The sequence below is a fragment of the Nostoc sp. DedQUE07 genome, assembly GCF_034530975.2.
Classification (GTDB): domain Bacteria; phylum Cyanobacteriota; class Cyanobacteriia; order Cyanobacteriales; family Nostocaceae; genus Nostoc.
Window position 1 is genome coordinate 71,091 of the sequence record NZ_JAVRCC020000011.1, and the last position, 57,671, is coordinate 128,761.

The window sequence follows — 57,671 nt, forward strand, 5'->3', positions numbered from 1 at the left end:
CCTCTTTTTCCAGATAGCTTATCATCCCCTAAGCTAGCATAAAGTTTGTCTGCCCCGTTGGTTCCCGTCAGATTATCCTTGCGAATCGTGCCGTAGATAACATCTCTACCCAGGTTGCCGATTAAAGTGTCTCCTGCCAATTCAACAGAAGTAGTATTAATTTTGACTATAGTTAAGTTGGTATTACGATTAAAATTCCGTTCATAAGTCCCAACAGCACTACCATTGAGGAAATCAGTACCATTGTCGCCATCAATATCATCATCTTTGTCACGAGTCTCGATTGTGACATTGCGACTACGACCAAATGTTAGATCCCCGATTTGATCGGAGGAGACTAATTTACCTTGGATGCCAAAATAATCTAAAACTTTGGCCCGATTAGGATTTGTGGTATCTAATACCAAAAAAGTTGTTGTCGACTGGCCCTTGTTATATTCAACGTCAGGATTTTCAATTTCTTTAGCTGCCAATTTTAAATCTGCTGAAAAATCAAAAGAGAAGCTGTCATTACGACCAACCGCAAAACTAGCAAGTACCTTTGCTTCGCTGTTGGAAGTACCTTCAAATTGACCACTTAATCCAACTACAGCAGCCTTAGTGAAAAGTGATGAAAAAGTTGGATCAAAACTTGCTTGAGCCTCAGCAATTGCAGCAGTTATACCACCTTTAACTAAGGTATCTGCCTGAGTCGTAGTTAAAATGCTTGCAGCACTTTCACTATAGTTAGAAAAAGTAGCATCACCTTCAGCGGTAACAAAATTAGGACTAGGATCGGGCTTGGGATCGGGTCTATTGTTGAGATTAGTTCTACCATTAAAAGAAAGTAACTTTGGAACTGTCAGTGTTAGACTTATTCTTGATGCCATAAAAAACTGTGTTGATTTTGTTAGTTAACAAATTTGCGCGTAAATATTTGGGGAGTAATTCTCTCCTAATTTACGGGCTAAATCTCTTGATATCCCTAATGAAGCTGTTAGCTTTTATCCAGGATTTGCTTCGCTTTTAACAGTACTTTGAAATAGGTTAGTTGACTATTCCAAGCGGAACGTGGAAGTAGTGGGATTTTCTCTAATTCTTGAGATGGTGATGACTCAAGGTCAGTTTTTTCCGCTGAAATTGTGTTAATTTCGGAATTTTCTGCCATAATTTATTATCTCACGAGAGAGTAATAACGATCGGGTTCTTTTTGCCAACTTTCCGACCACTGAATGCTGTCAGCAGTAAAGTGTAATCGGTCGTTTGCTGGCAATAAAGTATCTGTAGGCTCAACAATTAGCTCAAATTCGCCATTATCAAATGGCAATCCTTGCGCCTTTACTTTGGGAACTACACGCTCTCTCATACCTTGTTTGGCATGAACAAGAGCGCGATGATGACAGTAAGGATTATTACCTCTCTTATTAAAGAAAACATGGGCTGTCCAACTGCAACCCCCACGACAAAGTTCAGCATATTCGCAGGTTTTACAGAAACCCCATAGGTGTTTTGTGCCTTCAGGTGTGCCTGCCCCTAGATTGAAGCGTAGTTCTTCTGCACCCTCGATAATATCATGCAAGGTATGTTCTCGGATGTTACCACCTGTATAGGCAGTAGTCGGCAGTGAGGGACAACCTTTAATCGCTCCGTCAGCTTCAATTCCCAAAGTGGAAAGTCCTGCACCGCAACCTTGCCAAAATGAGAAGTCATCCTCCTTTCCCCGTCCCCGCAACAGTCGTTCATAAGGGCCGTAGTAACCAATATTATTTCCCGCCTGAAGTTGCACGCCTTCTTGGTAAGCACGACGCGCCACACGGGCAAGCATGGGGTAGATATCTAGCAGTTCATGGGGTTGGAGGAGGATATCTGCGTTATCGGCTGCATTTCCCATTGGTACAGTTAATTGAACTTGCCAAGCACGCGCACCTGCATCACGAATGCACTCATAGATGCAGGGAAACTCTGGCGCTGAGAGGCGATTAATTTGGGTGTTGCAACCAAAAGAAATACCCACTTCTCGCAGATGACTCATGGTCTTAAATGCATATTTCCAAGAGCCTTTCTTTCCCCGCAAGCGGTCATGAGTTGCTTCCAAGCCATCAATAGAAACAGAGACGGTACGAATTCCCGCTTCCTTCATTTTTTGGGCGGTTTCTAAGGAAATGCCATAACCGCCTGTAGTCATACCACATAACATTCCCGCCTCGTTGATAGCTTTGGCGATTTCCAGCCAGTCTGGACGCAGAAATGCTTCACCACCAATGAGAGTAACTTCTTTAATTCCAACTTCTGCCATCTGCTTGACGAGATCCAAAGCTTCTTCTGGGGAAAGTTCTTTGGCGCGCTCATGTCCTGCACGGGAACCACAGTGACTACATGCTAGATTGCACTTCAAGGTAATTTCCCAAACTGCGTAGCTTTTGCGCTGATATGTCATAGGTTAACTCTCAATCTCAACCCTCGAAATAAACGAACGAATTCTATTTCTTCATCGTTTTATCGGGTTATTGTACTTCTGTTGAACTAAGAACTGCTCCATATAACGGTTGTACAGGTGGAATTTTTCCTTTGGGAAGCGGCCATGGCTTTGGATTTGGTTTAGGAATCCATTTACATTTTTTAACTGGTGGTTTTCCACCTTCTTCGGGAGGTGAGACTACAACACCATACAATGGCTGAAGGACTGAATCCTTATTGTTTGTAAGCCCGCCAAAGGCTCCTACTAATTCATCTTCACTGAGGTCGTCAAACTGGCCTAGTTCTTTTAACTCCAATATTTTAATTGAGGCTGTTTCAAATTCTTCTTGAGAAAAATTATAGCCACCTTCTTCCATGACTTTTATCACTTCCTCAATCTTATCACTCATCAATTGAGTGTAAAAAGCCTCGTCTTTGACTAGTCTTACCAGGAAGTCTTTAACTTTCTCGAAAATTGTTAATGACATAAATTTTACCCCCTTAATTTGAAAGTTGAAGTTTAGATTGATGAAAATTGACGATCGCATCAAATAACCCGTTTAGCGAGAAACTTTTAGTGAGTCCACTTGTGTAACTTTTTGTTGCTGGTTTTGGTAAATTTCTCCTAATTTGATGTTGGCTTCTTGGTGTTGGGGATTGAACTCCAAAGCTTTTTGATAGCAAGCGATCGCTTCTTCTAGCTCCCCTTGTTCTTGCAGTGCCACCCCCAAGTTATAATGGGCTTCTACCAAATCAGGCTGTATTGCGATCGCACTTCGATAGTAAACAATAGCAGTTTCCCAATCAGCTCCTTCTTGGTGGGCAAAGCCCATCTGATAATTCAAGTCAGCATAATAGGCTTGTTTCTCTAGCGAAAGCTTCCCTTGAGCAAACAGCGCATTCGCTAAATTGATTTCTGCTTCTATGCAGTTGGGCTGAAATTCCAGAGCTTTTTGATATGATGCGATCGCATCCTCCCACTTCTCTTGTTGTTGCAAGGTGTAGCCCAAATTGTTGTATATTGTCCCTGCATCTGGTCGCAAAGCAATAGCTTTTCGGTAAGCTGCTTCAGCTTCTGGTAATTGTCCTTGGCCTTGCAGCAAATTACCTAAACTAAACCAAATTTTCACGGAGTTAGGTTGAACTTGCGAAGCTGCACTCAAATGCTTCTGAGCTTCTTGCAACTCACCTTTGTGCTGTAGCAGCATCCCTAAATTGTATAATGCTTCTGAATAGTCTGGTTGTTTTTCGATCGCTTGACGATATAGCTGTTCGGCTGTATCTAGGCGATTAGCTCGATGCTCCTGAAGTGCAAGTTGGAACAGTTCAGCAACATCTTTAACGTTAAATTGTCTTGGTTTATTAACCAACTGCAAAATAAAATCTTCCAGCGCTCTAACTGGCTTTAAATCGCCATATAATTTATGTTTATTTTCTGCAACTTGCTGAGAAATATATTGCCGATATTTAGCATCTTTCCCTAGACGGATGGCAATTTGGACGTATTCTGATTTATTTGAAGCGATCGTCTCTTCGATACCCATCATCTGCAAAATTGCTAGAGAATGGCGCGATCGCATCAGTTCTCCAGGTAAAGTTACAATCGGAATATTATGAGCAATAGATTCGAGTGTGGAGTTACATCCAGACCAACCAATACTATCTAAGAAGACATCTGCTATAGCTGTAGTTCCAGCAAACTTCCTGTCATGGAGGAAAGACAAAAACAAACAGTGATTTTGATAATCTAATCCTAATTCTGCAAAAGCATGATTTAAGCGCTGGCGAAATTTTTCTGTTATTTCTTCACTTTTGCTTTTAATAAACACAAATTTAGAATTTCCTAGCTCTTTAGCAATAGAAGGAAAAACATCATCATGATTAGGCAAATATTTATATAATGATTGACAACACCAGAAGAAAATATCATCCTCTTTTAAACCTATATCTGGTTTCTTAATTTCTTCGGGTGGAATTGCTAAAGGCATATAATGAATAGATAGATTGGGTAATCTAACTAATTTTTCTGTATAATGTTCTTGAGCATTTTCGGGTTCCATTAAGTCACTGCTCAAGTAATAGTCAATTGTCGGCAGTCCACTAGTCTCAGGGTGTCCCCAAGATGTCATTTGAATTGGCGCTAATCTCAGACAACCCAGTTTGAGAGCCATTGGGTCCATCCCAAATTCTGGGAAAATCAGGATATGTAATCGATCTTTTGTAATTACCTCACACCATTGTTCAGTTGAGCGAACACCTTGAACAAATTTATCAAAAGTTTTGGTGGCACTCATTGTTGAGTAATCTTTTTTGTCTCCCGTATAATAACCAAATAATTCAAACTCACTTCGATCTATATTTTCTACCCAACCTTTAATCGGGATTTTCCAATTAGAATGACTAGATAAAAACCCAGAAACGATCCCAATACGAACCTTTTGATTTTTATCTAAATTTGGCAGAGCCAGCGGCTGGCAATCTTGGGGATAGCGACTCGACATAATTTGGAAAATCATTTCTCCATAAGTTCGCTGTAAATCTCGGTCATTTAAACCTTGATATGTCAAATAAAAAGGTTGAAATGTTCCCACAGCTTCCGATGCTTTTGCCCGTTCTTCCCAATTAGTTAATTCATAATATTTAGCTAAATCTTGCAAATACTGTTGATACTGATTTCGTCTGAATGCAATTTCATCAACATTAGAATAGATAACTGGTAGTTGGCTCATACAAGCACCAAATTTAGCCATATTATAGTTTGGGTTCACTTTTACGGCTTGCTCAAATGCCTGGACTGCTGCTTCTATTTGGTTATCATCTCTCAATGCTGTTCCCAAGTTGGAATATATGTAATCAACATCAGGTCGAATTTTAATCGCTTTTTGATAAGATTCTATGGCAGCATCAAATTTATTTTGCGCCCTGAAAATATTTCCTAAGTTATTATAGGTGATTGCAAAATCAGGTTGAATACTTAAAGTTTTTTCATAAGCTTCTATTGCTTCTGCAAATTTTCCTTTTTCCTGGAAAAGATACCCTAAGTTGTGATAGGCGTAATGATAGTCTGGTTTAATTTTCAGTGCTTGTTGGTAAGAATCGATGGCATCATTGAATCGCCCTTGTTTTTGGAGTACTTCTCCTAAATTAGTATGAGATGATACCAAATCTGGCTGCAATGCAATAGCTTGGCGATAATATAATTCTGCTATCTTGAAATCGCCTGCCTTTTGCTTACCTAAAGCAAACTGCTCGTTCAACTCTGCATAGTGGGCTTGTTCTTCTGGTGACAGCTTACCTTGAATGTGAAGAATATTTTTGATATTAATTTGTACTTCTATGCTGTCTGGGAGAATTAAGAGTGCTTTTTCATAACAGGCGATCGCTTCTTCTAGCTTACCCTGTTGTTGCAGACTAAACCCCAAACTGTTAGATATTGCCCCTGCTTCAGGTTGTAATTGCAGGGCTGCTTGAAAAAATTGTTCTGCATTCTGATATTGTTCCCGTTGCTGCGCCAGCAGACCTAATCCATATAATGCCTCTGACTGCTGGGGATCTAAGTCTATAATTTGACAATAAATCTCTTCGGCTTGGGTGAAGCGCTTACTTTGATAATATTGACTTGCGAGTTGGAGAGCATCAGGAATTGTCGTCACGTCGCTTTGCTCCAAATTCAAAATTAACAATCCCCATTAATAGATTTAGGAGCTTATATCCTTTCATTTATGGGCTTTTATGGGCTATAAATACAATGTTTTTTATTTAAAATGTCTTTTGTTCCTATATCTGCAAGGAACTCAAGCTTTTGAAACTTATAACTGATATCGATTGATATCATGTCTGCTTGGTTACTTCTTAAATTTAATTAACAGGAATTTTACTCTTCTCTACCTTTCGGGGGTCTACGAGAAGCTTAAGGCTACAGTAAAATCTTTCGTCTTATGACTATTAGCCCAGAGTTTTAATTCAGGGCGGGTAAATAACACAGGCTGTAATTGGGTTGAGGATTAAATGTTCTAAGTTGTAAAACTTTATTGCAAAAACATTTTTTTAAGACAAAAGGGTGTATTTTTGGTAAAAGCCGAAGGCTCAAATGAGCAAAGAGCCTTCGGCATTTATCAATATACTAAGCTTTCGAGCCTAACTCTACTTGCAGAAGTTAATACTTTTTGTAAGTAGAGTTTAATTATTACTACTTGTTACTACTTAGTTAGAAGTAGAAGCAGCGCTTGATGACGAAGCAGTAGCACTGTTAGGAGTAACGGTGACGTTAGTAAAGGTTACAGCTATATTGTTGAGGCCGCCGCTTGCTGAAGCATCTGCATCAGCTTGTGCAACGCTGTTGAATTTAGGGGGCTTGGGCGGGATTACGACGACGACGATTTTCTTAGGCTTACCACCACCAATAATTTCTTCAGTGGTATTTTCCAAGTAGTTCAGATCAGAAATAATCATTTGAGTTCTCCTAAAATTTGTAACTGTTGTTGGGAATATTTGGTCTAACCAACTTGTTTCGTTTGGCTATACATCTAATATACTTTATTCCTCAAAAAAGTCAATGCTTTTTTGAGGAATTTTTGATTAAAAAAACTAATGTATTTGTGTTGAAAAATCATTATATATAGTCTTATTTGAAGTTAGAAAAAACTGCATGACAAATTTGAGCAGAAATAAAATAATTACTGCCAAGCAAGAGTTATAGCGATTGAATTTAACTTTGAAATAACGCAAACACAGCACTTTGTAGATATATTCACAAAACACTAAAAAGGAAAAAATATTAAGTTTTAAGTATATAAAATCTGTATCTGCAACATTTTTGAAGCTTCAAGGAATCTCCGATAACTTAGGTAGATACTTTGCGACAAAAACATCTGAAAATTATGAAATTATTTAGTCTTGGTGTATAACATATCTATTAATTCCTCTTGTGAGCCGTCTGAGTCTATTTGAGTGACTATTTTCATCATGGTGATTTGTTGCTTTAACCAATCAGAAAAGGATTCTGTAATGATTTTTTGGCGCAACTGTTCATCTAATTGGGGTTGAATGATTTCTTCCACCCAAATTAAATACACTCCCTTGGGAGTCGTTATCGGTTTGAGAGCTTCTGGTGGTGCAGCAGCAAATACGGCGGCTGCAATCTCTGGACGAAAATCTTTGCGGTATCGGAGTCCTTTGTATCCATAAGCACGACGAGCTTCTGGTTCTGAGATATATAGACGAGCAATATCTGGAAAACTGATTTCGCCTTCTTCTAGGGCATAAAAAAGCTCTAAAGCCAAGTCTCGACCCTCGAAGACAACTTCGTAGGTAACGGCGGCGATATAATCTAGCTGATGTTCGTAAAAGTGCTTTTCCAGTTGATCGGAAAATAGATGATTCGCTAACTTCCGCGAAAGGATGTTGTTGTAGGCTAATTCTTCAAACTGATCCACAGAGAGGTGATGTTTTTCTAGCCATGACCAGGTGTCTTTAGCTTTGACAAGCTTCTTGGCGAACCTTAAGTTATCTCCTTCTTGCTGTAGTTCTTCTGGCGTGACTGTAATTCCTGCCGCTTGAGCTGCTTCGGTAATAATACTTTGCGACGCGATCGCCTCCACAACAGCAGGTATCTGACAGGAGAGTTTAAGACTGTGAATGATATCTGAGGTAGAAATGGTCAGATTGTGGGGCATAACACTATATCTCCAATAATTAAGCGGATTGGGTATCCCTTCTCTGCGAGACGCTAGGCGAACGGCTTACCTCGCAACGCTTGGCACAAGTCGCTCAGGGCAAGTGAGCACGCGGCATTAATTATTCCTCCAATCTCCCTTGTCCTATTTCCTGATTTGGATGCGATATCTTTAACTACATCTCCAAACCGCCCTTTTTCAGTTTTTTGAACGGATCTAGAACAAAGTCAATTACTCGGCGTTGACGAATGATCACTTCAGCATTTGCTGTCTGACCGGCACCTAATGGAATACGTTTGTTGCCATTTTGGACATACTGCTGGTCTAAGGTGATTTCTAATTCATAGGTTTCGATGTTGCCTTGGGGTGTTTGGCTAACTTTTGAGTCAGGCGAGATCCAAGTAACTTTTCCTGGCACGATGCCATACTCTTGGAAGGGATAGGCATCAAACTTGACTTTTACTGGCATTCCTACCTTCAAGAAACCGCTATCCTGATTAGGCATATTGGCTCTGAGTACGAAGTCTGTTGTTGCGGGTGCAATTTGGGCAATCCTTTGACCGACTTGTACCACTGCTCCTGGTTTAGTTGTGGGTAATTCAAAAATCACCCCATTAAGCGGCGATCGCACCACGCGCTGCTGAATTTGCAATCTTGTAGATAGAAGCTGGCTTTTTGTCTGAGCGATTTCTGATTGCGTTGCTGTTATTTGTGCTTGTAAATCTTTTAGCTGCTCCTGATTTTTCATTACAGCTAGTTGTCCGGCTTGCGTGGCACTTTTATAACTACTTTGTTCTTCTTGCAGTCGGAGTTTTGCTTGTTTGATATCAGACTCCAACGTTTTGATCGTTACTTGATAATTATTTAGCTCTTGGGCTAAACGTAATTCGGCTTGTTTAATATCTGATAGAGACTTTTTATAAAGTCGTTTGCTTTCTTCCTCTTGTTTTTTGCTTTCCTCTAATTGGATTGTCGCAACTACCTTCTTGTCAACAAGTTGGCTATAACGTTCAACTTGCGTAGAATTTATACCCAAAAGTTTTTTAGCTGATTCTTGATCGTCGCGACTGGTGGAAATTTGCTCCTGTGCTTGTTTAACTGATGATTCTTTTTCTAACTTTTGGAGGTTATAGCTACTCAGTTTGGCATCCAAGTTTTGCCGCACCTGGTTGAGTTGAGCCAATTTTTCTAATTCTTGGGATTTATTTTGTTGTTCTAAAAGACTCGTTGACATTAAGAGTTGATTTTTCAGCATTTCCAGTTGGGATTGCCGATTTTGTAGCCCTTGCAATTTGCTCTGGACTTGTTGCAGTTCCGTTTGCAGCAACTCAGAATCCAGTTCTAGTAAAACCTGGCCGGCTTTAACTGTATCTCCTTCTTTAACCGTAACTGCTTTGACACTTCCACCAGCTTGAGCGTCTAGTTTTTGAGTTGCGCCTTTAGGTTCTATACGCCCTCTGGCGCTACCAGTTTCATCGACTTTTGAAAGAGTTGCCCAAGGCAAAAATAGACCAGCAAAGCCGATGAGCGTATATAACAAACCACGAGTCCAAATTCGAGGTAAGGCATCGAGTAGTTTTTCTGTACCGTAGTACAAATCTTGACTTTCATTTTCTGCCTCTATTTGCTCGTCAAATACCGATTCCTCTTGCTGTTTGTAACTTTGATATTCATCTTGCTCATCTGGGGGAAGTGGGGACGATCTGTTGGGATGTGGCATGGTTTTATTTCCGATAACAGTAGATGGGGAGTGAGGGAGAAATCAATTCAAAATTCAAAATTCAAAATTGTTCGTGTAGAGTCTCGTAAAGAAGAAAAAGACTGCCCAATGCCCCATCAACTAACTTGAGACATCTGTTGTTGATTCAGGTAGTAATAATGACCTTTTTTAGCGATTAATTCGTCGTGGGTACCGCTTTCTACCAAAATACCTTGATCTAAAACCAGGATTAAGTCCGCGTTGCGGACTGTAGAGAGGCGGTGGGCAATAATTACACTTGTGCGTCCTTTAAGAATTGTTTTGAGGTTGTTTTGAATAATTCGTTCTGATTCTGAGTCTAGGTGACTAGTGGCTTCATCAAACAGTAATAGCCGGGGATTTCCGAGCAAAGCACGAGCAATAGCTAGGCGTTGGCGCTGTCCACCAGAAAGCATACCACCGCTTTCACCAATTTCTGATTCGTAACCCATCGGTAATTTTTGAATAAATTCATCAGCTCCAGCATATTTTGCTGCTTGGCTAATTTCTTCTGAAGAAGCATTTGGATTAGCGATCGCAATGTTTTCACGAACAGTCCCACCAAATAGGAAAGTATCTTGGTCTACAACGCCGATTTGGGAACGGAGCGATCGCATAGATACACTGGTGATATCGTTACCATCAATGAGTATTTTGCCATCTGTCGGTGGGTATAAACCTAAAATTAATTTACTGAGAGTTGTTTTTCCAGAACCACTGCGCCCTACGACTGCAACCATCTGTTCTGGCTGAATTTCAAAGTTGAGATTTTCTAATACGTTAGTGTCGCTTTCTGAGTGATAACGAAAAGTAACATTTTGAAAACAAATGTTACCGCGAAGTTTACCCAACGATTTGCGGGGTTTAATTGCTAAGTCTTCTTCTGGTTCCGCCTCCAATACATCATTAATCCGTTCGGTAGAAATCACGATTTCCTGTAATTCATTCCACAGCAAAGCTAGCCGTTGGAAAGGACTCAAGACGTTACCCACCAACATATTGAAAGCAACTAGTTGTCCAATAGTTAGTTCGTTATTAATTACCTGGGTTGCTCCATACCACAGCAATGAAGTATTTACAAAGGTGTGGATGACGCCACTGATAATTTGCAAGCGATTGTCAATTATTTGAGCATTAAAGTCTTTTTTGATTAAATCATTTAGCAGTTCCTCCCAACGCCAACGCACTGTCTGTTCAATTGCTAATGAGCGAACAGTACGAATTCCGCTTAGGGATTCTATGAGATAGCTTTGTTCTTTGGTAGCTGCATTAAAAATATCTCTGGAGATGCGGCGCAAAATACTTGTGCTGGCCAGCGCCAAGATAAAAAATGGCGGTACAGTACACAGCACGAATAATGCCATCCGCCAGCTATAGGAGAACATCAAAGCCAGATAAACCACTAATGTCAGCATATCCAACACAATCGAGAGTGTCTGACCAGTCAGGAAGTGCTGAATTTTCTGGTTTTCTTGGATGCGCGAGATTATATCCCCAACGAAACGCGACTCGAAATAAGCAAGGGGCAAACGGAAGGTATGTTTAATGAAGCCTACGAGTAAGGCGATACTAATGCGGTTAGCAGTGTGAAATAAGAGATATTGCCGTACACCGTTGACAGCAACACCAAACAACCCAAAAACAATCATTCCCAAACCAATGGCGTTTAAGGTTGGAACACTGCGTTGCACAAGTACTCTGTCGAGCAACAACTGGGTAAATACTGGCGTTACTAACCCAAATAATTGAATGACTATCGAAGCTATGAAAATTTCTACCAGTGTTCGATAGTGAGGTTTGACTAGCTCAAAAAATTTCCAGAAGCTTCTACTTTCGTCTTTAGCACTTTTTAGTAGAGCTGTCGGTTGCAGTAACAATGCATAACCAGTCCAACCTGCTTGAAATTCAGCTTTTGTCAGACTGCGTTGACCAAGAGCCGGGTCACATACAATCACCCGCTTAGGAGTGATTTCATAGACAACAATAAAGTGTTTACCTTCCCAGTGAGCAATTGCAGGTAAAGGTTGTTCTGCTAATTTATCAAGAGTAGCTTTCACTGGACGGGTGGCAAAACCCAGGTATTCTGCTGTTGCTGCCATTGCTTTTAGGGATGCACCGTTGCGAGTGACATTGGTCATATCCCGTAGGCGATTGATACTAAAATGTTTGCCCCAATAGTTACCAATCATCACCAAGCAAGCAGAACCACAATCAGCTGCACTTTGTTGGGCATAGAAGGGATAGCTTTTGGTAATCCGCTTCCACCAATGCCCCATTTGTACTTTCGGACTGGGAAAGTAAAAACGTGATTTTTTTGTTGGCTGTTGTTGTGATGGCTTCTCTCTTTGGGGAAAAGGAATAATTTTAGATTTTGGAGATTGGAAAGTTTTTTCTCTAGTACCTAATCCCCTGCGACGCACTGAGCCGGTCGTTGCGTCCTCAGTCTCCAATTCCGTTTCGCTGACACTCATGCCAAAAGACCACTCCCCTAACTCCGGGAAGTATTCTAGTGCTGTTTGCATTTGGTCGTTTTTCAGAATGTAAGCAATCGTTGGTTGCGTTGTTTGCCAATCTCCTTGTTTTGGTTGAGCAAAGATTGTACCTGGTGTCAAAAAATCGCCTTCAGAATGCCGCAGTTGACCTTTGTACAATAGCCACAACTGTGAATCTTGTGATATTTGTGGACTTACAGAGCCAGTTTCTAACTGGTGTCGCTCAAACAAAGATAAGGCTTTGAGCATTCCTGAAACTTGTGATGTATGGCGCGGGAATTGTGATACTTGGCGACATAACAACAACAAATCCCAAAGTTCTGCACGGGCAAATAGGCGATCGCGAATGTTAGGATACTTGTCTATCAACCTTTGCAATGCTTCTTGACTGAAATAGCCAAGTTTCAAGCTTGTCGAAGCTCTAACTACATAAGGACTAAAGTTAGCTTCGGGAAACAAGGTCAATTCACCAAAAACAGACCATGCACCAAAGGTAGTAATTAAATTCTCAGAGCTATCTAATAGTCGGACTTTACCTGTAAGAATAATATATATACCAGGATTCGCCTGTGCAGATTCCCAGAATTGCTTTGCTGATGGTGGCTCCACAATCTCCATTTCTGCCAAGAAGTCCTCTAATTCTTTTTCTGAGAGTTTTGTATCTAAGGTGTACAAAATTCTTTCACCCAGATGTTGCTCAGAAAGCACTGATGGCATTTTTTCATCTCCACAAAAAAAATTTACTTATCAGTCGGAATCCAATTCAAAACTTCATTAAAAATATTATTTAATCCCGTATTTTCACCGAGTAAACTCTCAGCTTTATTAAAGTAGAGTTGAGAAAGAAACAGTATGCTAGCAAAGCATCTATCTTTTACATACAAGGTATTTTTATTGAGTGGGCAATCTACAAGAAGTTGTTGCAGCGAGTTATTGATGTGGCAATAACTAGTGTAAATGCTAGAATATCGAGCTAGAGCTTTGTTTAACGACATTTAGCTTCAAAAGCGACTAACTGCATTGACAGCCTCTGCACAAATATGGATTGCTCATTTTTGCAATCAGCAGTGGTTGTAAGCGATCGTTAAGAGTAATTATTTTCGCAATCTAATTTGCTGTATGCAGCAAGAGCTATGCAAAGTATTTCATTCCTCAATCACAAACTGAAGTTTTTTCTAGTTCCGGACAATGTTATGGCTGAAAGTTATTTCATGCTCTCGAACAACACCTGACTCGGAAGAATTTTTAAAAGAATGTTTTCAAACATTCCTAACTTTTTAACAGCCTTGTCTTGACTTAAATGGTGTGACATAATTGTAGTTATAAATTGCATTGATTCGTAAATTATGTGAAAACGTAATTCATTAGCAGTTGTGTGAACAAAGCCTGACAGCAAAAAAAACACAACTACAAATCTGACTAACGTTGTAGTGTTAATCAGAAATTTACACAATGTGCAATTAGCTCCCAGCATATTCCCTAGTACTTTGGCGAGTCTAGGGGATAGTCTCCGGGATAGCTTCATCCCGCTCGTGCAACCTGGAACAAAAGAAGATTTTGAGTAGGCTACAAGAAACAGAAGACTATAAAAACTATAAAGCTATAAAAGCACATCGTAATTTTGTTTAAGTAGTATTTTACCAATTAAGCTAAATTACACTTAAACAAATATTGCTTGAGTTTGCTTGGAGATTCCAGAATGGATCTTTTTCCAGCACTGCTTAGTATCTTTTAGGGAGCATCTAGCAAGTTATTTAACGTTTGTATTATACCTCCTATAGTGTAACAAATGCAAGTGACTAAAAGAGACTTGCGAACATCATCATATTTACATACAAACATGATATTTACATAATTAGCTTACACTCTTTCTGTTCTTAAATTTAGATATTTTAGTAGTTTCTTAATGTAAATTTTCTGACAAGTCACCTAATAGATGATATTTAACAAAAAAAATATATTTAACAACCATTTATACATTAAATCTTTAAATAGCGAGGTGGCATAACATGATGCTAGTCATAACGGCGACTATTGTTTGCTTAAAGGTAATATTTAAGTTGTTTAAATTAGCTGTGAGGTAAAACACATTAATGTTGTGATCGGGCACACACACTAGTTGACTAAGGCAATCTTAGCATTTTTCCCATCAAGGGTATAGCAGCAATACATATTACAGCTTGATAGAAGTTGAGAAATAACCATCATGTTTAAATGAGTCTATAGTTCAAAAAATGACAATAAATCGCCAATTCGTCTTTTAAAACCTAAGATTACCATCCGATCGAGTCAAGTAATAAATGGATAAATTGAATGGTGGTTATAGAGCCAGTGCCCTGACAAAGTGTAACACCATCAATTTGGTAAAATATAGAAAATCATCCATAGCGGTTCTTAATCAGATAAGGTACATCCTCAAAGTTAAAAATATATCCAGTCCAGTTATACCTCAGTTGCAGAGGAACCGCTATAAAAGTAACCAATATCACTTTGGTTGCGATCGCCAATGCTGTTGCTGTATATTTATCCATTGGAAAATCTACTTGATGAGAAAATTATCCCTGTGTAATCTAGGGATCTTTATATTACTCTCAACAGAGAATATTTAAATGCTTGTTTCTTCGTGCTTAGTTCTAAACGCAAAGATTTAATTTAAATGGTAATTAGCTTAAAAGACCATAGGACTTACGCACAAGTTACGAAATAACCAACCGCAGAGGCGCAGAGAACACAGAGAAATCAGAGTTTGAGAGATATTTTGCGTAAGTCCTAAACCGGTAAGGAATTCAGTTCCTAAGTTGTGGCGCGATCGCTGAATTTTCCCCTTGGCTTGCTCGATGAAAGGAGTTTGTGTCATACTTACAAAAACCACAAATTACTAAATCTCGGTCGATTTTAAGTAGTATTTACAGGGCATTAGGGAGCATTAGAAGTAATACAGTTAGGGCAATGAGGATTGGGGGTGAGGGGAGACTGGCGTCATGCGAAAAATTGATATTCCTACAAACTTGAGATGCTTCCATATTGAAAAACATCTCTGATTTAGTAGTACAGTGAATTACGAAGGAGTACTTATGTCACAGTTGGAGCAAGCAGTGCCAAACACCTTTGTAGCCCAAGGTCTAGAAACTCTCCCCAATATTTTCGACCAAGTTGAGGCTTTGGCCAAAGATTTTGCCACCCGCGCAGGGGCACACGATAGAGATGCTTCCTTTCCCTTCGAGAATTTTACAGCTTTGCATGAGGCAGGATTACTCAACCTCACCATTCCACGTGAATTCGGCGGCCAGGATTTGGGTTTGGCAACTGTCTGTCGGGTGATTGAAGGGATCGCACGTGGCGATGCTTCGACCGCATTAGTACTAACAATGCACTATCTTCAACACGCTCATGCAGCCCGTAGCCGTCGCTGGCATCCAGAAGTGTATAAGCGGCTGTGTCGTGAATCAATTGAAGGCATTGCCCTGCTGAATGCTGCCCGTGTTGAACCAGAGCTAGGAACGCCAGCCAGAGGCGGATTGCCAGCGACAATTGCCGAACGAACAACAGAGGGCTGGCGTTTAACAGGACATAAGCAATACACCACAGGCAGTCCCATCCTCAGCTATTTTGTTGTTTGGGCACGGACAACTGAAGATGAACCACAAGTTGGGAATTTTATAGTTCCGCGCGATCTGCCAGGTTTGCGAATTGTCGAAACCTGGGATCACTTGGGGATGAGAGCTACAGGCAGCCATGACCTCATTTTAGAGAATGTATTAATTCCCTCAGAGTATGCTCTAAATATCAACCCCATATCAGTTGCACCATCTTTCGATCCGATAATTTCCACTTGGGGCAGTTTGACAGTGAGTGCCTTATATCTCGGTGTTGCTAGTAGTGCGCGAGACTGGCTTGTTAAATATCTTTGGGAGCGATCGCCTTCTAATCTTCAAGAGCCACTGGCAACTCTGCCACGCTTCCAAACTGCCGTGGGTGAGATAGAAGCACTGCTATTTGCTAATAATAGATTGATTTATAGTTTGGCTCAAGATATTGACAAGAGCGAATATGAGCCTAACGTAGGATTACAGGCACAGGCTGTTAAATATCTTACTACAACTAACTCGATTCGTGCTGTGGAGATTGCCTTAGAACTAACTGGCAATCCTGGTTTATTAAAAAGAAATCCTTTAGAGCGTCACTACCGTGACGTTTTATGCAGCCGTATACATACGCCACAAAATGATGTTATTTGCCAATCTTTAGGAAAGTCTGTGTTGAAAGTTAAGTGATTGGGCATGGGGTATGGGGGAAGACTTGTTGCAAGTTCTCATTAGAGTCACCTTGTCTCTCATCTTCTCAATGCCCAATGCCCAATGCCCAATGCCCAATTCCCAATCCCCAATCACCAATATTTAGTATCCAGCTTGCTTGTCTACAACATTCCGCAAAGGCTGACCGTTTTGGTAGCGTTGAAGATTGTCGATAAATAGTTGTGCTATGCGCTCTCTGAGGCGTGGTGACAAGGCTGAACAATGGGGAGTGATAAAAGCGTTCGGTAACGACCATAAGGGACTTTCTGGCGGCAGAGGTTCGGTTGCAACAGTGTCTAATCCAGCACCCGCAATCCAACCCTCACGTAGTGCAGTCAGCAATGCGGCTTCATCCACGATCGCACCACGAGCAATGTTAATTAGGTAAGCAGAGTGACGCATAGAGCGCAACGCAGCTTCATCGATCGAGCCTTTAGTTTCTGGGGTTAATGGTGTGGCAATCACTACATAATCTGCGGCTGGGAGGAGCGATCGCCACTCATCAGCGCCTACAACTTTGTCAAAATTCGGTAAGGGTTCGGGATGGCGGCGACTACCCCAAACTGTGACTCCAAAGGCTTTAGCACGAGATGCGATCGCTTGACCGATATTTCCTGTGCCGAGAATTAATAAAGTTGCGTCTGCCAACTCTTCAAGAAACACTCCTCTTACCCAAGTGTGCTCATTCTGCAAAGTTTGCAATTTCCGCAGATTCTTGGCGTGATAGAGCATAAATGCCAGTACAAATTCCGAAATTGGAATTGCATGAACCCCTGCACCATTAGTGAGGATGATGTCCTTTTGCAAAAAAGTTGGCGTGAGGATGTGATTTACGCCAGCACTCGGTGATTGTTGCCAACGCAGCGCGGGTGCTGCTGTCAGTACTTTGTCAAGAGTAGAGGTTTTCAGGTAAAATCCATTGACATAAATCTCTGCATCACTGGCATCACCATCGAGATTACCTTCACTATCCACCTCTACTACATCGATATTAGATGGTAGGTGTGGCTCTATATCTGCAATGAGATGATCGGGTAAAATTAGTTTCACCATTTGTTAGTCTTCCATTTCATTTTGAATTTTCAAAGGGACTGGGTATTAGGGCAGAAAGACAGAAGATTAAAAGTTAAATTCTTTACCAATTTCCAATGCCCAATGCCCAATGCCCAATGCCCAATACCCAATGTTTAGTATCCTGCTTCTTTATCTACTACATTTCGTAATGGCTGACCAGCTTGGTAACGCTTTAGATTGTCGATAAATAGAGCTATTGAACGCTGTTTACTCTTGGGTGAATGACCGGAAGTATGAGGAGTGATAAAGATGTTAGGAAGTGACCACAAAGGGCTTTCTGGTGGTAACGGTTCTGAGTTAACTGTGTCTAATGCTGCACCTGCAATCCAACCTTCTGTGAGCGCTTTTATTAATGCCGATTCATCGATTACGCCGCCGCGAGCAATATTAATAAGGTAGGCATGATTTGGGAGCGATCGCAATACAGATTCATCAATAAATTCTTTGGTTTCGGAAGTTAGAGGTGTTGCAATAACTATATAATCTACCTCTGGCAGGAGCGATCGCCATTCATCAGCACCTACTACTTTATCAAAATTTGCTAGTTCTTGAGGATGACGGCGACTGCCAATAATTCTTAAGCCGAAGGGTTTAGCACGGGCAGCGATTTCTTGACCAATACCACCAGCGCCAATAATTAGCAAGGTTGCATCTGTTAATTCTTGGATAGCAAAGCCTCTTTTCCAGTGACGTTCAGCCTGTAAAGCATATAATTCTTGTAGATGCTTGGCATGAGCCAGTATATAAGTGATTACAAATTCTGCGATCGGAATTCCATGTACTCCAGCCCCATTAGTGAGGATAATATCTCTTTGCAAATAAGTTGGTGTCAGGATGTGATTCACCCCTGCATTTGGTGCGTGATGCCAACGCAATGCCGGTGCTGATTCTAGTATTTTATGTAGTGTCGGACTTCTCGATAAAAACCAACTGAAATAAACTTCGGCATCGCTAGCATCCCCATCTAGATTTCCTTCAACATCTACTCGTACAATCTGTGTATTGGGTGGTAGATGTGGCTCAATGTCAGCAACCAAATCGAGCGGCAAAATGAGCTTCATTGTAGATTACCTCTTCTTTATTTACAAGGCTATATCTGTAAATTGCTTCTGCTTGACAAAAAACTAAGTGCCATTTTTACTTGGCACACATTATGATGATATTTAGTAAGATTTCAAAGTTTATTCTTTAATCTGTAAATACATAAACTCTAGATCAAAATATTGGGTATTAAATTTATACGCCATTTTCTGTGTACCATATATTTGAAAGCCCAATGATAAATAAAGTTGTTTTGCTAAAAAATTGCTTTTAACAATATCAAGTAATAAAATTTCTACTTCCTTAATAGCCTTCGCTCTTTCAATTAATTTTTTCAATAAGAGTTTACCTATACCTTTTTCCCGATATTCTTGTTTAACATACATGCTACTAATATGTGCTTTATGCCGAAGTTTTATTCTGGATTCTTGGTTGAATGCGACTATTCCAATTAAATGTTTATCCTCAAAACATCCCAAAATAAAATTATTGTTATCTACTGGAATTCTATCCCGAAATTGTTCTATAGTTTTAATTACTTCTTCTTGATATGTTGTGCCAAATGAATCTGGATTTTTCTCTAAAGCTTCTAATCTGATCTGTCTATAATCTTCTGCATGAGCCTTTGTTAATTTTTTGACAATCATTAAATTAAATATAAGTAATAGATACTTGTGTATTATTGAATTTTCAATAAAGCGATATAGATTATATTTTAGTTTATCTAGCTCGTAAATATAGAAAAAATTACCCAGACCAGCACAGAGGAGAGTTGGGAGGTATTTTGAGTGTTCATATAGGACTCATATTTTATTTTTGCAAGGCTAAGTACACCTTTATTCCTTCTTCCCAGTCCCCAGTCCCTACAAATAATTTTTTATTGCTATAGGCAAGTTTTAATCTCGAAGTAGCCTATTTACCGCAGCTACCTCAAGTTGAATATTGATTGACTACTAAAAGCTTAAATTTCAACTACTAAGCTGTAATAACTGGTTGTTTACTTGAGTATTTTCATTGCTCATTACTCGTTCTAAAACAGCTTCTCTGATATTGATAAACACTTCGCTACTTCGATCTCGCGGGCGTGAAAGTTTCACAGGTAAATCCATAGAAATCTTTCCTTGATCGATCACTATCACTCGGTCTGCCAACGCCACAGCCTCTTCCACATCGTGAGTAACCAAAAACGCAGTAAATCTTCGCTCTTGCCACAAGTTTTCAATCAAATGCTGCATTTCTTGGCGAGTTAGAGCATCCAATGCTCCCAAAGGTTCATCTAGCAACAACAAACGGGGCTGACTGGCTAACGCTCTGGCCAATGATACCCGTTGCCGTTGTCCTCCAGACAAAACATAAGGCCACTCATCAGCTCTATCTTTAAGTCCGACTTTATTTAGTACCCACAAAGCTTTTTCACGCCAATTACCTTCTAAGCCCAACCCCACGTTCTGAATAACACGCTTCCACGGCAGCAAGCGGGGATCTTGAAACATCACTGTTACAAAGCGGCTGAGTCTATGTAGTGGTTCTCCATCAAGTAATATTCCACCTGAAGTTGCTCTATCTAATCCTGACACAAGACGCAATAAGGTACTTTTACCACAACCACTTCGTCCGACAATAGCGACAAACTCACCTGCTTCAACTTCTAAATTAAGCGAGTTTAAAACAGTTTTCTTGCCAAAAGATTTCGTCAAATCCAAAATACTTAGTTGTGTACCCTGTACATTTGAACTCACTTGCAAAACCTCCTTTTGAGAACAATTAGAATTTAATTATTTGATGAGATGTTGAAAAAAGTAACCCACATTTAAAATCATGATTTTTCAACCTATGATTTTGGTGAACTTAGCATTTATGACTTTTGATAATTGGGATTCCAAGCCAAGAATTTTGTTTCTAATCCTCTGGCAACAGCATCTGCTAATTTACCTAGTAGTGCATAAATTACAATACTCAAAACCACAACATCGGTTTGCATAAACTCACGAGCATTCATTGCCATATAACCAAGACCGGAATCTGCTGCGATCGTTTCTGCCACAATTAGTGTTAGCCACATAATCCCCAACGAAAAACGAACACCAACGAGAATCGAAGACAAAGCTCCTGGAAAAATAATTTGCCACAGAAGTTGTGGTGTTTTTAATCCATAGACTTTTCCCATTTCAATCAGTCCAGGGTCAACACTACGGATACCATGAAATGTATTGAGATATATCGGGAAAAATACCCCCATAGATACTAGAAATAATCTAGCTTGATCGCCAATACCAAACCAGAGAATCACTAGCGGAATTAATGCCAAATTAGGGATAGTACGGAGCATCTGTAAGGAACTATCCAATAACTTTTCTGCTACACGGGAAAAGCCATTGAGCAATCCCAAACCGAACCCAATACTGCCACCAACTATAAAACCAGATATCGCCCGCCCAGCACTAATTCCTATATGTTGGAACAGTTCTCCAGTTGAGCCAAGTTTAATTGCTGTAGCGATTACACCACTAGGGGCTGGTAAAATCCTGGTTGAAAGTAGACCAGTTCTAGAAGCAAGTTCCCAAAGAATTAATATGGTAACAGGCACAATCCAAGGAACTATTTTCTCGATTTGCGGGTTGTCTAACACCTCGCTCAGGGATATCTTGTTTTTGCTTTTGGTGCTTTTAAAGGTAATAGTCATGGAATTTGGGATTTTAGATTGTTCCAAAGGATGAATCTAGAAGCATCACCAACAAAATTAGTAATTTACCTTTTAATTACAAATTACTAATTATTAGGTCATGAAGCACTTGTGAGTTGTTTCGCAAATTTTTCATTGGCGACGGTTTCGCCAACAGAACTCAAGACTGGTGGTGTTAAAGGTGCAGGTTCACTTTGCAAAGGTAGGCGGGGAAATAATAATTCAGCAGTGCGATACGCTTCTTCTAAATGGGGATATCCAGAAAAAACGAATGTTTCTATCCCCAAATTGCGATATTCCAGCATCCTAGCGGCAACGGTGTCAGGATCTCCGACTAAGGCCGTACCAGCACCACCCCGCACCAATCCAATTCCTGTCCAAAGGTTGGGGCTAATCTCTAAGGTTTCTCGGCTACCGCTATGTAGTTGACTCATGCGCCGCTGTCCTTCAGAATCAGATTGAGCTAAGTCTTTCTGAGCTTTAGCGATCGCATCCTCATCCACATACTTAATTAGCTCATTGGCTGCATCCCAAGCAGCTGACTCGGTTTCTCGCACAATTACATGCAAGCGAATCCCAAAACGAACTGTTCTGCCTTGTTCAGCCGCTAGTCGCCGAACTTCGGCAATCTTTTGGGCCACTTGTTGTGGAGGTTCGCCCCAAGTCAGGTAAACATCTATATGTTTAGCAGCAACCCGCTTGGCGGCAGCAGATGAGCCACCAAACCACAAAGGTGGATAGGGTTTTTGAACTGGTGGGAATAGGAGTTTACCACCTTTGATATCCAGGTAGTTTCCTTTAAAATCGACTGTTTCCCCACTGACAATACCCCGCCAAACTCTGAGAAATTCATCGGTTAAATCATAGCGATCGTCATGACTAAGATGCAAACCATCCCCAGCCAGCTGCACCGGATCTCCACCCGTCACTACATTAATTAACAATCTTCCTTTAGAAATCCGATCAAATGTTGCTGCCATCCGTGCAGCCGCACCTGGGGAAGTAATTCCTGGACGAATTGCCACGAGAAACTTCATCTGCTTGGTGACAGATATAAAAGCGGCGGCGGTTATCCAAGCGTCCTCACAAGAACTCCCTGTAGGTAACAATGCGCCTGTGTAGCCTAAACTATCCACAGCTTGGGCAATTTGCTGCAAATAATCAGGTGTGGCAACACGAGAGCCAATATCTGTGCCTAAATAGCGTCCGTCATGAGATCCAGTAGGAATAAACCAGAGAATTTGCATTTGTGTCAGACAGGGTACAAGTATATATCCTACGGCAGGTCGATCGAATTACCGTAGTTTATAGTCAGCATTTTACAGGAAATTATTTAAAACGCCAGTATAGATTAACGATTCATAAACAATAACTGCCCACAAGATTGAGTTTTTACGCACAATGCCAATCATCATGACACTTTTTTTGCAACAATAGCTGTCGTGAAGAATACAAGTTTTGTGTCAATTACTCGCCTTTTTGCGACTTTGAAGTGTTCATTTCTGGTTTCATCGACAGAAACCTTGCTAATTTGCACTTTCTAAAGATGAAAAAGTACTAGGTCTTGCATTGTACCAAGCTCTATGCAAAGATAATGCTACGAATGTACGGTAAGTCGATAGAAGTATCGTACTTCAGTAACGCTTGATGCTGTCAAAATATAGCTGATTAGAAAATAGTGTTTTCAATTAATGTTAATTGGCAAATAATCGAATTTAAATCAAGCTTGAGTCAATGTCAATAGCCATTGATGAACTTTATACAGCATAACCCAAAAAAAGGATTTTAGGATGTATTAGAAAGATCAGTTCATATAGCGTGTGGTTGAGTTTCCCTTAAAAGTAGAGAAGTCCTTGCTAAGGCAGTCATTGTCTGATTCTAGATGTTTTTAGGATTATTTTAAACGTCAGAATTCTTAGTTTGCTGCGAATTTTGGATTGGGCATTTAACTACTTAGTACTGGTTTCAATACTTATCAGAACTTTGCACTTTTTTTAGCGGCTAAAGCCCTGCTGAATCTATGTTCTAATCGTTTTTTATAAACATTAGAGCAATGATTTGTCTTGTCTTTTATGTCAAATAAAGGGCGAATTTATTCATCTTTAAGGTTGAGGAGTTAAGGAGTCATGTTGAAATTTCGCTGGAATTATAGATCCATAGTGTTGCTGCTTTCGGTGCTAGATATTCTAGCTATACTGGTAATTCATCCAGCTAAAAGTCAGGCTGAATTACCTAAATCTGATGTATCTACTATTGTAGAAGAGAACAAAGCTCCAGAAGCAGTTGTCAATCAAACAGTAGACACTTCAATTGCACCAGTCACTGTTAAAAAAGCTCCAAACGAGCTGCAAGATCGAGTGATACCTGTATCACAATTGTTGCAAGCTACACCGCCAACTAACCAAAAAACCCCAAAGAATGCAGCAGGGCAAGTAACATCCGTCTCACAACTATCTGATATTAAGCCGACAGATTGGGCATTTCAAGCATTACAGTCTCTAGTTGAGCGCTACGGTGTAATTGCAGGATATACAGATGGTACATTTAAAGGCGATCGCTCCCTAACGCGCTATGAATTTGCCGCTGGGTTGAATGCAGCTTTAGATCGCCTCAATGAACTAATAGCGACTTCAACGACAGATTTAGTCAAACGCGAAGACTTGGATACCATCAAAAAACTACAAGAACAATTTTCTCCAGAACTCGCTCAACTTCGGGGACGCGTAGATAGCCTGGAAGCACGAAATGCGAAGTTAGAATCAACTCAGTTTACGACCACAACCAAACTTATAGGTCGAGCTCAGATTGTTGCTGGCGAACTTCTGGCGGGTAATAATGTCTTCACTAAGAGACCAGCACCTAACAATCTCACACTTCAAGGCTCAACGACTTTACGGTTAAACACCAGTTTTAACGGTAAAGATTCACTAGGTATAACAATAGGAGGTGGAAATATTGAATCACTGGGACAAACAAGAGCTGGATTATTGGGAACTTATGAGGGGAGAACTGCTGATAACTCCAGTATTACTTTTGCACGCAACACTCTTATTCTCAGTGGTGTTCGCTATCGGTTTCTACCTTTTCCAAATACCCAAGTCAACATTTATCCCTTGTCTGACGGAGCTAGTGAGATAGGTCTTTCTGGTCCGGTTAACCCATATTTTGAATCGTCTTCTGCAACTGGTGCTAATGGGATTTCGCGATTTTCCCGGCGGTCTTTGGTCTATAACTATGGAGATAGCGGCCCTGGAATTGCCATACTCCAAGGATTAGGCAAACAGGTTCAATTCGGGATAGCGTATAGCGCACCAAACGGTGGTAATCCGACACTTAATAATGGCTTATTTACAGGCAGATATTTAGCTTTAGCACAGTTAATATACTACTCCGGTAATCGGAATTTTCGGGTAGCTGCAACTTACGTTAATACCTATAGCCCACCAAATACCATAGGTTTTAGCGGAACAAATTTCGGCCCAGCAGTCGGGAGTAACCTGGTAAACAGCACCGTGCCTGGAGTAGCAACTCTAGGCAACCTTTATGGCCTACAGGCGTTCTATCAAGTTAATTCCAAGTTGGCAATCAATGGGTGGGTAAGTTATGGGGTACACACCTATTTGGGGCGCGGAAATGCTGAAGCTATGGATTGGGCGGTAGGACTGGCATTCCCGGATCTTTTTAGTGAAGGTGCTTTAGGGGGGATTTTAGTTGGTATGGAGCCAAAACTCACCAGTCTTAGTAATAATATAAATTTGGGAAAAGGTCTAGGACAAGCGGACAGAGATACTTCTCTGCACGTTGAAGCATTCTACCAATATAAAATCGGAGATAATATTGAGGTTACGCCAGGTTTGATCTGGATTACTGCACCTGATTCGGATTCCAGCAATCCTGATAGTTTATTTGCTTGGGTTCGTACTGTCTTTAGGTTTTAACCGAATGGCACTCCCCGGACTGAATAAAAACAGGACTTACATTCGTTTAATCAAAAGTCCGGGGATTCTTGAGTCTTAAGGGAGCGAATGTTAGTGCCGCAAGACAAAGACAATTCAATTTCGTGTCTTTTCTATCTAGACAAAACCGTTTAGAAAAATTTATTAAACTACGGCAAACTTATCGAATTTAAGTATCTTATGAACTAAAATTCGATCGTTACACAAAATACGTTACAAAGCAAGTTCTTGAGAAAGATAATTCCGTTGATTTTACATAAATTTACGTTTGAAGTTGTTTGGTAAAATGCTTGCTTTTTGCCGAAAACTGTGAAAGACTTTATTAAGTCAAAAACTACGGTTTATCGATCAAGATAAAGTATTTAATCAATGTCAAGCTAGTTATAGCAAGGGACTGGGGACACTTCGACAAGCTCAGTGCATCGCTGGGGACTGGGTGAAAAGCCTTTTTGTATCTAAGTTTTATCGTCTGTTGATGTCCTAACCACCTTGACTGTTGCTATAGAACCTGTATTAAGCGATCGCAATTTCTAGATTTTTAAATATTTATTTTGCAGCATGGATGGGGTGAAGACTTGATGCTTAAGAGTTTATTGATGGAGGGAAATGGTAGATGCTAAAGACGTTAACAAACGATTTTGAACTCGACTTAGAAGCAGATGTACTTGTGATTGGAGGTGGGCCGGCTGGAACTTGGGCGGCATGGAGTGCTGCATCAAGTGGAGCTAAAGTTGTCTTGGTGGACAAAGGATATTGCGGCACAACTGGATGCGCTGCTGCATCTGGAAATGGTGTGTGGTACGTGCCACCCGATCCCGAAGCAAGAGAAACTGCAAAGGCGAGTCGGGAGTCGTTGGGTGGGTTTTTATCCGATCGCAACTGGATGGATCGAGTACTGGATCAGACCTATGCAAACGTCAATCAGTTAGCAGAGTGGGGTTATCCCTTCCCTACCGACGATGAAGGTAAACCCTACCGGCGATCGCTGCAAGGGCCGGAGTATATGCGGCTGATGCGGCGGCAAATTCAACGCGCTGGAGTCAAGATTTTAGACAACAGCCCCGCCTTAGAATTACTGGTTGATGACGATGGTGCTGTTGCTGGTGCAACAGGTGTGAACCGTCAAACTGGTGAGAAATGGATAGTGCGATCGCAGTCCACAATTATCGCCACAGGTGGCTGTGCATTTCTCAGTAAAGCGTTAGGATGCAACGTCCTGACGGGGGATGGTTATCTGATGGCGGCAGAAGCCGGAGCCGAGATGTCGGGTATGGAATTCTCCAATGCTTATGGCATCTCTCCCGCCTTTTCTTCAGTTACCAAAACCCTGTTTTATAATTGGGCAACTTTCACCTACGAAGACGGTACTGTAATTCCAGGGGCAAGTTCTCATAGACGTTCAGTAATAGCCCAGACATTACTGCAACAGCCAGTTTACGCCATCATAGACAAAGCCGCAGAATCAATGCGGCCATCCATGCGTTTAGCACAGCCCAACTTCTTTTTACCCTTTGACCGTGCGGGTATCGATCCATTTACTCAACGTTTTCCTGTAACTCTGCGCCTAGAGGGAACTGTGCGCGGTACGGGGGGAATTCGGATTGTAGATGAGAGTTGTGCCAGTTCTGTACGAGGACTCTATGCGGCTGGAGATGCCGCTACACGCGAACTGATTTGTGGCGGATTTACTGGCGGTGGTAGTCATAACGCGGCTTGGGCAATATCTTCTGGCTATTGGTCGGGGAAATCGGCTGCTGAATATAGCCGTAATTTGGGAGAACAGAAAACTCAACGACAAGTTAAGGGTGTTGGAGAGGTAGGATTAGAAAGTGGAAGCGATCGCTCCTTAGCAACTGACGAAATTATTCAAGCAGTCCAAGCTGAAGTATTCCCCTACGAAAAGAACTATTTCCGTACAGAACAAGGCTTAACCGAGTCTTTGAGTAAGCTAAATCATCTTTGGCAAGAACTTCGCAGTAGCCAGGTAACATCAGAGAAAGAGCTTCCCAGGGCGCGAGAAGCTGCGGCAATGGTAGCCACAGCGCGATGGATGTACAGCAGTGCCATTGAACGTAAAGAAACTCGTGGTATGCACAAACATCAAGACTATCCAGAACTTGATGCTAACCAGCAACATCACTTGATTAGTGGCGGATTAGATCGAGTCTGGGTAAAAACTCAGCCTTTACTGAATGCAGAAGATATTTTCCAATCCAAAATCGCTCGACTGAGCGAAGTCGAAGTCCAAAATCTAAAATCCAAAATAGGAGCAGCAGTGTGATTGAGTTGGTCAGCGAGTCGCGGTGCATAAAATGTAATATTTGCGTGAATATTTGCCCAACCAACGTATTTGACCGCGTACCTGATGCACCGCCAACCATTGCTCGACAGAGTGACTGCCAAACCTGTTATATGTGCGAATTGTATTGTCCAGTTGATGCTCTTTATGTTGCACCAGAAAGCGATGTGACGGCTTCAGTTAACGAGGCAGAATTGGCAGAAGTAGGGCTACTGGGTAGTTACCGGGAAAACATTGGTTGGGGACATAAACGCACCTCAACAGCAAAAGCCGATGAAACATTCCAAATTTTGAAGCAGATGAAATAGTAACGCGATGTGCAACTTATCCTTAGAACCCCGCTTCCATTCCTCTCCCCCGCAGGTAGAGAGGCTTTGATTCCTGCTCCCCTTCCCTTCTAGGGAAGGGGTTGGGGGTTAGGTCTGAGAGAAAGTTGTACACCGCGTATAGTACGGCGGAGAAAAAAGTTATGCTGTCGTTTTCAGTAGTAACAGGTTCTATTAGTAAAAATAAATTTACTTCCAGATTATCAACCTCTGTGGCTTGTATCCTACTGTTAGTTACTACAGGATGTAGCCAAGGCGAAACTAAATCTGCTCAATCCATTGAGGCTGTTAATGTCAATAACACTGTTGCTGCATCCAATAATATTTCTACACTACGTATAGGTTATGTAGGTAGTTCAGCACCGACAGGGCCACTTGGTTGGGCAAAGAAAAAAGGAATTTTAGATCGGGAGTTGCAAAAAGCAGGATTTAAAAACATTACTTTTGCAAGATTTCCTAACGGGCCGGATCTAAATGAGGCGCTTGTTGCCGGACAATTAGATGTTGGTTCTTTAGGCGATACACCAGCCATAATTTTGAGAGCAAGGGGTCAGGAAACGCGACTGCTGCGAATTACTCAATTTAATACAACCGCCTGGTTAGTGGCGAAAAAAAATGGTGCGCGATCGCTTGCTGAACTGAAAGGTCAAAAAATAGCTACTCAAAAAGGTTCTTATATGCATAGATACCTGCTGGGTCTATTAGCTGAAGCTAAAATTGCCAAAGATGTAAAAGTTGTTCACTTGATGACTACTGAGGCAAAAGCGGCTTTAGAACGTGGTGATGTAGCAGCTTATGCAACCTCTAGCGATTTGGGGCCTTATTTGAAATCACAAGGATTTCCAGTGATTGATTCTTCAGCAAATCATCAGGGTTTGTCAGGGACATCATTAGTTGTTGCAACCGAAAGCTTTTTGGCGAAACAACCTGATTTTCCCCAAAAATTTAACGGAATTCTCACAGAAGCAGCCAAGGATTTAAAAGCTAATTCTGAAGAATATTATCAGTATCATGCTCAAACTACTAAATATCCCCTCGATATTATAAAAGTATCATTCCCACTCAAACAGGTATCAGAAGAACCATTACCAGCCGAAGGCGTGAAACTTTTAGAAGGGACAAAGAAATTTTTAGTCTCGCAAGGTTTAGCAAAATCCGACTTTAAATTAACAGATTGGGTTGCTAAAGAACAGCCTCGTTAATTTTATCTGTCTGAGCTTGTTACACAAAAATACTCCTCACTTTAGAGGAAGATTTTATGAATATTGCTGTTGCAGCTAATATATACAAGTTTGTGGAGAAGGATACGAGCAGCTTTGCTGATTTTCGAGATTTTGCCTTTACTAATCTCGCCACATTAGATGTAAAGAAAAATCTCAACTTCTTCAAAAAAATGCTGGTAAGAAGAAAGTAGACAACCTTCTTAATCAGTACTATCTACCCAATCCAATTGAAAAATAAGGTAGAACCTATGACTATTGCATTAGACCGTCCCAGAAAAACTAAGTCTGCTCAAATTCGGGAAAAGCTGGGTTATCCCATCATCGACACTGATGTACATACCCAAGAATTTCCACCAGCATTCTTGGACTATTTAGAGCAAGTTGCTGGAACTGCGATCGCAGAGCGTTTTCAAGAGCATTTACCCGGTGCATCTCGCTCTAAATGGTTCAAGCAATCTTGGGATGAACGCCGCACTTACCGCACCGCCCGCCCTCCTTTCTGGACTCGTCCCACTAACGATCCCCTAAATTTAGCTACCATTAGCTTGCCAAAGTTGTTGCACGAACGCTTACAAGAAGCTGGTACAGACTTTGCTGTTGTGTACCCTAACTTGGCAACGATGGCACCACACATCGGCAATGAGGAAATGCGGCGGGCTGTTTGTCGTGCAACTAACACGTATCACGCTGATATTTTCCGTCCTTATAGCGATCGCTTAACACCCATTGCCGCTATTCCCATGCATACGCCTGAAGAGGCGATCGTAGAATTGGAATATGCGGTGAAAGTGCTGGGACTCAAAGCAATTCAAATTCCCGGACATATCCGCCGCCCGATTCCCGCCTTCGAGAAGTATGGCGAAGAAGTAGCCAACGAAGCCATCTGGATTGATACTTTTGGCTTGGATAGTAAATATGATTACGATCCCTTCTGGGCGAAGTGTGTAGAACTGAAAGTTGTACCCACCACCCACTCTTCCGGTATGGGCTGGATTAATCGGCGTTCCATTAGCAATTACCAATACAACCATATTGGTCACTTTGCATCGGCTGGGGAAGCACTATGTAAATCTCTGTTTTTTGGTGGTGTAACTCACCGCTTCCCCACACTCAAGTTTGCTTTCTTGGAAGGAGGTGCAGCTTGGGGTGCTAGCTTGTACACCGATTTGATTTGGCATTGGGATACTCGCAATAAAGACCATTTGGTGGAAAATAACAATCCCGCCAATATCGATCGCGAAGAATTGCTAGAACTATATACCCGTTACGGTGGCGAATTAGTACATGGTCGTTTGGATCGGCTAGGTAGTGGTTTAGGTTTCCACGCTGATTTATTATCTCCCCTAGAACCAGGTGATTTGGATGAATTCGCCGTTGCAGGAGTTACCAAGCCAGAGGATATCCGCGATCGCTTTTTGAATCACTTCTACTTCGGGACAGAATCAGATGATACCCGTGTAGCTCAAGCCTTTAACCGGAAAGCTAATCCTTATGGCGACCGTGTTAAAGCCTTTTTGGGTTCCGATTCCGGTCATTGGGATGTACCTGATATTACTGCGATCGCTGCTAATACCTATTCAATGGTAGAACGCAAAATTATCAGCGAAGAAGATTTGCAATACTTCCTGTCAATTCATCCCTTGGAGTTGTACACCAGCCTCAATCGTGATTTCTTCAAAGGTACGGCTGTTGAGAAAGCAGCAGATGAATTTTTGGCTGCAAAAGAGACGCGATAAATCGCCGTCTGTACAATAATCAATCCTTTGTAGAGACGGCGATTTATCGCGTCTTTGCTAGTGGCGTCTTTGCCAATCCCTATAAACATTTGATGAGGGTAAACTATCATGACGATCGCTCTAGACCGCCCACAAAAAACCAGGTCTGCTCAAATTCGGGAAAAACTAGGTTATCCGATAATTGACACCGATGTACATACCCAAGAATTTGAACCAGCAGTCTTGGATTATTTAGAGCAAGTTGGTGGAACTGCACTTGTTGAACGTTTCAAAGAGAATTTACCAGGATCTTCTCGCTTTAAGTGGTACAAGCAAAGTTGGGAAGAACGTTTTGCTTATCGCACTAATCGCCCTAACTGGTGGGGTCGTCCGACCAAAAATACTTTGAATTTGGCTACCATTAGCTTGCCTAAGTTGTTGCACGAACGCTTGCAAGAAGCAGGTACAGACTTTGCCGTTGTGTATCCCAATTTGGCAACAATGGCCCCGAATATCGGCAACGAAGAAATGCGGCGGGCTGTTTGTCGGGCAGTTAACACCTACCATGCTGATATTTTCCGTCCTTATTCTGACCGATTAACACCCATCGCCGCCATTCCCCTACATACTCCCGAAGAAGGGATTGAAGAGTTGGAATATGCCGTGAATGTTCTGGGACTCAAAGCAATTCAAATCCCCGGTTATGTTCGTCGTCCAATTCCTGCTTTTGAAAAGTACGGCAAAGAAGTTGCTAACGAAGTGGTTTGGATTGATAACTTTGGTTTAGATAGCGAGTATGACTACGATCCATTCTGGGCGAAGTGCGTAGAACTGAAAGTTGTACCCACAACTCACGCTTCTAGCCAAGGTTGGACAACTCAGCGTTCTGTCACCAACGCCCAGTATAATCACATTAATCACTTTGCCTTTGCAGCCGAAGCATTATGCAAATCGCTGTTCTTTGGTGGAGTTACCCGCCGCTTCCCACAATTAAAGTTTGCTTTCTTAGAAGGTGGTTCGGCTTGGGGTGCTAGTCTCTACGCTGATATTATTTGGCATTGGGAAACCCGTAACAAACAACATTTGTTATCAAATAACAATCCTGCTATTATCGACAAAGAAGCATTAGTAGAGTTATATACTCGCTACGGTGGCGAACTTGTAGACGGACGCTTAGATAAAATTGGTGACGGTTTAGGATTTCACCATCAATTATTAGCGCCAGAAAATCCGGGCGAACTCGACGAATTTGAACTAGCGGGAATTGAGAAACCAGAAGATGTGCGCGATCGCTTCTTGAATCATTTCTACTTCGGTACAGAATCAGATGATACCCGTGTAGCTCAAGCTTTTAATCGTGCCGCTAATCCCTTTGGCGATCGCGTTAAAGCCTTCTTAGGTTCAGATTCCGGTCACTGGGATGTGCCTGATATCACCGCCGTCACAGCCAACGCCTACTCAATGGCAGAACGCGAAATCATTACCGAAGAAGACCTCCGCTACTTCCTCTCAATCCATCCTTTAGAGTTGTACACCAGTCTCAATCAAGACTTCTTCAAGGGTACAGGTGTTGAGAAAGCTGCCAACGAATATCTAGCGGCTAAGAAATAACTGTCATTGGTCATTAGTCATTAGTCATTTGCAAAGGACAAAGGACAAAGGACTAATGACAAAGGACAATTACAACGTTCCATGTTCCATTTCCTCTGTTCACTTGTAGCGTGGGCAAGGCCCACTCTACATTTCTCTAAATTCTGTGTCTAATCGCAAATTATGAAACAAGACATTGTTTCACTTTCACAGAGAAACTGGTTATATTCATAAGCATTTTTGTTTGCCTTAATTACGAATTACGAATTACGAATTACGAATTATTAGGACGGTTTGATTATGGTGCTAGATATTACAAAACCGAAGGATTACGTTGACCTAGCAACTTCTCTATCCAAGGAACTTGCTCAATCCGCAGTTGAACGGGATGCTAAAGCTGGAGTTCCAGAAGAGGAAATTAATAAACTGCGTGAAAGTGGTTTGTTGCCACTGATTGTACCTAAGCAATATGGCGGCATTGGTGCAACTTGGATTGATGCTTTAAAAATTGTCAGAAAGCTATCAAAAGCAGATGGTTCAATTGGTCAGTTATATGGTAATCATCTCAATTTAACGGCTTTGGGTCACGTTTCTGGCACACCAGCCCAAAAGGAAAAATACTATAGAGAAACTGCTAAAAATAACTTATTTTGGGCAAATGCAATTAATACAAAGGATACTAGGCTGAAGATTAACCCAGAAGGCGAGAATTTTCGGGTAAATGGTGTTAAAAGCTTTGGTACAGGTATTTCCGTTGCCGATTATCGGGTATTCTCCGCTTTAGAAGATGGCGTAGAATTGCCCTTCATATTCATAATTCCCAAAGACAGGGAAGGGTTAGTTTCTAATCACGATTGGGATAATATTGGGCAACGTCGCACTGATAGCGGGAGTTATACATTTAACAATGTTCTAGTAGAAAAAGATGAGATTTTGGGGCCACCAAATCCTCATGATAGTGCCTTCTCAACTTTTCTTGGAATTATTGCCCAGCTAACAAAAACTAATGTTTATCTAGGAATTACTAAAGGAGCCTTCGCCGCTGCTCGTGAATATACTAAAACTACTACTCAACCGTGGATTACATCAGGGGTAGATAGTGCGACTCAAGACCCATATATTCTGCATCATTACGGTGACTTTTGGGTGGAAATTCAAGCTGCGATCGCTCTAGCCGACAAAGCAGCCGAGAAGGTACAAGCAGCCTGGGACAAGGATGTAGAACTGACTCATCAGGAGAGGGGAGAAGTTGCGATCGCAGTTTCCGCATCTAAAGCATTAGCGACTCGTGTAGGTATAGATATTACCAACCGCATCTTTGAAGTTACGGGAACTCGCGCTACAGCAACCAAATATGGATTTGACCGTTACTGGCGGGATTTACGAACCTTTACTCTACACGATCCTGTGGATTACAAATTGAAAGCGATCGGTGATTGGGTACTCAATGATGAATTACCCGTTATCACGCAATATTCTTAGCTAAAGACGCGATGAATTGCGTCTCTACAATCCAAAATCTAAAATCCAAAATCTAAAATCCAATGACTCAACTAAAAACACTTCCTACCTACGACCCAAGTTTATTTGAGGGAGCCGCAGAGGGCTACGCTCAATATAGAACCAAATACCCACCGATTGTATTCGACAAACTAACCGAAATATTTAATCTCAATGGTCAAGGACGACTCCTTGATTTAGGTACTGGCCCAGGATTAATTTCAATTGGTCTGCGTACCAAATTTGAGGAAGTTGTAGCGATCGATCCCGATCCCGACATGATTGCAGAAGCTAAACGGCAAGCAGCAGCAGTCGGAGCAAATAATATCACCTGGTTACAACAAGGCGCAGAATTCATCGACGCTAGTTTAGGAAAATTTAAGTTAGCCACTATTGGTAGAGCCTTCCACTGGATGGAACGCGAATTAGTACTTGAACGCCTTTATGAATTGTTAACTGATGATGGTGCATTAGCACTGCTTCAGACTGGTGATAACCCTTGGGAAAGCAATCTACCTTGGAAGCAAGCTGCTGTTGGAGTAGTGAAAAAATGGCTAGGTGAAGAACGCCGGACTGGACAACGAGGACAAGGCATTCGTAAACCACTCGATCCTCCTCATGAAGTTGTAATTGGCAATTCAGCTTTTGCTCGTCAAGAAAACTATGAAGTGCTATTTGAAAAATCTTGGACTGTCGATAGCTATCTCGGCTATTTATACACTACAGCCTTCTCTCTGAAAATTTTCTATGGCGATAACGCCCCAGCATTTGAAAAGGATCTTAGAGAAGCGCTACTAGCAGTTGAGCCGTCTGGACATTTTACAGAAGAACTCAAAGCTACAATTTTAGTCGCTTGGAAGCACTAGCAAAATTGAACGCGAATAAGACAGAGTTTCACTCACAAGTTTCAATCTTCCACTAGCACCCCCTTGGAGTGGGTACTACTCACTCCACTTCCTAAATTTTTTCCTTTCAACTCTTAAATTCTCAGTTCCTAGAGTCGTTATAGGGTGGGTAATACCCACTCTCTTTTTTATTTTAGACATTCCCAAAAAATATTTTTATTTATTAAAAAACTGTTCCCTCTGATGCCTAAATGTGATAAAAATAGTTTTATAAAATGGATCAAAATATCTATAAATCGTACAAAAAATTGAACTCCCCCCTTGTAGAGACGCGATTCATCGCGTCTTTAAAAACCAATCATCTACACCAACAATCTTTGCTAAAATGTATTAATATATAACATTTTTAAAAGTTGAATCCTCTATAAGATTCAGTCCAACAAAATAAAAAATAAAAATATCCACTTACTTCGATAAATTACATTGAATCATGTTCATAAGCTACAGAAAGTCATGGTTGTTTGCGAATATAGCTCGTTATTTTTTGCTAGCATTTACGACTTTCTTGTTAGTTACAGGCTGTAGCTCTGCAAGCACTCAAAGCAATAGTTCCCAAGTTGAGCCAACTACTGCAAGCTCAAAAAAAATAGAGGTTATCAACATTGGTCATCAGAGTGGTACACCTGGTCTGAACCTACTTAAAGCTCAAGGCTATTTGGAAAAGCGCTTTGCTGCTGATGGTATTGCTATCAAGTGGATAGAATTTCGGGGCGGCCCGCCAATGATGGAAGCAATGGCTGCAAACAGTGTTGATATTGGCAACGTTGGAAATCTGCCACCAATTTTTGCTCAAGCTGGTGATAATCCCATTGTTTATGTTGCTGCAACTGGCTCCAACGCAGGCGCTCAAGCAGTTATTGTTCGTAAGGATTCACCAATCAAAACTCTTGCGGAACTCAAGGGTAAGAAAGTTGCCATACAAAAAGGAACTGCTCTGCAATATTTGCTTTTGAAAGCTATAGCAAGTGCTGGATTAACTCTCAATGATATTCAACCTGTTTACTTAACTATTCCAGAAAGTCAGGTTGCTTTTGAAAGTGCCAGAGTTGATGTTTTACCTACTAGCGATCCGTTTTATGCTCGCAAAGAGCGAGCAAATGAAATACGAGTTCTAGCCAAAGGTTCTGATGTCGCTCCCCAAAGAGCTTACTATATCGCTACACGCAATTTTGCTGCAAATCATCCCGACTTAGTGAAGATAATTTTGGAAGAACAAAGAAAAGTAGAAGAATGGGCTAAAGCTAACCCCAATGAAGTTGCTAATTTGTTAGCAGCGCAAACTAGACAAGAACCAGGAGTCTGGAAATGGGCTTTAGAAAGGCGACCTATCTTAGGGGTATTTGATATAACTGATGAATTTGTCGCTGAACAACAGCAGGTAGTTGAACTTTTCTACAGTCAAAAGCTGATTCCTAAAACTTTTCAAATCAAAGATGCAGTATGGAAACCTAAGAGTTGATTTATTAAAAGAGAAGTCATAATTATGAATGCAATCAGTCGCAAATTTAGACCCAAACACTGGATTATTTTTTCGATGCAGTTGAGAAGTATTTAACAAACTGTTATAGCTGTTTACAATCAACAGTATTATGCAATTTTTTATTTACTGTTAATAAATTAACATAATTTAATAGTAATATTGATAATAGCTTGACGTAAAGTAATACCGTGACTTATTGATAGATGTTTACAGTTAAAAAAAATATTTAACTAGTCTAGTTTTCAACTATATTATTAATAAACAAAAGTTTTTTTGCTTGTTGAGACCGCAATTAATCATAATTGTTCTGACCACCGCTCGAAGAATAAAGAAAATAACCTATGCCAGCTTCAAAAGGAAAGTTTGAATTCAGGAAAAACCAGAGAACAACGCGTCGTTCGTTGTTGTTTGCTTTGGGCTACTGCTTAATGCTATCGACGGTCTTATCGAGTTGTGGTGAAGCCAAAAATAACACTCAGCAGTCATCAGCTTCCCCTGAGTCTGTAGCTGCATCTAGCACTACAGAGAAATCAACTGAGAAACAAGTAATACGGATTGTTCGTTCAAAACAACTTTCCGCTTTAGCAGTTTTAGAAAAACAGGGTTCTTTAGAAAAGCGATTAGAGCCTCTGGGTTTTAAAGTACAGTGGGCTGAGTTTGCGGCTGGGCCACAACAGTTAGAAGCCCTAAATGCAAACGGACTGGATATCGCATCTACAGCCGAATCGCCTCCTGTATTTTCACAAGCAGCCGGAGCGCCTCTTGTTTATCTAGCTACTACACGCCCCAGTGGTAAAGCTATTTCACTTTTAGTTCCTGTAAACTCTCCTGTTAAAAGTGTTGCTGATTTAAAAGGTAAAAAAGTAGCTTTCCAGAAAGCTTCTATCGGTCACTACTTATTAGTTAAAGCCTTAGAAGATGCCGGACTAAAACTGAGCGATGTCCAATCAGTTTTTTTAACGCCGCCAGATGCAAATGCAGCATTTAGTCAGAATAAGGTGGATGCTTGGTATATTTGGGAGCCATTTGCTACCAGAAATGTACAAAATAAAATAGCTCGTGTTTTAGCAGATGGTGGAAAGTTGCGAGATACTGGCAACTTTTATTCAACTTCACGCCAGTTTTATCAGGCTCATCCTGATGCGATCAAAGTGTTTCTAGAGGAACTAGAAAAGGCAGAAATTTGGACTAAGGATCATCCCAAAGAAGTTGCACAACTGCTTGCTCCTGTAACTCAGTTAGATCCACCAACTCTAGAAATAATGCATAAAAAATATGACTATGGGTTGCTACCAATCACTGATAAAACTATTACTAAACAACAGGAAGTTGCAGATAAGTGGTACAGCTTAGGGCTTATCCCCAAGAAGGTAAATGTTAGAGACGGTTTTTTGACACCTGAAGAGTACGCCAAAATTACTCCTTCAGAGGTTCTAGCGAATAAGTAGTTATTCCCAAGAAAAAACTAAAATTCAGGAGAATATTGATGTCTACCTCGACTTTGACAAAGGTTAAAATTAGGCCTATTGATGCTCCTTTGGGAGCGATAGTTACCGATCTTGATGCCAGTCAAGCGATCGCACCTGAAGTTATCTTACAACTTAAAGCAGCTCTGCGCGATCGCCACATCTTAATTTTCAAAGACCAAAAGCTCTCTGATGAACAGCTTTTGAACTTTTCTCTATACTTTGGCGCGCTTTTTGTACCATCTGATGAAACTCCAGTATTGGCTTCTAAACCAGGAGAAACTCCGGTAGTGATTCCGATTTCCAATGTTGATGGTGGCTATACCGGTACTGGAGAACTCACTTTCCATTCCGATCACAAATGGACTCCTATCCCATCTAGTGGTTCGCTTCTTTATGCGTTGGAAATACCAACTCATGGTGGAGATACTTATTGGTTAAATACCAATTTAGCTTATGAGGCATTAGATGAAGCCACCAAAGAACGGATTGCAGATTTGCAGTTAATTACCTACAACCCATTTTTGCGAGATCGGAATGCACCCCGGTCTTTGTATCGTTTAGACAAAACTATTCCTTTAATCAGTCCCATCTTTCCCCATCCTTTAGTTAGAACCCATCCAGAGAGTGGGAAAAAGCATCTTTACTTGGATGCTGCCACAGAAGTGGAAATTGTCGGGTTAGAGCCGGAAGAAGGATCTAAACTGATTGAACAATTGAGGCAACATCTAACTCAACCCAAGTTCTACTACGAACACAAATGGTCTGTAGGTGATATTGTCTATTGGGATAATCAAGCTACCTTACATTATCGTCAAGCATTCGATCCGAATGAACGACGAGTATTAAAGCGGGTTAGCCTTGCAGGTAGTCGTCCCTTTTAGGATTTATAGCTCAGAGGATGTCTGAAAACTTTTTGGTGTTGTATTCGAGACTTGTAGATCCCCCTAAATCCCCCGATAAATTGGGGGACTTTGATTCCAGTTCCCCCCTTTTTAAGGGGTGCTAGGGGGGATCAAGCGAAATATTGAATACTTCTCAGACATCCTCTCAGAAGATTGAGTTGATGGGCATTTAAATATACCTTTTATTGGTCAAAAGTCAAGAGTTATTCTGGACTTTTGACCAATAAAACTTGTCTAAATATCATACTCTATGCTTGTAAATAAAAAATAGTAAAAATTATTTTTTTGGTTAAAAACAAGTGTTTATGAATACTTTATTTTTAGACCAAACTTGATAAACTCTAGACTGAAAATCAGAGTTATTAGCACTCATTAAAAGCGCTAATACGAAAATTATTAAATTTAACTAGAAAAATATTATGGAGCTTTTCACATCTTTGCAAAGGCTAAGTTTGTCTAGCAATAAATTTCTGCAATCAAAAATAAAAAATACCAAGATAGTATGTGAATCTAGCCTAAATACTAAACTTATAGAAGCCAAATATAAAATTGAGCCTAAACATATATCTTTATTAATTGCTGCTTGCACTCCCACTATACCAATGAGCATAATTGGTTGTAGTCAAGAAACTAAAAATACTCAAAACCAACTATCCCCAGTTAGTACACAATCTCAAAGTAAAACAGTCTCTAATACTCCCCAAAAACAAGAGTTACGAGTTGTTTCTTCTAAGCTTGGTTCTCTTGCAGTGATGAGAAAGCAAGGAACTCTAGAAAAAAGTTTGGCGGCAAAGAATTTTACTGTCAAGTGGCTAGAGTTTGCTGCTGGGCCACAAGCTTTAGAAGCGTTAAATGCTGGTTCCCTTGACATCGCAGCCACAGCTGAATCACCACCTATATTTGCTCAAGCCGCAGGTACACCTCTTGTGTATATTGCAACGACTCGATTTAATGGTAAAGGAGTTTCTTTTTTAGTACCAAAAAACTCTCCGATTAAAAGTGTTGCTGACTTTAAAGGCAAAAAAGTTTCTTTTCAAAAAGCCTCTATTGCTCACTATGTCTTATTAAAAGCATTACAAAAAGAGGGACTAAAACTGAGTGATGTAAAATCTCTTTTTCTCCCACCTCCAGATGCAAATGTAGCTTTTAGTCAGGGAGGAATCGATGTTTGGGTAATTTGGGAACCTTACATTACTAGAAATGTCCAAAAAAATCTTGGTCGTGTATTAATAGATGGGCAAGGACTTCAGGATATTGGTATTTTTTATACTAGCTCACGTAAATTTGCTAAAGAGCATCCTGATATTCTCAAAGTTTTTCTAGAGGAGTTTATCAAAGCTGAAGATTGGTCGCAGAAAAATATTGATAAGTTAGCAGAACTTGAAACGAGTGACGTTGGTATCGATGTACCCACTCTCAAAACAATTCATAGTAAAGCAGTATATGGTCTGTTACCTATCACCGATGAAGTTGTTAAAAAACAACAACAAATAGTTGATTTATGGTATGCACAAAGGCTTTTACCAAAAAAGGTTAATGTCAAAGATGGAGTACTTTCTCCAGAAGAATATGCAGCATTCACACCGGATTCAATTAAATCTAATAAGTAAATAACTGTAATCAAGTTTCATAAACTGAAAAATTTACGTTATTAGCTAATGCTTTTAAATCAGTAGTTAATCAAAAATTAAGGTGCAAAAATGTTTAATATTTTCGTGAAAACTAAGACAACAATAATCAAACAATTCGCCTTATTTATAATACCTGGTTTTGTAGTATCTACTACTTTAATCAGTTGTACATCAACTGTATCTAACACAAATGCAGGAAGCGTTCCGAAAGCAGAGCCAGCAGGGGCTAAGACTATAACTTTTAAAACAAAGCTACTACGAATAGGGTATCAAAGCTCTGGTGATTTAGTTAGAGTCAGAGGAGTTTTAGAAAAACGTTTGGAGCCTTTGGGCTTGAAAGTAGAGTGGTCACAATTTGCTCAAGGGCCACAACTTATGGAAGCAATGAATGTGGGCAAAATTGATATTGGCTCTGTTGGAGAAACGCCTCCCATCTTTGCTCAAGCTGCGGGTGCAAGAATCATCTATTTGGCTGGCAGAAGACTTGGGCCTAATTCAGGTAAAGGTAGTGCGATCGCAGTTCCGAAAAACTCTCAAATTAAAAAATTAGCTGATATTAAAGGTCAAAAAGTAGTCTTTCAAAAAGGTTCTGCTTCTCACTATTTTATCATCCAAGCTTTAAAAGAAGTAGGTTTAAAATATAGTGATATTCAAGTTTTGAGTATGCCCAATGTCGAAGCCCGTGGCGCATTTATTCAAGGCACTATTCCGGTTTGGGTAACTGGCGATCCTCATTTAGCTTTGGTAGAAAAACTCCACGGTGCGCGTGTGCTCAGAGATGCAACCAATATAGGTACTCCAGGCGGATACTATGTAGGAACACGAGAATTTGCTAAGGAAAATCCCGAATTAGTTCGGATCATTTTAGAAGAAATTGAGAAAAATGGTGAATGGGCAGAAGCGAATCGTAAAGAAGTAGCGAAACTCATAGCACCTGTACTCAAAATTGATCTACCTATTCAGGAAATAATTTCTAGCCGTGCTACTTATCGGCTAAAAGGAATTACTCCAGAACTAATGCAAGCTCAACAAAATGTTGCTGATTTGTTCTATAACGAAAAAATCTTACCTAAAAAAATTGATGTTAAAGAAGCATTACTCACGCCTCAAGAATATGCAGCTATTACTCCACCAACACTGATAAGTGAAAAGTAGAGAATAATCAAATATGAAGTTTGTTTTTTTAAACAAACTAGAATACCAATTTACTAAATGTACAAGGGGATTTGTTTAAGTAGCAGAATCTCAATTTTTTGCCATAAGTTGGTGTTCTAGGAGGTTTAAATAATAACTTCCTATGATCTTACTTGCTTTTGAAAGTAAGACTGACAACGTAAAAGTTAAAACTTACAAGGAAAATCACAACTGATGAACAAATCATTTCAACCACAACGCCGTACAGTCTTAAAGCGTGTTGTCCAATATTCTGCATTGGGACTGTTTACTTTATTATCTCCCTTGGCTGGTAGCCTTATACAAACCACCCAAGCAGTGCCTGCTAAAGTAATTAACTTGGCTTATCAAAGTTCTGGTGATATTGTCAAGTCTAAAAAAGCTGTTGAGCCACGTTTCAAAGCATTGGGTATAACCGTGAATTGGGTTGGGCCATTCGCAGCAGGGCCGCAATTGATCAAAGCGCTGAATGAAGGTAAAGTGGATATCGGTAATGTGGGAGAGACACCTCCAATATTTGACCAAGCCGCACGCCCAGGCCTCATCCCTGAAGTTGTCTATCTTACTGGACGCACGCCCAGCGATGGTACAAACCAAGGTATTGTGGTGAAAGCTAATTCTCCTATTAAGAAAGTAGCCGATCTTAAAGGGAAGAAAATTGCTTTTCAGGTAGGTTCCAATGCACAGTATTTACTAACAAAAGCGTTGAAAGAAGTAGGATTAAAAATTAGCGATATTCAAATCGTTGCTTTGACTCCAACTGAGGCCCGCGATGCCTTTATTCAAGGCAAGGCTGACGCCTGGGTGGGTGGCGATCCGCTTTTAGCTGCTGTAGAAAGTACTACCCCGATTCGTAATCTGAGAAATGCAAAAGGAATTAATACTCTCGGCGGGTTTTATATTGGCAGGCGTGCATTTGTCACCCAAAATCCGCAATTGGTGCGAGTGTTTTTAGAGGAAGCACAGAAAGTAGGAGAAGCGGCTGAAAAAAAACCAAGCGATTATGCAAAAATTTTAGTTGATGAACAGAAATTAGATCCAGCAGTTGCGCTAAAGGTGGCAAGCCGTCGTACTTATAAATTGAGAAAAATTACACCTGCGATCGTTGCCGAGCAGCAGCGCGTTGCTGATTTTTATTTTGATGAAAAAGTCATCTCGCGTAAGATTGATATCAAACAAGGGATTCTTTCCGATCTAGAATATAAAGCGAGCATACCTGATAATATCAAGTAATGGTAAACAGGTAGAGACAGGTTTATTCAGCTATTACACATTTGTCATTTGTGGTTTATTCAGCTATTAACTTGGCTAGCTATTACACTGTAGCGGAAGTTTGCCTAACTTGAACAAGGGGCTTAACAAGTTGCTCAACTAACTTGTTAAGCCTATTGTTTGTTTAAGTAAAAACCAAGAAAGGAACAAGCGATCGCAAATATTTTTACAGATATGATTTAAAACTGACAAATAGTTTTAACTATATCAAGTAATGGCGAACAGGTAGAGGCAGGTTTATTCAGCGATTAAGTTAGCGATCGCATCTACTAATTCGGCTGGCTCTACTGGTTTGGAAATATGCTTGTTAAATCCGGCTTTTAGCACTTGTTGAGCGTTCATTTCTCCAGCATAGGCGGTAAGGGCGATCGCTCGAATTTTTCCTCCCTGCTCTGGTGGCAGTGTTCTCAACTGTCGCATGAACATACAGCCATCCACTTCTGGCATCCCAATATCGCTTAAAAGTATATCTGGTAAGGATTGGGCTAAAGTAGCTAGGGCTTCATTTGCTGATGTTACTGCTGTCACATTTGCCCCATACTGCTCTAGTAAGAAGACAATAAATTCTCGCGTATCTGTATCATCATCCACTACTAAAATTTTGATGCCATTCAAATTTGAAGATGGCTCAGAATTGCTACTCTCCTGTTTAATCTCTAATTGATTTTGGATTAACGGTAGTCTTACAGTAAAAGTTGCCCCCCGATCTTCGCCCTCACTTTCTACTTGGACTGTCCCGCCATGCAATTCGACTAAGTGACGGACGATCGCTAATCCTAACCCCAATCCACCAAATTTTCTGGTGGTGCTGCTATTCTCTTGACGAAAATATTCAAACACGTAAGGCAGAAAATTGGGGTCGATACCTTTTCCTGTGTCGCTGACTTGAATTAGTGCTGAGTTATGAGTGCTGGGTGCTGAGTTGACATTAGAACATGATGATAGTCGAATATCAACCCGTCCGCCTTCTGGTGTAAACTTAACCGCATTTGAAAGCAGGTTCCAAACAATTTGCTGCAATCGGTTGGAGTCTCCCAAAACTTGTCCCAAATTTGGTTCCAGACTAATGTGCATCTCAATTGATTTAGCTTCTGCTGATAGCCGCACTGTCTCCATTGCTGCCGAAATCACAGATGTCAGATCGACTGGGTAGATATTCAAGCTGATTTTACCTTGTAAAATCCGGGAGATATCCAGTAAATCTTCAATCAGTTGAGCCTGTAATTTCGCATTTCGCTCAATAGTCTTCAGCGCTTGAGGAATTGTCTTTTCATCAAGCTTTTTGGTTTGGAGTAGCTTTGACCAACCTAAAATTGGGTTGAGTGGCGATCGCAATTCATGAGAAAGTACAGCCAGAAACTCATCTTTTATCCGGTTGGCGTTTTCTGCTACTTTCCGGGCGGTTTGTTCTGCCTCGTATAGACGGGCACGTTCCATCGCTTGTGCGCACTGCTGTGCTAGTGCCAGCATAAAAGCTCGATCGTCTTGATTAAACTTCTGAATTTCGGTAAAAGCTAGAGACATTCCACCAATAGCTTGTCCCTCGATGAGCAATGGAATCGAAATCCAAGCGCCGTAGTTGGACTGAGCATACTCCTTGGCAAGATTTGAGTAACGAGCAATCCTCGCTGTTGTTGGCTCTTCCCAAATAGGCTGCTTAGTTCTTACAACTTCTGCCAGTGGCGCGGATGCATTAATCGAGAATCGACGCCATGAATCTACTATTTCTTGTTGTCCGCCAACAGTTCGGACAAGTTCTAATTCAGTACCGCTTTCAGTCAGTAGTGCGACAAAAACAAAACTAGCTCCCAAAGCTGCTATACTTTGCTCCACAATTACTTCAACAACTTGTGTTGCAGTTAAAGATTCAGAAAGGGCAGCGGTAATTGCTTGCAGACGGGTAGTGCGAGATGCTGCGCGTAAAGCCGCCTGTTGAGATTGCTGGGCTTCTCTGTAAAGTCGGGCATTATCAACTGCGATCGCCGCTCGGCCAGCTAGCTCCTCAGCTAACATCAGGCTTTTGTTATCGTAGAAACGACCTGAAGAAGATGCCAAAGTCATCGCTCCCAGCACTCGTCCTCGAACGATTAGCGGTACACTCATACCAGATGTTGGATTTAGTTTTTGCAGGATTTTGAAGTGACTGGCGTTGTGGGTTAACCCTTGGAGCTGTTCCTCAGAAATAAAATGAGTAATTTGTGATTTGCCTGTCCGTATTACCTTCGCAACTCCTGCTGTTTGTACCAAATCAGGCGGATAATTTTGTAACTCTTCGACCAATTCTTGTTTCTCTGGATTGGCATGGGCTGTTGCAAGCCGGCGGACTAATTGATTGTCACAAATAATATCAACTAAGCACCAATCAGCGATTTCCGGCACTGCTAAACGTGCCAAACCTGCTAGGGTTGTCTCGTAGTCCAACGATCTAGCCAAAATCCCACTAGCTTCAGCTAAGAAACGCTGCTCCTCTTCCACTTGTTTGCGCTTAGTGATATCTCGCGAAGACGCTTGTATCTCTAAAATTTCTTGAGTTTGGCGATCGCGAATAGCTCGAATAGTTGCTTCCAACCAGATATAATGCCCGTCTTTGTGACGAGCGCGGTGAGTAACGGTATAAATATCTGGTAAATCGGCATTGACTGGGTAATTCCTGGCAATCTCTGCCAAATCGTCTGGGTGAACTAACTCCTGGCTGGGATGACCGACTAGTTGCTCTGGTTGATACCCCAATACTGTGTAGCAAGCTGGTGAAATGTACAGAAGAATTCCATCTACTGTCTGGCGGGAAATAATATCAGTTGAATTCTCAGCCAGCAGCCGAAAACACGCCTCACTCTCGCGCAGTTTTGCTTCTGCCTGCTTGCGTACATTAACGTTACGGAAATGAAGTGATAACCCTGTGGCTGAAGGATAAGCGCGAACCGCAAACCATGCATCAAAGGGTGGGTAATAATCTTCAAGCTCAAGCGGCATTCCTAGAGCAACTGCGCTGAGATAAAGTTGACCAAAGCTAGTATTAGCCAGTTCTGGAAACTCTGACCACAAATTTTTTCCGAGCAGATCCTCGCAGGAACGCCCCAGAGTTCTGCTTCCCTCATGATTGAGATAGGTAAAGCGCCACTCACGATCAAAGGCAAGAAAGCCGTCAGTTATGCTCTCTAAAATCTTGGTAACTTGCTCTTTGGCAGTTTCAGCCTCAACACGAGCCGCTTGCTCTCGCTCAAACAGATGTTCCCGCTCGACTTCTGCTTGCTTGCGCTCCGTGATTTCTTGGCAGATTGCACCCACCCAAGTAATATCACTTGGTAGTTTAATCGGATAATAATTTACCAACCAGTGCCGTTGCTTTCCAGGTGCAGCGGGTGTCTCTCCACTGGCCTCTTGGGTAATAGATTCTCCCGTCTCGATCGCATGGTGTAAAGCTTCCATCACCGCAGGATCTACCCCAGGTAGCACTTGAGCGACGGTCTTACCGATATGCGCTTCTTGAGGAAAACCGTTAATCTCAGCTAAAGCGTCATTCAAGCGAACGTATCTCAATTTCTCATCCCATAGACCAATACCTACAGGGGCGTTATTAAAGAGGGTATCAAGCAGAACGTTAGCTTCAAGCAAACGAGTCTGTTCTGTTTTCAGTAGCGCCAACAGTTGCTCGCGTTCTGCCTCAGCTTGCTTGCGTTCGCTGATATCCACACACATTCCCACCCATTCCTGGATTTCGCCTGATTCATCAAGTATGGGCACACCACGTATAGCCATGTCACGGTATTCGCCGTCATGCCGCAGAACGCGATACTCGGCAACTGCAACGCTGCGTCCAAAAAAGGCCTGTCTCCAAATGGCAGCTACAGATGTCCGGTCATTTGGGTGTAGTGCGTCAACCCAACCCCATCCTTTGTATTGTTCGGGACTTTGCCCAGTGAACGCCTCCCAAGTCGGAATCTCGTCAACAACGTTGCCCCAAGGCCCAGCGCTCCAAACGATGGATGCGCTTGCTTCTGCCAGTGAGCGGTAGCGTGCTTCACTATGACGCAGATTTTCTTCTATTTGCTGCTGTTCATCCAAATATTGTCGCAAATCTGTAACCTCTCGAGCTTTCAGGTTATCAATTAAATTTTTAAGTAAGTCGGCACAATAAAACCAAACTATGTAAAGAAAAATTAACTAGGCTAAAACTCTTTTCCCTCCTGCTCGATCTCAACGATAAATTTTCCCACCCACCTATTTAACAATGGTAGAATTTTCCTCTCCAATCGAGACACCTGGAATTTCAAAAATCTGACATATTTTTTCTCACTTTCTTGCAGTAATGACGAGCTTCGCTGCTGCTCAATGAACTGACCAATTTGATTGGCGATCGCACTCATCATTTGGAGTAAATTGGTGTCAGGTTCTAAAATTTGAGCGCTGAAAAATTCGATCGCACCTAAGATTTTATTACCCAGCCGAATCGGAAATCTGATGGCGGTGGCAAAAAAATTCTCGTCTTGGGCGGGTTCTGAAATCCAAACAGGTTGACCACTTGCCCAAATCCGATCGGGTAAACCTTCACTAAAAGTAATTGTGTGCTGGTTAAATGGTTCTTTCTCCAAATCAGGTGAATACCAAGTACTCATGGGGTGTACAACATTAGCTTCATCGTCTACACTCCAGAAAATACCAGCTTGCCATCCTAAACTTTCGCACAAGGATTGTAGAATAGCTAGAACCCCATTCACAAGCGTAGTTGTCTCAGAAAGGACGTAAGCGATCGCATACTGTGCAGTTAGAAGCTGTTGGCTGCGTTTGCACTCAGTAATATCTCTGATTAAGATTGATACACCACTTTCTGAGGCATAAATGCAGTTTTCCAACCAGCGATGCCATTTTGGATAGAAATACTCAAAATTTACTGTAAATTTTTCTAGTAAGTAAGTCGGCATAATAAAACCAAATTATGTGAAGAAAAATTAACTAGGCTAAAACTCTCTTCCCTTTTGCCTCCTGCCTCATTTCAACAATAAATTTTTCCACCCACCTACTTAAATATTGGAATATAGCATCTGCTATAACTTTGACTCCATCTATCTACGGCTATAGACCTTGTAAGTTGGTGATTATGTATTACATCAACTATGATGCAAGCTATTTAAGCTAGTAATAGAATTGTTTCAATTCAGGGGATAAGAATATGAAGGTTTGGCTTGCTTGCTTTTTAGTGCTGTTTGCCTTAGCAGAACTGTTTGACTGGTTGCAAGAATTTAATCTGCCATTACCTATCTATATTTTAGGTGGCGCTTTTTTAGCTGTTGCTTCTAACTATGATAAAATTGTCGGCTCTGCCACTGCTGATTCCAGCATTGAAGCATCACTTGAACAACCTCAGTTAGATTCACTAACTCCATCTACTAATCCGATTTCTTTGCCAATTACCAGTCCTGTTGAAGACGTTCAAACATCTCCAACAGATGATTAGAGCTTGTCTGATTCTATGGTTGACGCTGGGCGTAAACTTGCTTTAAAAGTAGGAATACGTCAAAGTCTCTAACTAACAAGTAAATTGCTACATTAATAGGAGCTTTAGGTTAATTAGCTTTTAACCTAGATTCCCAAAATTGATTTTTGCGCCGACAACATCTACCCAATTCAGGCTACCGCCTCAACGCCGTGATTAGTGGACTATTAGAAAAACTCCGCGTACCTTTTGTTAAAGTTCAGGATTCCCGTGAAACTTCTAAGAGCAAAAGCTGGCTGCCAATTATTTTTGTTACCAGTATAGGAGTCACTGGCTTTATCTGGGGAGTTCGGGAACTCAAATGGTTACAGCCTTGGGAGTTAAGAGTTTATGACCAGATGTTGCGATCGCGTCCATCAGAAGCACCCGATCGGCGGATTGTGCTAGTAAAAATTACTGATAACGATCTCAAACGAGAGAAATGGCCTCTATCAGATCGGACAATCAATCAGCTATTAAAGAAAATAGAGTCTTATCAACCGCGAATTGTTGGTTTATATCTTTTCCGACCAGAAGACAATAATTTGGCGGCTAATCTTCAAAATCAAGATAACATTGTCACTACCTGTTTGTTCAGCAGTTTGGGTAGAGATGAAATTCCCCCACCCCCGAATGTCCCTATAGATAATGTTGGGTTTAGCGATGTAGTCGCTGACAATGAAAACGACCAAAGTCTCCGCCGCACTTTATTATTTGCTAACCCCACAGACAAGAAATGTACAACACAATTTGCATTTGGTGCATTAATTGCAATTAATTATCTAGAAAAGCAAGGTATCGCATACGATTTCACCAAAAAAGGAGATTTTATATTAGGTAAAATCCTGTTCCGGCGTTTACAACCTAATTCTGGTGGCTACCAACATTTGGATGCACAGGGCTATCAAATATTATTAAATTACCGTCACCCCAATAGCCTCGCCGACCAAGTAAGCCTCACAGATGTTCTTAGCGATCGAGTCAACCCCAGTTTATTCAAAGACCGTCTGGTAATTATTGGCACTACAGCAGCTAATATCCCTCCTGGTGGCTTTTATACGCCTTACAGCGCTTTACCAGATCAACCAGCTAGAATGCCTGCTCTGTTTATTCATGCACAGATAGCAAGTCAACTCATCAGTACAGTGTTGGATAGGCGACCCTTGATTTGGTATTGGCCCGACTGGGTAGAACTTATTTGGGTGTGGGGCTGGTCGCTATTAGGTGGTGTTTTAGTATTGCGGTGGCAAAATCCGCTGCTTTTGCTAGTGGCGTTAGGGATAACTCTATTTGGCTTAGTAGTAATCTGCGTTGCTTTGTTTTTACAAGCTGGATGGGTGCCATTAATCCCTCCTGCTCTTGCTTTGGCGATCAGTAGTATCTGTGCGATCGCTTATACTAGCTACCAAAATCAGCAGCAAACTCAGGTGATTGTTCTGCAAGTTGAAAAACAACAAGAAGCGATCGCCCAATTAAATGTACTCTTAGAAGATAAAACAGCAATTCCCGATTCGTCTGTTGACTTTCCTCCTCCAGTTGATTCACTAGAAATAAAATCAGGTGATTTGCTTTTGAGTGGACGCTACAAAATCTCTCAAACTCTCGGTGCAGGTGGATTTGGTCGGACTTATTTAGCACAGGATACTCAACGACCAGGTAATCCTACTTGTGTAGTTAAAAAGTTAATGCCAGCCCGTCAAGATGCACGATTTTTGCAAGTCGCCCGCAGGTTGTTTCATAGTGAAGCTGAAATTTTAGAAACTTTGGGTAAACATCATCAGATTCCTGAACTACTTGCTTATTTTGAAGATAATCAAGAATTTTATTTAATCCAACAATATATTGAGGGACATACCCTCAGCGAAGAATTACCACCCGTACAAAATCTGCAAAACGAATCATTTGTGATGGAAATGCTCAAACAAGTTTTAGAAGTTCTAGAATTTGTTCATCAACATCGAGTGATTCATCGGGATCTCAAACCGACTAATATTATTAGATGCGCTCAAAATAATCGACTGGTATTGATTGACTTTGGTGCTGTCAAATTGATGCAACCGTCGAGTAGCGAGCAAACAGAATTAGCCACAGTAGCCATTGGGACGCGCGGTTATGCACCTCCAGAACAATTTGCCGGTCATCCCCGCTTATGCAGTGACATCTATGCTTTAGGAATGATTGCTATTCAAGCCATAACTGGGATACCACCGCAAGAACTTCACCCAGATCCAGAAACGGGTAATGCGATCTGGCGGCAAACCGTGCAAGTAAGTGAAGAATTAGCAGCAATTTTAGATAAAATGGTTTGCTATCATTTTAGCGATCGCTATCAATCAGCCACCGCAGTTTTACAAGATTTAAAACGGATGTAGCCTGGAAGGTGTGTTAACTAAATATTTATATAAGTCATTAATGACTGCATTCATTGCCAAAACACCAAAATTGTACCAGAGGTCTATATCTACGAGATAGACTTGATTTTGTTGAATCACCTTCAGCTTTTGCCATGATTTTCAGGTTGCGATGAAACCGTAGACAAACTCATCCCCTCTCCACGTTCAACCAGCAACAATTGTAGTGACTCTGCACTCAAATAATTTACTGTTGGGAGAGTTTTAAAAACTTGAAAAATCAGTTGGCGTTGAGGGGTAAATCGATTAACCTTCAGCATTTAATTTGACTTTCAAGGCTTTGAAATTATCCCTAAACAACCTTGCTCAATAAAATATTTCATTACTGGTAAAAAAAAATGTTTCATAAAAGGCGGCTTTTCTGGTCGTTTTTCAGATTAACAGTGGCAGGATTTACAGATGAATAATGTATGCTTAGGCATGGGTTTAAGGTGTATTAACTAAATATTTAAATAAGTCATCAATGACTGCATTCATTGCTAAAACATCAAAAGCGTACCAATGGTCAGAATCTACCAGATAAACCCGATTTTGTTGAACTACCTTGAGTTTTTGCCACAGAGGATTTTGTTGCAGTTTTTCTAAAGCCTCTTTACCAGCTTCCTCTCTATAGGAAAGGAATAAAACATCACCATCAATTTCAGATAAATTCTCATAAGAAATGTTGCTTCTGGTGAAGAAGTCTCCGCTCTGTGCAGGTGGGCGTTGCAATCCAATATCATTTAGCACTGCACCAGTAGGATGCTTTTTTCCATAAGTGTATATTCCATAAGTTTGATCCACAGTGGCAACTGATACTTGCATTGGCAAACGGCGATTCTCCTTTGCAGAGGCTACGTCAATGCCTAAAGCTTGTTTAAGTTGTTCAATTCGTTGCCAATAGGCATTTACTAACTGCTTGTTCTCCTGTTCTTTATCTAGAATTTTGGCAACGTCTTCTAAATGTTTTTGCCAAGAAGGAAGAGGTATAGGGAGATCCATTACAACTGTAGGCGCAATATTGGTTAGCTGCGTGTAGATATTTTGCAACCGAGTATTTGACAAAATTAAATCAGGTTTCAGTAGCAGGAGTCTTTCTAGATTTGGCTCAGATCCAAGATTTTCAACTCCGTCTGCTTTGTCTCCCAGATGTTTTGGGAAAGGTTCACCTGGAATCCATACGGATGCAATGGGTTTAATACCCAATGCTAAAACAGTACGAAAAGTACCTCCCCACAGAGTCACGACTCGCTGAGGATTTAGTGAAATGCACGTTTCACCTGTTGCGTGTTGTACAATTCGGCAATTTTCTGTTGGCTGTTTTGAGCTTATAACACTGTGCTTAATATTTAAACTACAAGCCGAAGCGAGTGTAAAGGTCAAGACCCCCAATAATAATAAATAAGTCAGGTGACGTAAAGGTATTTTCATGAACGCCTACTTTACACAAGAGGTCTACTGAATGATCTACGCTTCTATCCCTCAGAATGAAGCGTAGGATATCAGGGTGTTTGCTCAAAACTGCCAGGAAATTGTACCCTGTATTGTCAGGGGATCGCCAGGTATAATCCGATTTACGTTTTGTGCAGAGACAAAATAATCAGTGTCGAACAAATTCTTGATATTGATCGCAGCTCGGTAATTGTCCCGCTTGTAATAAATAGCTGCATCTGTGCGTACATAACTAGGTAACTCAACCGTGTTGCCTAAGTCAGCTTGCCGGTCTCCGTAGTAAAAGGCTCCTAAACCGAAGCCTAATCCTTTTAAACTGCCGGATTGAATTTCGTAAGTTGTCCATAGATTGAGCGCGTGTCTCGGCACATCATTCAGTTGATTACCCACTGTCAATGGATTGTCTCTTGTGATTTCTGCATCAGTGTAAGCATAACCAGCAATGATGTTCCACCCTGGCGAAATCTCGCCAGATATATCAAACTCAATCCCACGACTGCGCTGTTCCCCAATTTGAATATTTCGTTGTGGATTATTTGGATCTTGGGCTGAGAGATTGGTGCGAGTCAAATCATAAAATGCCAAGGTTGTAGATAATCGATCGGTCAAATCTGCTTTCACCCCAATTTCATACTGCGTTCCTCGCTCCGGTTCCGGTAGGGCAACACCGAATACAGATGTCGCTTGATTGAATGAACGGCTATAGCTGGCGTAGAGTGAGATCGGTTGAATGGGCTGGTAAACAATGCCAACGCGAGGGCTAAAAGCTTCTGTTTGTTTAAAGTCAGTTGTCTGGTTCAATAAATCCTGAAACTCTTGATTGGCAATATCAAAGCGTCCACCCAAAAGTACTTTGAAGTTTTCTGCTAGGGTAATTTGATCCTGAAGGTAAAAACCTAATTGTTGGATCGTATTTTTGAAATCAAAATCTGGAACACTAGCTCCTGTAGCAGTTCCATACACAGGATTGAAAACATCGAGAGGAGTAGTCTCATTGAAAAGAGCTTTGGAATTAGTGTCTGTTTTGCTCAGGTTGAATCCAGCGACTAGCTCATGTTTGATACTACCTGTTGTCAACTTACCGACCACATAATTGTCTAGATTATAAGCATTTTCATCGTAGTCAAAATCCTCAACGCCTCTTTCTAAGGTACGCAAATCATTTTGTAATCCGAAAGGAGCGACAATATCTCGTCTGAGGCGAAACAAAGAAGTCTGAAAAACGCTCCGCGCTTGCCAGTTATCGCTAAAGCGATGTTCAAAATTATAGCCAACCCGAAATGCACCGTTAGAGGCGTTATTAAAATTAGGCTCACTCACAAAACGATTACGAGGAATTCTCCCATTGGGGTTAGGCAGCACGCTTCCCTGTGCGGGTATCCCAAAATCATAGGGTCCCTCTACAAGGGAATAGCTTGCTTCTAGGGTCAGCTTTGTTCTGTCACTAATTTGCCAGCTGATAGTAGGTGCAATTAGATATTGCTGTTGGTCATAGAAATCAATAAAGCTTTCGTTCGTTCCAGCAGAAGCATTCAGGCGATACAACACCGTTTTACTCTCATTCAACGGGCCAGATAAATCAATTGCACCGTTATAGGTATTGTAGTTACCAACAGAAGTTTCCACGGAGTAGAACGGATCGCTTAATGGTTGCTTCGTGACTAAGTTGACCTTGCCGCCGAGTCCACCTTGACCGAATAGAACCGAAGCGGGTCCTTTAAGCACTTCAACCCGCTCAATATTTGAGCCAAACCCGACAGTCCCGACAGTACGGTCTTGTACCCCATTGAGTATAATATCGTTCAAAGCATCAAAGCCCCGAATTTTGATGATATCAAGCGGATCGCGAGGGCTTCGACTTCCTACCACTACACCCGGCGCATTTTTTAACACGTCTGTTAGGCGAGTTGCTTGCTGGTCTTTAATGACCTGTTGCGGTATGATCTGAATCGACTGGGGAATATCACGCAACGGTGTGTCGGTTTTTGTGGCAGATGAGGTATCAGGAACGCGATACCCATCCTGTTCACCCGTCACCACTAACTCAATCGGCTCATCACTTTCTGCCGAAGGTGTCTCTGGCGGAGTTTCACTCGTTGGCTGCTCAGGTTCAGGCTGTTGCGGTGGCTGCATTGCAGTTGCAGCAGGTGTTAAACCAATAATCAGCCCTTCGTCCCCATCAAACAACTCCACAACTGGCAATCCTACCTCACCCGCTACTGTGACTCGGATAGTATTGGCATCCAGATTTGTGACTGTTATCTCAGCAATTCCTGTAACTGGTTTTTGGGAACGGAATGTAAAACCATCGCCATTGGGTAAACGCAATTGAGCATTAGGAATATCAGCAATAAAGTTATTATCAACACTGCGATTGGTGATTTGTAGTTGTTCTCCAAGAGTTGTTTGTAAAATCACCTCCACGCCTTTATCAGTGGGGTTAGCTTGCACTCTCGTTACTTGTACAACTTCTGATGAGGATGCTGGCGACTGTAGGAGTAATTCTGCACTCTGGTAAGTAGACTTAATCTCGCTCAGTTGAAAAATCTTTTTGTTTACTTCGTCCGACTTTACCCTCCCCAAAGAACCTAGAAATTGAGATTCTTGATGTCGGGGCTTCCTGTTACTAGGAGACAATACTGGAGATTTACTGTGAGCAAACTCTTTATCTGTAACTGCAAGCGTGTCATTGAATATAGATTTTTCTACTGTCGCGGTAGATAATTCACCTTCAATATCTTCTTGCACTTCCTCACTTCTAGCAGGAGTGTTGATCAAAACCACAACTACACCAGTCAGCAACAGATTTTGAAACAATTTATCTAACTTCATTTATTCACCTACACTCCCACACACCACTTGGCAGTATTAAGAAAATTTCCTAACTAAACTGGCAGTTTATGTATCATAGGGGATGCGGATTTTTAATTTGAACGCTAGACGGATTTTTAATTTGAACGCTAGACGGATTTTTGACGATGCTGAAAGTATTGTTTGGGATTCAAGCCAAACTTTTTGCGGAAAGCTAAGGCAAAGTAGCTGCGACTATCAAAACCTACCCTAAATGCCACTTCTTCCACCGTCATCTCTCCTGATACTAAAAGTTGTCTGGCTTTTTCTAGTCGATAGTCGTGCAAATATTTAAATGCAGACGTGCCGAAAACTTGAAGAAACCCACGCTTCAATTTGAAGTCATTTAGCCCAACTTGCCGTGCTAACTCCATCAGACTGGGTGGATTTTCTAAATTACTAAGCAAAATTTCCTTGGCTTGTGAAATTTTCTCAATATCGCTCAAATTATTTACAGTCAAGCTATAATCATGAACGTCCTGCTCCTGAAATTGCTGGAAATGAAGCGTAATCAATTCTACCGCCTTACTTTCCAGATACATCCGCTTCATCAAGCCTTCATGGGGACACTGTAAAATCTGACGTAACACCAGCCGCATTTGCCGTGTTATTTTTCCTTGATGGTAATAGGGCTGTACCTTAACGCCCATTAATACTTGGCGCAGGGAAATTGGTATCTGTTCTAAGTCTTCCTCGCTAAAATTTGGGAAAAATTGATGTGGTTCGATACTCAGATAAATTCGTGAATACTTCTCTCCGGCTTTCCAGTATTCAGTTTCTTTGATATCGCAGTTACATTCTGAATAATATTTTCCCACTGATTCGTCAGTCTCATCAGTTAAACCGTGGCGTTCAATTCTCACTTTTCCTGAGAGAAAAAAACTTAATCCACATTCAGATTCATCTAAACTATCTTTAATCCAAACCAAATCATCAATGAACTCTTGCTCAATTATCGTTAGAGATAATCCACTTCGTAACTCTGTCCAGCATTCATATTTATTACCGACATCTAGAATCTTCCCTTGGTGGATAGTTCCAAAACCTTTTGATTGTCTGGAAACTGTACCCTTTTGCTCACTTTCTGCCCACAGTTCTCCCCAGTCTGTAGATTTAATAACTTTTGTCATAGTTTAATAATAATTACTTTCATTATCAAGCTGATATATGATTAGATATGAGGCACTTTTTGAAGTTACCGGAAAGACAAAACTATCCTAAATAGGATGCTTATGCTCGCTCCCAGTCAGCTTTTTGGGAAATGGTGATAGTTATAGCGATCGCTCTGGCGGTAACTACCCCAACAAGCTATATAATCCTTTACTTAAATAAGAAGTATTCTTAATTATTGCATGAAATATACCGTCAGTAGACCGAAAAGTTCTGCGATCGCTCTGTGATGGATACCTGCAACCCTGATTATTGTCTGCAAAACTGTATTTTTTAATACAATTTTCGAGAAATTTTTTGACAAATATTACATAATTAAAACTAATGACTTAGATACAAAGGTAAGGGTAGCTCTCGCACCAGAACAATGTTCTGGTACTGTGTCTTGGAATTTTTGTAAAGTATTGGGGTGAAGAAGCATTTTGACTTAGAGGATTAATTAGTTTAGCTATGACTTCAACTACCCCGGTTTTAACTGATAATCAAACCTTGAAAGAAGTGGTTAACTGTTTGGCAGAAAATTTTTTCAGCAAAAAAAAATCGCCCCCTGAATTCAGGAGGCGCATCACCAAAGTGGTGTAGAGACGCGAAGTTCCGCGTCTCTTATTTTAGCTAGCAACGTATTCTTTGACATTGGCACGACGGCGACGCAGATGAGCCAAAGCTTGATGCTCTAACTGACGAACGCGTTCGCGGCTGAGATTCAATCTCTCACCAACTTTTGCCAATGACATTTCATTACCATCTTCTAAACCAAAGCGCAGTGCTACAACTTCTCGCTGTTGCGGTGTTAGTTCTGCTAACAGATTGTTCAAGTCTTGGCGTAAGAATTCCTGGTTGGTGTAATACTCTGGTGATGGCCCATCATCTTCGAGCATTTCTTGCAACTCAGTATCTTGGTTCTCACCAACTCGCACATCCAAAGACACTGGTTGACGAGCCATATTCAGGTACTCGCGAATCTGAGCAGGTTCTAGTTCCAGTGCTTTGGCAATTTCGGCTGGAGTCGGCGATCGCCCCAAGCTTTGAGCTAACTCGCGCTGCACTTTTTTAATTTTGTTCAGTTTCTCGGTGATATGGATCGGTAAGCGAATAGTCCGACCTTGTTGAGCGATCGCCCGAGTAATCGCTTGGCGAATCCACCAGTAAGCATAAGTCGAGAACTTATAACCCCTCATCGGGTCAAATTTCTCCACACCCCGCTCTAATCCTAATGTTCCTTCCTGGATTAAATCCAGAAACTCCATATTTCGCTTTTGATACTTTTTAGCAATAGCGACAACCAAGCGCAAATTCGCTTCGATCATTTTTTGCTTCGCCCGCTTACCTTGTGCCACTGTCTGCTGCACATCGGTTTCCGATTGTTTAACGTGGTCAGCCCACTCTGAAATATCCGGTTCGCGTTGCAACTTCTTCGCCAAAGCTTCCTTGGCATCGATGAGCGTCATCATTTGTTGCACT

General features: G+C 41.2%; 42 protein-coding genes (2 of these 42 cut by a window edge). 18 read left to right on the forward strand and 24 right to left on the reverse strand.

Annotated elements, in window-relative coordinates; all coding sequences use genetic code 11:
• The 11 genes from RMZ95_RS11680 to RMZ95_RS11730 all read right to left on the reverse strand — a co-directional run.
• Positions 1-869 carry the 5' portion of a calcium-binding protein gene (locus RMZ95_RS11680; RefSeq protein WP_322682413.1) on the reverse strand. It extends 412 nt beyond the left edge of the window, so only the first 869 of its 1,281 coding nucleotides appear in the window; the start codon lies at positions 867-869; the stop codon falls past the left edge of the window.
• 107 nt (positions 870-976) lie between these two features.
• On the reverse strand, positions 977-1,147 hold the full coding sequence (locus RMZ95_RS11685) for a hypothetical protein (RefSeq protein WP_322670007.1): 171 nt from the start codon (positions 1,145-1,147) through the stop codon (positions 977-979).
• 6 nt (positions 1,148-1,153) lie between these two features.
• Positions 1,154-2,416, reverse strand: coding sequence for a nif11-class peptide radical SAM maturase 3 (locus RMZ95_RS11690; protein WP_322682414.1), 1,263 nt, complete (start codon positions 2,414-2,416; stop codon positions 1,154-1,156).
• Between the two features lie 67 nt (positions 2,417-2,483).
• Entirely contained in the window at positions 2,484-2,924 is a 441-nt protein-coding gene (locus tag RMZ95_RS11695) for a Nif11-like leader peptide family RiPP precursor (RefSeq protein WP_322682415.1), read from the reverse strand.
• A 72-nt stretch (positions 2,925-2,996) separates the two neighbouring features.
• Positions 2,997-6,089, reverse strand: a complete 3,093-nt coding sequence (locus RMZ95_RS11700) for a tetratricopeptide repeat protein (protein ID WP_322682416.1) — start codon at positions 6,087-6,089, stop codon at positions 2,997-2,999.
• Between the two features lie 550 nt (positions 6,090-6,639).
• Positions 6,640-6,888, reverse strand: a complete 249-nt coding sequence (locus tag RMZ95_RS11705; RefSeq protein WP_322682417.1) for a hypothetical protein — start codon at positions 6,886-6,888, stop codon at positions 6,640-6,642.
• A 434-nt stretch (positions 6,889-7,322) separates the two neighbouring features.
• Positions 7,323-8,111: a peptidylprolyl isomerase gene (locus tag RMZ95_RS11710; RefSeq protein ID WP_322682418.1), complete on the reverse strand. Its 789-nt coding sequence runs from the start codon at positions 8,109-8,111 to the stop codon at positions 7,323-7,325.
• A 175-nt stretch (positions 8,112-8,286) separates the two neighbouring features.
• On the reverse strand, positions 8,287-9,831 hold the full coding sequence (locus RMZ95_RS11715) for an HlyD family efflux transporter periplasmic adaptor subunit (protein ID WP_322682419.1): 1,545 nt from the start codon (positions 9,829-9,831) through the stop codon (positions 8,287-8,289).
• A gap of 116 nt (positions 9,832-9,947) precedes the next feature.
• Positions 9,948-13,058: a peptidase domain-containing ABC transporter gene (locus RMZ95_RS11720; protein ID WP_322682420.1), complete on the reverse strand. Its 3,111-nt coding sequence runs from the start codon at positions 13,056-13,058 to the stop codon at positions 9,948-9,950.
• A 1,661-nt stretch (positions 13,059-14,719) separates the two neighbouring features.
• Positions 14,720-14,872: a hypothetical protein gene (locus RMZ95_RS11725; protein ID WP_322682421.1), complete on the reverse strand. Its 153-nt coding sequence runs from the start codon at positions 14,870-14,872 to the stop codon at positions 14,720-14,722.
• Between the two features lie 137 nt (positions 14,873-15,009).
• Positions 15,010-15,198, reverse strand: coding sequence for a hypothetical protein (locus RMZ95_RS11730; RefSeq protein WP_322682422.1), 189 nt, complete (start codon positions 15,196-15,198; stop codon positions 15,010-15,012).
• Positions 15,199-15,415: 217 nt separating this feature from the next.
• On the opposite strand from RMZ95_RS11730, the gene RMZ95_RS11735 reads away from it, so the two are divergent.
• On the forward strand, positions 15,416-16,615 hold the full coding sequence (locus RMZ95_RS11735; protein WP_322682423.1) for an acyl-CoA dehydrogenase family protein: 1,200 nt from the start codon (positions 15,416-15,418) through the stop codon (positions 16,613-16,615).
• 123 nt (positions 16,616-16,738) lie between these two features.
• Here RMZ95_RS11735 and RMZ95_RS11740 read toward each other — a convergent pair whose 3' ends face one another.
• The 6 genes from RMZ95_RS11740 to ssuD form a co-directional block, all read right to left on the reverse strand.
• Positions 16,739-17,689 (reverse strand): D-2-hydroxyacid dehydrogenase, encoded by a 951-nt coding sequence (locus RMZ95_RS11740; protein ID WP_322669996.1) that lies wholly within the window; start codon positions 17,687-17,689, stop codon positions 16,739-16,741.
• A gap of 134 nt (positions 17,690-17,823) precedes the next feature.
• Positions 17,824-18,771 (reverse strand): D-2-hydroxyacid dehydrogenase, encoded by a 948-nt coding sequence (locus RMZ95_RS11745; RefSeq protein WP_322682424.1) that lies wholly within the window; start codon positions 18,769-18,771, stop codon positions 17,824-17,826.
• Positions 18,772-18,891: 120 nt separating this feature from the next.
• The gene (locus tag RMZ95_RS11750; protein WP_322669994.1) at positions 18,892-19,398 is read right to left on the reverse strand and encodes a GNAT family N-acetyltransferase; all 507 of its coding nucleotides are present in this window, start codon (positions 19,396-19,398) and stop codon (positions 18,892-18,894) included.
• Between the two features lie 321 nt (positions 19,399-19,719).
• Entirely contained in the window at positions 19,720-20,490 is a 771-nt protein-coding gene (locus tag RMZ95_RS11755) for an ATP-binding cassette domain-containing protein (RefSeq protein WP_322669993.1), read from the reverse strand.
• Between the two features lie 116 nt (positions 20,491-20,606).
• Complete coding sequence (gene ssuC, locus RMZ95_RS11760) at positions 20,607-21,434, reverse strand: aliphatic sulfonate ABC transporter permease SsuC (protein ID WP_322669992.1); 828 nt, start codon at positions 21,432-21,434, stop codon at positions 20,607-20,609.
• 98 nt (positions 21,435-21,532) lie between these two features.
• Positions 21,533-22,681 (reverse strand): FMNH2-dependent alkanesulfonate monooxygenase, encoded by a 1,149-nt coding sequence (gene ssuD / locus RMZ95_RS11765; RefSeq protein ID WP_322682425.1) that lies wholly within the window; start codon positions 22,679-22,681, stop codon positions 21,533-21,535.
• An 879-nt stretch (positions 22,682-23,560) separates the two neighbouring features.
• Here ssuD and RMZ95_RS11770 point away from each other — a divergent pair.
• From RMZ95_RS11770 to RMZ95_RS11840, 15 genes are all read left to right on the forward strand, one after another.
• On the forward strand, positions 23,561-25,372 hold the full coding sequence (locus RMZ95_RS11770) for an iron uptake porin (RefSeq protein WP_322682426.1): 1,812 nt from the start codon (positions 23,561-23,563) through the stop codon (positions 25,370-25,372).
• A 631-nt stretch (positions 25,373-26,003) separates the two neighbouring features.
• Positions 26,004-27,671, forward strand: coding sequence for an FAD-binding protein (locus RMZ95_RS11775; RefSeq protein ID WP_322682427.1), 1,668 nt, complete (start codon positions 26,004-26,006; stop codon positions 27,669-27,671).
• Complete coding sequence (locus RMZ95_RS11780) at positions 27,668-27,997, forward strand: ferredoxin family protein (RefSeq protein WP_322669988.1); 330 nt, start codon at positions 27,668-27,670, stop codon at positions 27,995-27,997. The genes RMZ95_RS11775 and RMZ95_RS11780 overlap by 4 nt, the downstream gene beginning before the upstream one ends.
• A 161-nt stretch (positions 27,998-28,158) precedes the next feature.
• Positions 28,159-29,217: an ABC transporter substrate-binding protein gene (locus RMZ95_RS11785; RefSeq protein ID WP_322682428.1), complete on the forward strand. Its 1,059-nt coding sequence runs from the start codon at positions 28,159-28,161 to the stop codon at positions 29,215-29,217.
• Between the two features lie 56 nt (positions 29,218-29,273).
• Entirely contained in the window at positions 29,274-29,429 is a 156-nt protein-coding gene (locus RMZ95_RS11790) for a hypothetical protein (RefSeq protein ID WP_322682429.1), read from the forward strand.
• A 57-nt stretch (positions 29,430-29,486) separates the two neighbouring features.
• The gene (locus RMZ95_RS11795) at positions 29,487-30,974 is read left to right on the forward strand and encodes an amidohydrolase family protein (protein WP_322682430.1); all 1,488 of its coding nucleotides are present in this window, start codon (positions 29,487-29,489) and stop codon (positions 30,972-30,974) included.
• Positions 30,975-31,082: 108 nt separating this feature from the next.
• Positions 31,083-32,564: an amidohydrolase family protein gene (locus tag RMZ95_RS11800; protein ID WP_322669985.1), complete on the forward strand. Its 1,482-nt coding sequence runs from the start codon at positions 31,083-31,085 to the stop codon at positions 32,562-32,564.
• 279 nt (positions 32,565-32,843) lie between these two features.
• A complete protein-coding gene (locus RMZ95_RS11805) occupies positions 32,844-34,025 on the forward strand; it encodes an acyl-CoA dehydrogenase family protein (RefSeq protein ID WP_322669984.1) in 1,182 nt (393 codons plus the stop codon).
• 62 nt (positions 34,026-34,087) lie between these two features.
• A complete protein-coding gene (locus RMZ95_RS11810) occupies positions 34,088-34,909 on the forward strand; it encodes a class I SAM-dependent methyltransferase (protein ID WP_322669983.1) in 822 nt (273 codons plus the stop codon).
• A gap of 496 nt (positions 34,910-35,405) precedes the next feature.
• Positions 35,406-36,407, forward strand: coding sequence for an aliphatic sulfonate ABC transporter substrate-binding protein (locus RMZ95_RS11815; RefSeq protein WP_322669982.1), 1,002 nt, complete (start codon positions 35,406-35,408; stop codon positions 36,405-36,407).
• Positions 36,408-36,769: 362 nt separating this feature from the next.
• Complete coding sequence (locus RMZ95_RS11820; RefSeq protein ID WP_322669981.1) at positions 36,770-37,876, forward strand: aliphatic sulfonate ABC transporter substrate-binding protein; 1,107 nt, start codon at positions 36,770-36,772, stop codon at positions 37,874-37,876.
• A 38-nt stretch (positions 37,877-37,914) separates the two neighbouring features.
• The gene (locus RMZ95_RS11825) at positions 37,915-38,778 is read left to right on the forward strand and encodes a TauD/TfdA family dioxygenase (RefSeq protein ID WP_322682431.1); all 864 of its coding nucleotides are present in this window, start codon (positions 37,915-37,917) and stop codon (positions 38,776-38,778) included.
• Positions 38,779-39,218: 440 nt separating this feature from the next.
• A complete protein-coding gene (locus RMZ95_RS11830; protein WP_322682432.1) occupies positions 39,219-40,409 on the forward strand; it encodes an aliphatic sulfonate ABC transporter substrate-binding protein in 1,191 nt (396 codons plus the stop codon).
• A 90-nt stretch (positions 40,410-40,499) separates the two neighbouring features.
• Positions 40,500-41,585, forward strand: coding sequence for a sulfonate ABC transporter substrate-binding protein (locus RMZ95_RS11835; protein WP_322669978.1), 1,086 nt, complete (start codon positions 40,500-40,502; stop codon positions 41,583-41,585).
• 213 nt (positions 41,586-41,798) lie between these two features.
• Positions 41,799-42,836: an aliphatic sulfonate ABC transporter substrate-binding protein gene (locus tag RMZ95_RS11840; RefSeq protein WP_322669977.1), complete on the forward strand. Its 1,038-nt coding sequence runs from the start codon at positions 41,799-41,801 to the stop codon at positions 42,834-42,836.
• Between the two features lie 276 nt (positions 42,837-43,112).
• Here the strand turns inward: RMZ95_RS11840 and RMZ95_RS11845 are convergent, their stop codons facing one another.
• Together RMZ95_RS11845 and RMZ95_RS11850 are read right to left on the reverse strand one after the other, a co-directional pair.
• A complete protein-coding gene (locus RMZ95_RS11845; protein WP_322682433.1) occupies positions 43,113-46,952 on the reverse strand; it encodes a PAS domain S-box protein in 3,840 nt (1,279 codons plus the stop codon).
• A 92-nt stretch (positions 46,953-47,044) separates the two neighbouring features.
• The gene (locus tag RMZ95_RS11850) at positions 47,045-47,797 is read right to left on the reverse strand and encodes a GAF domain-containing protein (RefSeq protein WP_322682434.1); all 753 of its coding nucleotides are present in this window, start codon (positions 47,795-47,797) and stop codon (positions 47,045-47,047) included.
• Positions 47,798-48,045: 248 nt separating this feature from the next.
• Here RMZ95_RS11850 and RMZ95_RS11855 point away from each other — a divergent pair, with 248 nt between their 5' ends.
• Complete coding sequence (locus RMZ95_RS11855) at positions 48,046-48,330, forward strand: hypothetical protein (protein ID WP_322682435.1); 285 nt, start codon at positions 48,046-48,048, stop codon at positions 48,328-48,330.
• Between the two features lie 191 nt (positions 48,331-48,521).
• Positions 48,522-50,720: a CHASE2 domain-containing serine/threonine-protein kinase gene (locus RMZ95_RS11860; protein WP_322682474.1), complete on the forward strand. Its 2,199-nt coding sequence runs from the start codon at positions 48,522-48,524 to the stop codon at positions 50,718-50,720.
• 122 nt (positions 50,721-50,842) lie between these two features.
• Here RMZ95_RS11860 and RMZ95_RS11865 read toward each other — a convergent pair whose 3' ends face one another.
• The 5 genes from RMZ95_RS11865 to RMZ95_RS11885 all read right to left on the reverse strand — a co-directional run.
• Positions 50,843-51,019 carry a transcriptional repressor gene (locus RMZ95_RS11865; RefSeq protein ID WP_322682436.1) on the reverse strand — a complete coding sequence of 59 codons (177 nt, stop codon included), beginning with the start codon at positions 51,017-51,019 and terminating at the stop codon, positions 50,843-50,845.
• 166 nt (positions 51,020-51,185) lie between these two features.
• Positions 51,186-52,169 (reverse strand): iron-siderophore ABC transporter substrate-binding protein, encoded by a 984-nt coding sequence (locus tag RMZ95_RS11870; RefSeq protein WP_322682437.1) that lies wholly within the window; start codon positions 52,167-52,169, stop codon positions 51,186-51,188.
• An 84-nt stretch (positions 52,170-52,253) separates the two neighbouring features.
• A complete protein-coding gene (locus RMZ95_RS11875) occupies positions 52,254-55,022 on the reverse strand; it encodes a TonB-dependent siderophore receptor (protein ID WP_322682438.1) in 2,769 nt (922 codons plus the stop codon).
• A gap of 128 nt (positions 55,023-55,150) precedes the next feature.
• Complete coding sequence (locus RMZ95_RS11880) at positions 55,151-56,170, reverse strand: AraC family transcriptional regulator (protein WP_322682439.1); 1,020 nt, start codon at positions 56,168-56,170, stop codon at positions 55,151-55,153.
• A 648-nt stretch (positions 56,171-56,818) separates the two neighbouring features.
• A protein-coding gene (locus tag RMZ95_RS11885) for an RNA polymerase sigma factor, RpoD/SigA family (RefSeq protein ID WP_322639107.1) crosses the window boundary here: on the reverse strand, positions 56,819-57,671 show its 3' portion. It continues 131 nt past the right edge of the window; the window shows 853 of its 984 coding nt (coding positions 132-984); the start codon falls outside the window, past its right edge; its stop codon occupies positions 56,819-56,821.

Bases quoted from the DNA above. Each gene is read 5' to 3' on its own strand.
- RMZ95_RS11685 (WP_322670007.1), bottom strand. From the start codon at position 1,147: ATGGCAGAAAATTCCGAAATTAACACAATTTCAGCGGAAAAAACTGAC.
- RMZ95_RS11690 (WP_322682414.1), bottom strand. From the start codon at position 2,416: ATGACATATCAGCGCAAAAGCTACGCAGTTTGGGAAATTACCTTGAAG.
- RMZ95_RS11695 (WP_322682415.1), bottom strand. From the start codon at position 2,924: ATGTCATTAACAATTTTCGAGAAAGTTAAAGACTTCCTGGTAAGACTA.
- RMZ95_RS11705 (WP_322682417.1), bottom strand. From the start codon at position 6,888: ATGATTATTTCTGATCTGAACTACTTGGAAAATACCACTGAAGAAATT.
- RMZ95_RS11710 (WP_322682418.1), bottom strand. From the start codon at position 8,111: ATGCCCCACAATCTGACCATTTCTACCTCAGATATCATTCACAGTCTT.
- RMZ95_RS11715 (WP_322682419.1), bottom strand. From the start codon at position 9,831: ATGCCACATCCCAACAGATCGTCCCCACTTCCCCCAGATGAGCAAGAT.
- RMZ95_RS11720 (WP_322682420.1), bottom strand. From the start codon at position 13,058: ATGCCATCAGTGCTTTCTGAGCAACATCTGGGTGAAAGAATTTTGTAC.
- RMZ95_RS11725 (WP_322682421.1), bottom strand. From the start codon at position 14,872: ATGGATAAATATACAGCAACAGCATTGGCGATCGCAACCAAAGTGATA.
- RMZ95_RS11730 (WP_322682422.1), bottom strand. From the start codon at position 15,198: ATGACACAAACTCCTTTCATCGAGCAAGCCAAGGGGAAAATTCAGCGA.
- RMZ95_RS11735 (WP_322682423.1), top strand. From the start codon at position 15,416: ATGTCACAGTTGGAGCAAGCAGTGCCAAACACCTTTGTAGCCCAAGGT.
- RMZ95_RS11740 (WP_322669996.1), bottom strand. From the start codon at position 17,689: ATGGTGAAACTAATTTTACCCGATCATCTCATTGCAGATATAGAGCCA.
- RMZ95_RS11745 (WP_322682424.1), bottom strand. From the start codon at position 18,771: ATGAAGCTCATTTTGCCGCTCGATTTGGTTGCTGACATTGAGCCACAT.
- RMZ95_RS11750 (WP_322669994.1), bottom strand. From the start codon at position 19,398: ATGATTGTCAAAAAATTAACAAAGGCTCATGCAGAAGATTATAGACAG.
- ssuC (WP_322669992.1), bottom strand. From the start codon at position 21,434: ATGACTATTACCTTTAAAAGCACCAAAAGCAAAAACAAGATATCCCTG.
- ssuD (WP_322682425.1), bottom strand. From the start codon at position 22,681: ATGCAAATTCTCTGGTTTATTCCTACTGGATCTCATGACGGACGCTAT.
- RMZ95_RS11770 (WP_322682426.1), top strand. From the start codon at position 23,561: ATGTTGAAATTTCGCTGGAATTATAGATCCATAGTGTTGCTGCTTTCG.
- RMZ95_RS11775 (WP_322682427.1), top strand. From the start codon at position 26,004: ATGCTAAAGACGTTAACAAACGATTTTGAACTCGACTTAGAAGCAGAT.
- RMZ95_RS11785 (WP_322682428.1), top strand. From the start codon at position 28,159: ATGCTGTCGTTTTCAGTAGTAACAGGTTCTATTAGTAAAAATAAATTT.
- RMZ95_RS11790 (WP_322682429.1), top strand. From the start codon at position 29,274: ATGAATATTGCTGTTGCAGCTAATATATACAAGTTTGTGGAGAAGGAT.
- RMZ95_RS11795 (WP_322682430.1), top strand. From the start codon at position 29,487: ATGACTATTGCATTAGACCGTCCCAGAAAAACTAAGTCTGCTCAAATT.
- RMZ95_RS11800 (WP_322669985.1), top strand. From the start codon at position 31,083: ATGACGATCGCTCTAGACCGCCCACAAAAAACCAGGTCTGCTCAAATT.
- RMZ95_RS11805 (WP_322669984.1), top strand. From the start codon at position 32,844: ATGGTGCTAGATATTACAAAACCGAAGGATTACGTTGACCTAGCAACT.
- RMZ95_RS11810 (WP_322669983.1), top strand. From the start codon at position 34,088: ATGACTCAACTAAAAACACTTCCTACCTACGACCCAAGTTTATTTGAG.
- RMZ95_RS11820 (WP_322669981.1), top strand. From the start codon at position 36,770: ATGCCAGCTTCAAAAGGAAAGTTTGAATTCAGGAAAAACCAGAGAACA.
- RMZ95_RS11825 (WP_322682431.1), top strand. From the start codon at position 37,915: ATGTCTACCTCGACTTTGACAAAGGTTAAAATTAGGCCTATTGATGCT.
- RMZ95_RS11830 (WP_322682432.1), top strand. From the start codon at position 39,219: ATGGAGCTTTTCACATCTTTGCAAAGGCTAAGTTTGTCTAGCAATAAA.
- RMZ95_RS11835 (WP_322669978.1), top strand. From the start codon at position 40,500: ATGTTTAATATTTTCGTGAAAACTAAGACAACAATAATCAAACAATTC.
- RMZ95_RS11840 (WP_322669977.1), top strand. From the start codon at position 41,799: ATGAACAAATCATTTCAACCACAACGCCGTACAGTCTTAAAGCGTGTT.
- RMZ95_RS11850 (WP_322682434.1), bottom strand. From the start codon at position 47,797: ATGCCGACTTACTTACTAGAAAAATTTACAGTAAATTTTGAGTATTTC.
- RMZ95_RS11855 (WP_322682435.1), top strand. From the start codon at position 48,046: ATGAAGGTTTGGCTTGCTTGCTTTTTAGTGCTGTTTGCCTTAGCAGAA.
- RMZ95_RS11865 (WP_322682436.1), bottom strand. From the start codon at position 51,019: ATGCTGAAGGTTAATCGATTTACCCCTCAACGCCAACTGATTTTTCAA.
- RMZ95_RS11870 (WP_322682437.1), bottom strand. From the start codon at position 52,169: ATGAAAATACCTTTACGTCACCTGACTTATTTATTATTATTGGGGGTC.
- RMZ95_RS11875 (WP_322682438.1), bottom strand. From the start codon at position 55,022: ATGAAGTTAGATAAATTGTTTCAAAATCTGTTGCTGACTGGTGTAGTT.
- RMZ95_RS11880 (WP_322682439.1), bottom strand. From the start codon at position 56,170: ATGACAAAAGTTATTAAATCTACAGACTGGGGAGAACTGTGGGCAGAA.